The organism is Pseudoflavitalea sp. G-6-1-2, from assembly GCF_012927185.1.
In the GTDB taxonomy this organism is placed as follows: domain Bacteria; phylum Bacteroidota; class Bacteroidia; order Chitinophagales; family Chitinophagaceae; genus Pseudobacter.
Map to the genome: position 1 here is coordinate 865,069 of NZ_JABBGB010000001.1, position 57,671 is coordinate 922,739.

54 protein-coding genes (2 of these 54 only partly in view) are annotated in these 57,671 nt (G+C 45.8%); 27 read left to right on the forward strand and 27 right to left on the reverse strand.

Translation table 11 applies throughout. The features are described from left to right. Positions 1 to 1,393: the 3' portion of a M3 family oligoendopeptidase gene (locus tag HHL16_RS03640; protein WP_169423779.1), read on the forward strand. The gene continues 329 nt to the left of window position 1, outside the view; the window shows 1,393 of its 1,722 coding nt (coding positions 330–1,722); the start codon falls outside the window, past its left edge; it ends in the stop codon at positions 1,391 to 1,393. Positions 1,394 to 1,640: 247 nt separating this feature from the next. On the opposite strand, the gene HHL16_RS03645 is transcribed toward HHL16_RS03640, so the two are convergent. Both HHL16_RS03645 and HHL16_RS03650 read right to left on the reverse strand, forming a co-directional pair. Then, complete coding sequence (locus tag HHL16_RS03645) at positions 1,641 to 2,075, reverse strand: transcriptional repressor (RefSeq protein ID WP_169423780.1); 435 nt, start codon at positions 2,073 to 2,075, stop codon at positions 1,641 to 1,643. A 20-nt stretch (positions 2,076 to 2,095) separates the two neighbouring features. Further along, positions 2,096 to 2,749, reverse strand: a complete 654-nt coding sequence (locus HHL16_RS03650) for an SCO family protein (RefSeq protein ID WP_169423781.1) — start codon at positions 2,747 to 2,749, stop codon at positions 2,096 to 2,098. Between the two features lie 134 nt (positions 2,750 to 2,883). Here HHL16_RS03650 and HHL16_RS03655 point away from each other — a divergent pair, with 134 nt between their 5' ends. From HHL16_RS03655 to HHL16_RS03665, 3 genes are all read left to right on the forward strand, one after another. After that, a complete protein-coding gene (locus tag HHL16_RS03655; protein WP_206022243.1) occupies positions 2,884 to 3,285 on the forward strand; it encodes a MerC domain-containing protein in 402 nt (133 codons plus the stop codon). 176 nt (positions 3,286 to 3,461) lie between these two features. Beyond that, positions 3,462 to 4,058 carry a NifU family protein gene (locus HHL16_RS03660; RefSeq protein WP_169423782.1) on the forward strand — a complete coding sequence of 199 codons (597 nt, stop codon included), beginning with the start codon at positions 3,462 to 3,464 and terminating at the stop codon, positions 4,056 to 4,058. Between the two features lie 124 nt (positions 4,059 to 4,182). Beyond that, positions 4,183 to 4,722, forward strand: a complete 540-nt coding sequence (locus HHL16_RS03665; protein ID WP_169423783.1) for an SRPBCC family protein — start codon at positions 4,183 to 4,185, stop codon at positions 4,720 to 4,722. A 40-nt stretch (positions 4,723 to 4,762) separates the two neighbouring features. Here HHL16_RS03665 and HHL16_RS03670 read toward each other — a convergent pair whose 3' ends face one another. Continuing rightward, positions 4,763 to 5,566, reverse strand: coding sequence for an SDR family oxidoreductase (locus HHL16_RS03670; RefSeq protein WP_169424970.1), 804 nt, complete (start codon positions 5,564 to 5,566; stop codon positions 4,763 to 4,765). A gap of 90 nt (positions 5,567 to 5,656) precedes the next feature. Between HHL16_RS03670 and pnuC the strand changes: the two genes are divergently transcribed. From pnuC to HHL16_RS03685, 3 genes are all read left to right on the forward strand, one after another. Then, entirely contained in the window at positions 5,657 to 6,277 is a 621-nt protein-coding gene (gene pnuC / locus HHL16_RS03675) for a nicotinamide riboside transporter PnuC (protein WP_169423784.1), read from the forward strand. Then, positions 6,274 to 6,816 (forward strand): AAA family ATPase, encoded by a 543-nt coding sequence (locus tag HHL16_RS03680; protein WP_169423785.1) that lies wholly within the window; start codon positions 6,274 to 6,276, stop codon positions 6,814 to 6,816. Before pnuC ends, HHL16_RS03680 begins: the two co-directional genes overlap by 4 nt. Before the next feature lie 194 nt (positions 6,817 to 7,010). Continuing rightward, complete coding sequence (locus HHL16_RS03685; protein ID WP_169423786.1) at positions 7,011 to 8,531, forward strand: glycosyltransferase family 39 protein; 1,521 nt, start codon at positions 7,011 to 7,013, stop codon at positions 8,529 to 8,531. A gap of 8 nt (positions 8,532 to 8,539) precedes the next feature. Here HHL16_RS03685 and mtgA read toward each other — a convergent pair whose 3' ends face one another. From mtgA to HHL16_RS03710, 5 genes are all read right to left on the reverse strand, one after another. Continuing rightward, positions 8,540 to 9,244 carry a monofunctional biosynthetic peptidoglycan transglycosylase gene (gene mtgA / locus HHL16_RS03690; protein WP_169423787.1) on the reverse strand — a complete coding sequence of 235 codons (705 nt, stop codon included), beginning with the start codon at positions 9,242 to 9,244 and terminating at the stop codon, positions 8,540 to 8,542. Positions 9,245 to 9,321: 77 nt separating this feature from the next. Beyond that, complete coding sequence (locus HHL16_RS03695) at positions 9,322 to 9,942, reverse strand: hypothetical protein (protein WP_169423788.1); 621 nt, start codon at positions 9,940 to 9,942, stop codon at positions 9,322 to 9,324. 37 nt (positions 9,943 to 9,979) lie between these two features. Continuing rightward, positions 9,980 to 10,630: a LysE family translocator gene (locus HHL16_RS03700; RefSeq protein ID WP_169423789.1), complete on the reverse strand. Its 651-nt coding sequence runs from the start codon at positions 10,628 to 10,630 to the stop codon at positions 9,980 to 9,982. An 89-nt stretch (positions 10,631 to 10,719) separates the two neighbouring features. After that, positions 10,720 to 12,234: a GH3 auxin-responsive promoter family protein gene (locus tag HHL16_RS03705; RefSeq protein WP_169423790.1), complete on the reverse strand. Its 1,515-nt coding sequence runs from the start codon at positions 12,232 to 12,234 to the stop codon at positions 10,720 to 10,722. Between the two features lie 34 nt (positions 12,235 to 12,268). Next, positions 12,269 to 13,432, reverse strand: coding sequence for a glycosyltransferase family 2 protein (locus HHL16_RS03710; RefSeq protein WP_169423791.1), 1,164 nt, complete (start codon positions 13,430 to 13,432; stop codon positions 12,269 to 12,271). Positions 13,433 to 13,481: 49 nt separating this feature from the next. On the opposite strand from HHL16_RS03710, the gene HHL16_RS03715 reads away from it, so the two are divergent. Genes HHL16_RS03715 through HHL16_RS03725 form a run of 3 tightly spaced genes read left to right on the forward strand, consistent with a single transcriptional unit; the run spans position 13,482 to position 16,885 of the window. Next, positions 13,482 to 14,258: an inositol monophosphatase family protein gene (locus tag HHL16_RS03715; protein WP_169423792.1), complete on the forward strand. Its 777-nt coding sequence runs from the start codon at positions 13,482 to 13,484 to the stop codon at positions 14,256 to 14,258. Positions 14,259 to 14,269: 11 nt separating this feature from the next. Next, a complete protein-coding gene (gene thiL, locus HHL16_RS03720) occupies positions 14,270 to 15,307 on the forward strand; it encodes a thiamine-phosphate kinase (RefSeq protein ID WP_169423793.1) in 1,038 nt (345 codons plus the stop codon). Positions 15,308 to 15,322: 15 nt separating this feature from the next. Further along, complete coding sequence (locus tag HHL16_RS03725; RefSeq protein ID WP_169423794.1) at positions 15,323 to 16,885, forward strand: S41 family peptidase; 1,563 nt, start codon at positions 15,323 to 15,325, stop codon at positions 16,883 to 16,885. On the opposite strand, the gene HHL16_RS03730 is transcribed toward HHL16_RS03725, so the two are convergent. Further along, positions 16,882 to 17,679 carry a nitrilase family protein gene (locus tag HHL16_RS03730; protein WP_169423795.1) on the reverse strand — a complete coding sequence of 266 codons (798 nt, stop codon included), beginning with the start codon at positions 17,677 to 17,679 and terminating at the stop codon, positions 16,882 to 16,884. The genes HHL16_RS03725 and HHL16_RS03730 overlap by 4 nt on opposite strands. 26 nt (positions 17,680 to 17,705) lie before the next feature. Continuing rightward, positions 17,706 to 20,321: a glucosidase gene (locus HHL16_RS03735; protein WP_169423796.1), complete on the reverse strand. Its 2,616-nt coding sequence runs from the start codon at positions 20,319 to 20,321 to the stop codon at positions 17,706 to 17,708. Positions 20,322 to 20,986: 665 nt separating this feature from the next. Here HHL16_RS03735 and HHL16_RS03740 point away from each other — a divergent pair. Both HHL16_RS03740 and HHL16_RS03745 read left to right on the forward strand, forming a co-directional pair. Next, complete coding sequence (locus HHL16_RS03740) at positions 20,987 to 23,962, forward strand: sensor histidine kinase (RefSeq protein ID WP_169423797.1); 2,976 nt, start codon at positions 20,987 to 20,989, stop codon at positions 23,960 to 23,962. A gap of 197 nt (positions 23,963 to 24,159) precedes the next feature. Next, a complete protein-coding gene (locus tag HHL16_RS03745; protein WP_169423798.1) occupies positions 24,160 to 24,792 on the forward strand; it encodes a response regulator transcription factor in 633 nt (210 codons plus the stop codon). 63 nt (positions 24,793 to 24,855) lie between these two features. Here the strand turns inward: HHL16_RS03745 and HHL16_RS03750 are convergent, their stop codons facing one another. The 3 genes from HHL16_RS03750 to HHL16_RS03760 form a co-directional block, all read right to left on the reverse strand. Further along, positions 24,856 to 26,121, reverse strand: a complete 1,266-nt coding sequence (locus HHL16_RS03750; RefSeq protein ID WP_169423799.1) for a chromate transporter — start codon at positions 26,119 to 26,121, stop codon at positions 24,856 to 24,858. Between the two features lie 146 nt (positions 26,122 to 26,267). Then, positions 26,268 to 26,843: a nicotinate (nicotinamide) nucleotide adenylyltransferase gene (gene nadD / locus HHL16_RS03755; RefSeq protein WP_169423800.1), complete on the reverse strand. Its 576-nt coding sequence runs from the start codon at positions 26,841 to 26,843 to the stop codon at positions 26,268 to 26,270. An 18-nt stretch (positions 26,844 to 26,861) separates the two neighbouring features. After that, the gene (locus HHL16_RS03760) at positions 26,862 to 27,089 is read right to left on the reverse strand and encodes a FeoA family protein (protein ID WP_127132643.1); all 228 of its coding nucleotides are present in this window, start codon (positions 27,087 to 27,089) and stop codon (positions 26,862 to 26,864) included. Positions 27,090 to 27,316: 227 nt separating this feature from the next. Here HHL16_RS03760 and ybeY point away from each other — a divergent pair, with 227 nt between their 5' ends. Then, entirely contained in the window at positions 27,317 to 27,685 is a 369-nt protein-coding gene (ybeY, locus tag HHL16_RS03765) for an rRNA maturation RNase YbeY (protein WP_240965766.1), read from the forward strand. A gap of 58 nt (positions 27,686 to 27,743) precedes the next feature. On the opposite strand, the gene HHL16_RS03770 is transcribed toward ybeY, so the two are convergent. Next, a complete protein-coding gene (locus HHL16_RS03770) occupies positions 27,744 to 28,478 on the reverse strand; it encodes a hypothetical protein (RefSeq protein ID WP_169423802.1) in 735 nt (244 codons plus the stop codon). Between the two features lie 899 nt (positions 28,479 to 29,377). On the opposite strand from HHL16_RS03770, the gene mnmG reads away from it, so the two are divergent. After that, entirely contained in the window at positions 29,378 to 31,240 is a 1,863-nt protein-coding gene (gene mnmG / locus HHL16_RS03775) for a tRNA uridine-5-carboxymethylaminomethyl(34) synthesis enzyme MnmG (protein WP_206022245.1), read from the forward strand. 60 nt (positions 31,241 to 31,300) lie between these two features. Here mnmG and HHL16_RS03780 read toward each other — a convergent pair whose 3' ends face one another. Together HHL16_RS03780 and nadA are read right to left on the reverse strand one after the other, a co-directional pair. Then, complete coding sequence (locus HHL16_RS03780) at positions 31,301 to 31,777, reverse strand: GAF domain-containing protein (RefSeq protein WP_169423803.1); 477 nt, start codon at positions 31,775 to 31,777, stop codon at positions 31,301 to 31,303. A 266-nt stretch (positions 31,778 to 32,043) separates the two neighbouring features. Next, positions 32,044 to 33,054 carry a quinolinate synthase NadA gene (gene nadA / locus HHL16_RS03785; protein ID WP_169423804.1) on the reverse strand — a complete coding sequence of 337 codons (1,011 nt, stop codon included), beginning with the start codon at positions 33,052 to 33,054 and terminating at the stop codon, positions 32,044 to 32,046. Between the two features lie 578 nt (positions 33,055 to 33,632). On the opposite strand from nadA, the gene HHL16_RS03790 reads away from it, so the two are divergent. The 5 genes from HHL16_RS03790 to HHL16_RS03810 all read left to right on the forward strand — a co-directional run bounded on the left by HHL16_RS03790 (position 33,633) and on the right by HHL16_RS03810 (position 40,253). After that, entirely contained in the window at positions 33,633 to 35,774 is a 2,142-nt protein-coding gene (locus tag HHL16_RS03790) for a peptidylprolyl isomerase (protein WP_169423805.1), read from the forward strand. Between the two features lie 443 nt (positions 35,775 to 36,217). After that, positions 36,218 to 36,724 (forward strand): DUF2480 family protein, encoded by a 507-nt coding sequence (locus tag HHL16_RS03795; RefSeq protein WP_169423806.1) that lies wholly within the window; start codon positions 36,218 to 36,220, stop codon positions 36,722 to 36,724. 107 nt (positions 36,725 to 36,831) lie between these two features. After that, entirely contained in the window at positions 36,832 to 38,217 is a 1,386-nt protein-coding gene (locus HHL16_RS03800) for a cytochrome ubiquinol oxidase subunit I (protein ID WP_169423807.1), read from the forward strand. A 17-nt stretch (positions 38,218 to 38,234) separates the two neighbouring features. Beyond that, positions 38,235 to 39,269: a cytochrome d ubiquinol oxidase subunit II gene (gene cydB, locus HHL16_RS03805; protein WP_169423808.1), complete on the forward strand. Its 1,035-nt coding sequence runs from the start codon at positions 38,235 to 38,237 to the stop codon at positions 39,267 to 39,269. Positions 39,270 to 39,620: 351 nt separating this feature from the next. Further along, positions 39,621 to 40,253: a hypothetical protein gene (locus HHL16_RS03810; protein WP_169423809.1), complete on the forward strand. Its 633-nt coding sequence runs from the start codon at positions 39,621 to 39,623 to the stop codon at positions 40,251 to 40,253. On the opposite strand, the gene corA is transcribed toward HHL16_RS03810, so the two are convergent. The 3 genes from corA to HHL16_RS03825 all read right to left on the reverse strand — a co-directional run bounded on the left by corA (position 40,221) and on the right by HHL16_RS03825 (position 44,017). Next, complete coding sequence (gene corA, locus HHL16_RS03815; RefSeq protein ID WP_169423810.1) at positions 40,221 to 41,324, reverse strand: magnesium/cobalt transporter CorA; 1,104 nt, start codon at positions 41,322 to 41,324, stop codon at positions 40,221 to 40,223. The genes HHL16_RS03810 and corA overlap by 33 nt on opposite strands. A 3-nt stretch (positions 41,325 to 41,327) precedes the next feature. After that, positions 41,328 to 42,422 (reverse strand): iron-containing alcohol dehydrogenase family protein, encoded by a 1,095-nt coding sequence (locus tag HHL16_RS03820; protein ID WP_169423811.1) that lies wholly within the window; start codon positions 42,420 to 42,422, stop codon positions 41,328 to 41,330. A gap of 674 nt (positions 42,423 to 43,096) precedes the next feature. Continuing rightward, positions 43,097 to 44,017 (reverse strand): ROK family protein, encoded by a 921-nt coding sequence (locus tag HHL16_RS03825; RefSeq protein ID WP_169423812.1) that lies wholly within the window; start codon positions 44,015 to 44,017, stop codon positions 43,097 to 43,099. A gap of 164 nt (positions 44,018 to 44,181) precedes the next feature. Between HHL16_RS03825 and HHL16_RS03830 the strand changes: the two genes are divergently transcribed. Further along, a complete protein-coding gene (locus HHL16_RS03830; protein ID WP_169423813.1) occupies positions 44,182 to 44,934 on the forward strand; it encodes a rhomboid family intramembrane serine protease in 753 nt (250 codons plus the stop codon). A 120-nt stretch (positions 44,935 to 45,054) separates the two neighbouring features. Here the strand turns inward: HHL16_RS03830 and kdsB are convergent, their stop codons facing one another. From kdsB to dnaN, 3 genes are all read right to left on the reverse strand, one after another. After that, a complete protein-coding gene (gene kdsB, locus HHL16_RS03835; protein WP_240965774.1) occupies positions 45,055 to 45,774 on the reverse strand; it encodes a 3-deoxy-manno-octulosonate cytidylyltransferase in 720 nt (239 codons plus the stop codon). 51 nt (positions 45,775 to 45,825) lie between these two features. Continuing rightward, entirely contained in the window at positions 45,826 to 46,644 is an 819-nt protein-coding gene (locus tag HHL16_RS03840) for a sterol desaturase family protein (RefSeq protein ID WP_169423814.1), read from the reverse strand. 90 nt (positions 46,645 to 46,734) lie between these two features. Continuing rightward, positions 46,735 to 47,850 (reverse strand): DNA polymerase III subunit beta, encoded by a 1,116-nt coding sequence (dnaN, locus tag HHL16_RS03845; protein ID WP_169423815.1) that lies wholly within the window; start codon positions 47,848 to 47,850, stop codon positions 46,735 to 46,737. A gap of 235 nt (positions 47,851 to 48,085) precedes the next feature. Here dnaN and HHL16_RS03850 point away from each other — a divergent pair, with 235 nt between their 5' ends. From HHL16_RS03850 to HHL16_RS03860, 3 genes are read left to right on the forward strand one after another with little or no spacing between them, the layout of a single operon-like run. Next, positions 48,086 to 49,399: a hypothetical protein gene (locus HHL16_RS03850; RefSeq protein ID WP_169423816.1), complete on the forward strand. Its 1,314-nt coding sequence runs from the start codon at positions 48,086 to 48,088 to the stop codon at positions 49,397 to 49,399. Between the two features lie 20 nt (positions 49,400 to 49,419). After that, positions 49,420 to 50,523 (forward strand): trypsin-like peptidase domain-containing protein, encoded by a 1,104-nt coding sequence (locus HHL16_RS03855; protein WP_169423817.1) that lies wholly within the window; start codon positions 49,420 to 49,422, stop codon positions 50,521 to 50,523. Between the two features lie 3 nt (positions 50,524 to 50,526). Further along, positions 50,527 to 51,018: a regulatory protein RecX gene (locus HHL16_RS03860; RefSeq protein WP_169423818.1), complete on the forward strand. Its 492-nt coding sequence runs from the start codon at positions 50,527 to 50,529 to the stop codon at positions 51,016 to 51,018. Positions 51,019 to 51,432: 414 nt separating this feature from the next. Here HHL16_RS03860 and HHL16_RS03865 read toward each other — a convergent pair whose 3' ends face one another. Continuing rightward, positions 51,433 to 53,091: a M28 family metallopeptidase gene (locus HHL16_RS03865; RefSeq protein ID WP_206022247.1), complete on the reverse strand. Its 1,659-nt coding sequence runs from the start codon at positions 53,089 to 53,091 to the stop codon at positions 51,433 to 51,435. Between the two features lie 122 nt (positions 53,092 to 53,213). Here HHL16_RS03865 and HHL16_RS03870 point away from each other — a divergent pair, with 122 nt between their 5' ends. From HHL16_RS03870 to HHL16_RS03880, 3 genes are all read left to right on the forward strand, one after another. Further along, positions 53,214 to 53,744 carry a GNAT family N-acetyltransferase gene (locus HHL16_RS03870; RefSeq protein WP_169423820.1) on the forward strand — a complete coding sequence of 177 codons (531 nt, stop codon included), beginning with the start codon at positions 53,214 to 53,216 and terminating at the stop codon, positions 53,742 to 53,744. A 237-nt stretch (positions 53,745 to 53,981) separates the two neighbouring features. Continuing rightward, positions 53,982 to 54,251 (forward strand): hypothetical protein, encoded by a 270-nt coding sequence (locus tag HHL16_RS03875; RefSeq protein ID WP_169423821.1) that lies wholly within the window; start codon positions 53,982 to 53,984, stop codon positions 54,249 to 54,251. 113 nt (positions 54,252 to 54,364) lie between these two features. After that, complete coding sequence (locus HHL16_RS03880) at positions 54,365 to 54,901, forward strand: NUDIX hydrolase (RefSeq protein ID WP_169423822.1); 537 nt, start codon at positions 54,365 to 54,367, stop codon at positions 54,899 to 54,901. Here the strand turns inward: HHL16_RS03880 and HHL16_RS03885 are convergent. Genes HHL16_RS03885 through HHL16_RS03895 form a run of 3 tightly spaced genes read right to left on the reverse strand, consistent with a single transcriptional unit; the run spans position 54,894 to position 56,495 of the window. Then, positions 54,894 to 55,790 carry a toprim domain-containing protein gene (locus HHL16_RS03885; protein ID WP_169423823.1) on the reverse strand — a complete coding sequence of 299 codons (897 nt, stop codon included), beginning with the start codon at positions 55,788 to 55,790 and terminating at the stop codon, positions 54,894 to 54,896. The two genes, HHL16_RS03880 and HHL16_RS03885, sit on opposite strands and share 8 nt — an antisense overlap. Positions 55,791 to 55,834: 44 nt before the next feature. Then, positions 55,835 to 55,984, reverse strand: a complete 150-nt coding sequence (locus HHL16_RS03890) for a hypothetical protein (RefSeq protein WP_169423824.1) — start codon at positions 55,982 to 55,984, stop codon at positions 55,835 to 55,837. 7 nt (positions 55,985 to 55,991) lie between these two features. Further along, positions 55,992 to 56,495, reverse strand: a complete 504-nt coding sequence (locus HHL16_RS03895) for a GNAT family N-acetyltransferase (protein ID WP_169423825.1) — start codon at positions 56,493 to 56,495, stop codon at positions 55,992 to 55,994. A gap of 166 nt (positions 56,496 to 56,661) precedes the next feature. Between HHL16_RS03895 and HHL16_RS03900 the strand changes: the two genes are divergently transcribed. Beyond that, the gene (locus HHL16_RS03900; protein ID WP_169423826.1) at positions 56,662 to 57,174 is read left to right on the forward strand and encodes a PEGA domain-containing protein; all 513 of its coding nucleotides are present in this window, start codon (positions 56,662 to 56,664) and stop codon (positions 57,172 to 57,174) included. Between the two features lie 89 nt (positions 57,175 to 57,263). On the opposite strand, the gene HHL16_RS03905 is transcribed toward HHL16_RS03900, so the two are convergent. Next, on the reverse strand, positions 57,264 to 57,671 hold the 3' portion of the coding sequence (locus tag HHL16_RS03905) for a T9SS type A sorting domain-containing protein (protein ID WP_169423827.1). The gene runs 2,886 nt beyond the window's last position; only the last 408 of its 3,294 coding nucleotides appear in the window; its start codon lies beyond the right edge, outside the window; the stop codon is at positions 57,264 to 57,266.

Below are 57,671 nucleotides of genomic sequence, written 5' to 3' on the forward strand. Positions count from 1 at the left end.
TACACAGGAACTCGATCAGAAAGAATATTTCACCTACCTCCGTGGTGTGAAAAAAAGCATCGATCTGTTCCGCGAAGAAAATATTCCCATTCAATCGGAACTCGGTGTGCTGCAACAGCAGTTCGGGGTGATCTCCGGAAAAATGACCGTTCAGGTGAATGGCCAGGAATATACACTTCAACAGGCATCGAAATTTCTGGAGAATCCAGACAGAAGCCTTCGCGAATCGGTATATCATGCCATCCAGAAAAGAAGACTGGAAGACAAAGATGCACTGAACACCCTCTTTTCAACTTTGATCGAAAAACGCGATAAATTGGCCAAAAATGCCGGTTTTTCGAACTATCGTGACTATAAATTCAAAGAATTAGGCCGTTTTGACTATACCAAAGAAGATTGCTATCAGTTCCACGAAGCCGTGAAACTGCATGTGATTCCATTGGTAGATGCCATCTATCGCAAGAAGAAAGAGAAGCTCGGACTGGATACCCTCCGTCCCTGGGATATCGAGGCAGAACCGGCAGGCATCACGCCGCTGAGTCCGTTCAAAACCGGACCAGAATTGCTGGAGAAGAGCATCAAAGTTTTTGAACAATTGCGCCCGTTTTTTGCCGATTGTCTGCGAAAAATGGACGAATTGAAGCATTTTGACCTCGAAAGTCGCAAAGGAAAGGCACCAGGAGGTTATAATTGTCCACTTGCAGAAAGTGGCGCTCCGTTCATTTTTATGAATGCCGCCGGACAAATGGGCGATGTAACTACCATGGTTCACGAAGGTGGGCACGCCATCCATTCATTCCTCGCACATCCGCTGAAGCTGAGTTCATTCAAAGATTATCCAATGGAGATCGCAGAAGTGGCCAGCATGAGCATGGAATTATTGACAATGGACAGCTGGGATGTCTTTTTCGATCAGGAATCTGACCTGATTCGGGCAAAAGAGCACCAGCTGGAGCGAGTGATCACCATATTCCCATGGATTGCAACCATCGATAAGTTTCAGCATTGGGTATATGAAAACCCCAATCATACATTGGAAGAAAGAGCCGAAAAGTGGTATGAAATTCTGAATGAGTTTTCTTCAAAAGAGATCGATTTCTCAGGATTGGAAAGTTATCGTTATTCAGGATGGCAGCGCCAATTGCATCTTTTTGAAGTGCCTTTATACTATATCGAATACGGCATAGCGCAGCTTGGAGCGATTGGACTGTGGATGCAATACCGTGAAAACAAAGAAGCTGCTTTAGACAACTATATGAAAGCATTGAGTTTAGGTGGAACCAGAACCTTGCCTGAGCTGTATGAGGCTGCTGGCCTGGTGTTCAACTTTTCTCCTGAACATATTCAAACACTGATGAACTTTGTTAAGAAAGAACTCGAATCAAAACGTTAATCTACAGCCGGAAAAAAAATACCCAGTTAGTGGTATACGATTTATTCGCTCTAACATTTATCTTTGTTATTCAATATATGCAATTGATAGGATGAAGAAATTCATCTGACATCATAAACTAGCTACTAATCAGAGCCTTAACCAAAAGTCCCGTTGTTTCCACATCGGGGCTTTATTTTTTTAGTTAACCACTCAGCGGTTAAAGCAGCTATTGATTTTCAATGTATACGAGCACGTTAGTATCCAATCAGTGGCACTCTTTGCAGATTCCTGAAACAATCATTTGAACTTCTGTGGGCTGAAATCCTTTAGGCAGCTTTACTTCAGGTACATGCACTTCTTCGAGACAGATAGTATTTCCACAGGCATTGCACACGAAATGAACATGGTTATCGTGATGATGCCCTTCGGTACATTCATCTTTGCAAAGCGCATAGCGAACAGCATTGTCGGCAGTGGGGATGGTGTGAATAATTCCTTTTTCCATGAACACCTGCAGAGTACGGTAAACCGTAACCCGATCGAATTTCTCGCCGGTCTTCTTTTCAATATCGCCATGCGCCAGCGCTCCGTTCGATTGCAGAAAAAGTTCGAGGATCTTCTTTCTGCTATCGGTTACGCTTAGCTGATTATGCTTTAGAATATGGTCGATCTGAATATCGGTTTGCTTTGTACTGTGCATGTTCATTCTCCTTTTTGTTCTTAACTTCCAAACATATTATTGCTGAAACGCTCCTGTGATACGGGTTCCGCAAGCAAATCGCGGATATCGCGCTTCAGTTCTTCCAGTTCGTCTTTCTTCAGTCCGTCGTAGATTTTACGAACTTTTCCGGATTTATCTACCAGCGCCATGAACTGCGTATGCAGAAACTGCTGGTCGATAGAGGTAAGATTATTTTTCGGATCATCGAGCAGATAGCTGTTGCGGGCTGAATTGTACAGGCTGTCTTTTCTGCCGGTTACAAACATCCATCGCTTGTTATCTACTTTCATGGAGTCGGAATAATGTTTCAGTTGAGCAGCGCTGTCCGTTTCCGGATCGCAGGTATGGCTCAGGATCATAAAGCCCTCTTCGTTTTTGAATTCTTCATACACAGCTACCAGGTTCTTATTCATGATAGGGCAGATGCTCTGGCAGGTGGTGAAGAAATATTCTGCTACATATACTTTTCCCTGTACCGCACGCTCATCGATCTGTTTGCCATCCTGATTCACAAAATGAAAAGGCTGAACATTGCTCAGTATCGGAAGCTTTACTTTTCCAAATCCGGGTATCGCTTTGGTAAGACCAAAATAAAATACCACAGTCAGCAGCGCAAAAAATCCAACGTAGTAAAACACTTTCTTCTTGTTCATTGCTTCTATATAATTACGGTGAGGGTAATGGCAAAGTTAAGCCCGCCTGAGGCGATAATCATCAAATTTTCGGTTTTGACAAATTATTTGCAACAAAGTTGCAGAATATTGATTCCTCCCTTTATCTTTGCATTATGAGCAGGATAAATTGGGATGCATGGGGTGTGGCCACCTCGCTGGCTTGCGCAATACATTGCGCCATTTTACCATTGGTACTAACTAGCCTGCCCGTTTTTGGTATCAATATCATTGAAAATGAGCCTTTTGAATATTTCATGATCTTCCTCGCCTTTGCTATCGGATCTTATTCGCTCTGGCATGGCTATAAGAAACATCATCATAGTTTTGTTCCCTGGGCTTTGTTTTCTGCCGGCATTATCTTATTGATTGCCAAGCAGGTATGGCATCATTTACAGTTCTGGATCCTTCCTTTCGCTGTTATTGCCATCATCGCTGCCCATTTGCTCAACTATCGTCTTTGCCGGGTTCACAATCATGCCCATGCAGATGATTGCGATCATTCTTCTCCCGTATAAACAATTCAGCAGGCATTTCGTTTGTAAAGAAGAAAATTTAATCGGCAATGGCTCACTGCATAATCCGGAGCCGCATTCCTGAACGGCAGATTTTCGTTTGTCGCAGGTGCTTTTCCCGAATTAAAAAACAATTGCTGGCCGGTCTTTGTTATTTTTGCAAGTAAACAACGTGTACTATGATCAAAACAGGAAATCCTGTCATTAGCATTTATACCGAAATGACTCCTAACCCGGAAACGATGAAATTCGTGGCCAATAAGCTGTTGTACCCCGGTAAAAGCATCGATTTTCCTGATGTGGAAAGCGCAAAACCTTCTCCGCTCGCTATTGAACTGTTCGGCTTTCCTTTTATCAGAGCCGTATTCATCGCCAGCAACTTCGTTACGCTCACTAAAACTCAAGATACAGAGTGGACAGATGTGATTCCTACCATTCGCCAGTTCCTGAAAGAATATCTCGAAGAGAACAAAGCGGTAGTGAATGAAGATGAAGTGGCCGCTATCAAACCGGAAAGCAGCAACCTCGTTGCCGCCGATGATGATGATGTGGTAAAACGTATCAAAGAACTGCTCGAAAACTATGTGAAACCAGCCGTGGAAATGGATGGTGGTGCCATTCAGTTCAAGAGCTACGAAGAAGGTGTGGTAAACCTGATGTTACAGGGAAGCTGCAGCGGATGCCCATCTTCCATGATCACCCTCAAAGCGGGTATCGAAGGAATGATGAAACGCATGATCCCCGAAGTAAAAGAAGTAGTTGCCGAAGCCGAGTAATGCTTCTTTCAAATATTATTGAAAGCCGTTTCCTATGGGAGCGGCTTTTTTTGTGTTGTCGAAACAGTAAGGCGTGGCTTGACTTTTGCCGTTGATTAACGTAAATTAGGTAAACCGCTTGCTTATGGTTGTTGTGTATGCAATATTGCTGATACTGGGTCTGCTGATTGTGGCAGCACTGCTGATAGCTGTTCTGTTGCCAAACAGTTATCTCGTCGAAAAAAGCATCATCATAGCAAAACCTGTTGCCGATGTAATGGGTAAGGTTGCAGACCTGAACTTCTATGCCAAATGGAACCCCTGGCAGAAGACCGAACCAGACAGTCTGCAGGAAATTACCGGCACTCCCAAATCAGCCGGCCACCGATATCACTGGAAAGGAAAAAAGATCGGGGAAGGAAGTTTAACCCTTCGTGATATCGACGCTAAACACGTTCACTTCGATCTCGAATTTCTCAAACCATGGCGCGCCAGCGCAAGCGACAACTGGGTCTTCGAAGAATGGGGAAACGGCGAAACAAAAATCACCTGGCAGAACAATGGCGATCTCCCTTACCCCATCGGCAGATTGATGGGGCTGATGATCAATAAAACCCTCCAGAAACAATTTGAACAGGGTTTGCTGAATCTGAAATCTCTCTGCGAAAAACAACATTTCGCCTAGTCGCTAAAACCCTTGCCCATCGTAGCTTTCAGCCCACTCTTTATTCCGGAACCGCCTTCTTGAATATATTGATGGCAACCGTTGGAAAGAAACGCATCAGCCAGATTGCCATTCTTTCTTTTGAAACCGGCTTCCCTACATACTTCTCATACTTCCCTTTTTCAACTGCCCGCAAAATCTGCTTCGCAGTTTTATCAGGAGCATATCCACTGCCGATATTCTTTCCTTCTTCATTGAGTGCAGCCCCGGTAGCAGTCATGGCATTTCTGCTCACATTGGTTCGGATATATCCCGGCGTTATGATGGTTACTTTTGCATTGAATGGCCAGATCTCCGCACGAAGACAATCGAAAAATCCATGCAGCGCATGTTTGGCGGCGGCATAGGCAGAACGCATAGGCGTTCCGATCTTTCCCATCACAGAGCTGATCACTACAAAATGTCCGGTTTGCCTTTGCTGAAAATGCGGCAGCAGTAATCTGGTGAGTTCGATATAACTGAAGTAATCCACTTCCATCACTTTCCGCTGCACTGCAGGTAATGTATCGATCACTTTGGAACGCTGACTGATCCCTCCATTGTGGATCATTATATCCACTTGCCCGAATGAAGCAATAGCATTGTTCACGGCCATTTCAAAGCTTTCCGGTTTTTCGAGATCGAGTACCAGCGTGCGCACTTTGGCAACATCGCCCGTTTGCTGCGCCACTCTTTTGAGCTCTTCCTCTCTCCGGGAACTCACAATAATCTTTGCTCCCTGCCTAACCAGTTCTATGGCCAGCGCCTCCCCGATTCCGGACGATGCACCGGTGATCCAAACCACTTTGTTTTGGTAAAATGACATCATTGTGATTTTTATAGATTCAAATATCTGAAATGATTCACTCTAAAACCAGTGTTGCTTTCTGCTGTATCTTGCATTCCATATTCATTTATGAGCCTGGCCGACATTATCCAACAATTCCTCGATGGCATGCAGCGCACAACCCTGCTGGAGTATGTGGCTGTAATCGCCGGCATTGCCAGCGTGTGGTTTTCGAGAGTGGAGAATATCTGGGTTTACCCTACCGGTATCGTAAATACCATCATCTACATTTATCTCAGCCTGCAATATCACCTCATCGGCGAAGCCAGTGTGAATCTGTATTACACCGTAATGAGCATTTATGGCTGGATACTCTGGACCAGAAAAGATGAGCAAAAACAACTGGTAGTAAACATCCGGTTTTCTACCCGGAGAGAATGGATGCAGCAACTCGCCTTCTTCACAGCATTTTATATCGTAATTTTTGCGGCACTGCGCTGGCTGAAACGCGATTTTGCTCCCGAAGCCATCCCCTGGGCCGATGCACTCGCCTCCGCATCTGCATACACAGGCATGTGGCTGATGGCTAAGAAAAAAGTGGAAAGCTGGTACTGGTGGATCATTACCAATATCGCTTCTATCCCACTTTACTTTGTAAAACATCTTGTATTCACCAGCGTTTATTATCTGGTACTGCTGGTACTGGCAATAGCAGGATTGATTGAATGGAAAAAAAGAGCGAGTCGATGAAAAAGATCGTGATCATAGGCCCCGAATCTACAGGCAAAAGCACACTCTGCGAACAGCTGAGCGATCACTTCGGTACTCCCTGGGTGCCTGAGTACGCACGTGAATACCTGTTGAAAAACGGAACTGATTATACCTACGATAATCTGCTCACCATTGCTCAGGGTCAGCGCGATCTTGAAGACGAATACGCAGCTGCATTGAGTAAAAGTTCCTCACCTGCTGGTCCGCTGATCATAGACACAGACCAGTATGTAATGAAGGTCTGGTGCGAATTTGTTTTTCAGCGCTGCCATCAATGGATACTCGATCAGATAGTAGAACACCAATACGATCTCTATCTTCTTTGCAATATCGATCTCCCCTGGGTGCGCGACGAACTCCGCGAATACCCCGATCTCGAATCACGCAAACAACTCTATCATATCCACAAAGACATCATGATCAACCAATCTGTTCCATGGATTGACATCTCCGGAAACTATGAGCGCAGACGCAGTACAGCCGTGGATGCCGTAGAAAAATTGATGCGCCAATCCTGAACTTTGCTGGCATTTGAATTGTTCCTGATACTTGTATGTTAGCCACCATCCGGAAACATCATCTAGCATTTTTTTATGGCGCATGGATTATCCTCAATTTCATTCAGGCTGGTTTTACTGAACTGATTGATGATGAAGCATACTATTGGGTATACGCCCGGTTTCCGGCATGGGGTTATTTTGACCACCCCCCAATGATTGCCCTTCTCATAAAAGCAGGTTATGCAATTTTTCCACATGAGTTTGGCGTAAGGTTCTTTACGGTTATCCTCAATACCGCTACGATTTTCCTCACCAGAAAATTGATTCCGCAAAAGAACGATTACCTCTTTTATGGCATTGCTTTCACTATGGTGGCAGCACAGATCGGAGGCATCATTGCCGTGCCCGATGCTCCGCTCATTTTCAGTGTGGCGCTTTTCTTCTGGCTGTATAAAAGATTCAGCGCCGATGCCTCCCTGAAGAACGCGCTGCTGCTGGGTTTCGGCATGGCGTTGATGTTGTACAGCAAGTATCATGGCGTGCTGATCATCTTCTTCACGCTGCTTTCCGATTTCTCTCTTTTCAAAAAATACCAGACATGGATAGCGGGTTTATTCACAGCAGTGCTGTTTGCTCCGCATTTGTACTGGCAGTATCAGCACGGTTTTCCTTCTGTACAGTTTCATCTTTTTGAACGCAGCGCAGATGTATACAAACCCAGTTACACTATCGAATACCTGTTAGGGCAGATTGCACTGACGGGTCCGTTGATGGGATGGCTGTTGCTCTGGGCAGCTTTTCAGTTCAAACCCAAAGCGCCGTTGGAGCGGGCTTTGAAATTTTCGCTGATCGGCATCTACGCGTTCTTTCTACTGATGACTTTCAAAGGACGTGTGGAAGCCAACTGGACTTTACCCGCTTTCATACCGCTGATGATACTGAGTTATCAGGTATTGATCAATGATGCAGGAAGACAGCAATGGCTGATGAAAAGCGTACCCATCACATTGGTGCTGGTTTTGCTTACGAGGATATACCTTTCATCTTTCTTTCCATCAACCGGGCTCGGTATCAAGTCCGATGAAGTTCATGGAAACAAAACCTGGGTGAATGCAGTGCATCGGCATGCAGCAGGGTTGCCGGTGGTATTCACAGATTCGTATCAGCGGGCATCGAAATACTGGTTCTATTCGGGGCAACCCACCATGTCGCTGAACAGCATTTACTATCGCAGAAATAATTACAATTTCTGGCCTGTGGAAGATTCGATGATCGGTAAAAAAGTGATGGTGATTACAAAAGCGCACGGCGGAAAAAATGGGCTCTACTCGGATGCGCTGCCTCAAACCGATTCGTTGACCACCTATACAGCCGATCGATATTATGCTTTCAGCAAAGTGATGGTGAAAACCAATCATTCGGCCACCATAAACAAAGGGGTGTTTTCAGCCGATTGCAATATTGTATCGCCACGCAATTATCTTCGATTCTATCAGCAACCTGATTTAGGAGATGCGTTTCTCGCAGTGAGTTTCTATTCTTCCAAACAAGATGCTGTTCATGTTCCCTTGCATTGTACCCTGAAAGAAATCAGGGATACATCATTTAATTATCAGGTAAAGATACCTGTTAGCTTGCCGCCGGGTGATTACACGGCGAAGTTTGGGATCAGCACCTGCATCCCCGGTTTCTACACGCTGAACTCTACCAGTTTCGATATTGAAGTGAAATAAGGATTTGCCTATTGCAGCAAAGTCTGAATATCCGGATCATTCTGCAGATTGTTCATCTGGCGCATCACCCACGGATATTTTCCGGCCACAAATGCGGACATTGGTTTCACCGTAAATTTCTTTGGATTGGGAAGGCAGGCTGCAATCATAGCTGCTTCCTGACGCGAGAGTTGTTTGGCGGGTTTCTTGAAATATTCCTGTGAGGCGGCTTCGATACCGAAAATGCCGGGACCCATTTCTGAAATGTTCAGGTACATTTCGAGTATTCTTTTCTTGCCCCAGATCTTTTCGATCATGAAAGTGAAATACACTTCAAGTCCTTTACGGATCCAGCTTCTGCCCTGCCAGAGGAAAACGTTCTTGGCAACCTGCTGACTGATGGTGCTGGCTCCACGAACACGGCCGGGTTTGCGCTTGTTGTATTCCATCGCTTTTTCGATATGCTTCCAGTCGAATCCGCTGTGATCGGGATAGAGCTGGTCTTCGGAGGAGATCACCGCGAGTTTTGCATACGGACTCATTTCGTCCATATCAACATAATCTCTTTTCAATCCATTCCCTGTAATCCAGCTTCCCAGTTGCGTGAGCGTAATGGGAGGATCAACCCATTTGCACAGGAAGATGTAGAATAATTGAAAAAAGAAAAGGAAGATAAACAACCGTTTGAGAAACCGTAAGACTTTAAGACCTAAACCGCGGGTTTTTATTGCCATCCTTTTTGCAGCTTTGGCTGCAAGATACTAATTCAGTCTGAGTGGCAAAGTGCAGACAGGCATTAACCTGAACAGAGCTATTCGGGTTCGTTCCATTTTTCTACAGCAGGATTGAATTTGATGGAGCCTGCTTTTACATACACCACTTTCATTTTGCCGTTGCTGTTTTCTTTCCTGGTTTTCTGCAACATCCAAAAATAGCCGGCGGCTGCAACGCCTGCGGCGATGCCTAATGAAACAAGTTTATTATTGTCGCTGAAAGAATCTCCTCTGATAAGGGTGTTGATAGATTCCAATGCAATGAAACCTACACCTCCAACCATCATAAGGCCGGGTGCACTAATCACAGAAAATCCACTGGCCCTGCCAAAGCGATCGGTGCCTTTTTCGTAATTGAATCTTTTTATCTGACGATAGTCGAATGCCAGGCGGTAAAAAACAGTATCGAGGGTGGAGCCGAATTCGGTGCCGAACATTCTTATTTCCTGCTGCATCACATAGATGGAATCGTTGCTGATTTTGCTGATGAAGCCATGCAATTCAAACCCATTGTGCATTTTGCAACTGAGAAAACTGCCTGCAGTATATGTTGCAACAGTGCGGTTATTCTTTTTCTTCAGAATAATGAAATCTGATTCCTGCGAAAAGGAGAGAATGGTGAAGGATAAAAATAATAAGGTGAGTATAGATGATTTCATTCGCCAACAAGTTAGTACAGCCGAAACTGTAATTCATCTAATGATTTGTTAAGACTGCATCCTTCAGAAATATCGCGCCATACAGCAGCGCAACACCGAATGCCACGAGAATAACACCTGTAACCTTGTTGATTATCGAGATATTGTTGATGGTTAATTTGTTGCCGAGTCGTCCTGCGAGCAGAACCTTGGCAACATCCGCAACAATATTAAGGGCTATGCAAACTGTAAAGATCAGCACCCGCTCATTGAAAGTATATTTCGCAGCAAAGGCCGATGCGGTTCCTACCCAGAAAAGTAAAACACTTGGATTGAGCGTATTGATCAGAAATCCGCTGGAAAATATTTTGAACATTTCGCGCTTCCGGAATTTCATCATTTGTCCGTCTGCATCTGTTCGCAGCGACACCTTCTTATAAAACAGGTAATAGATGCCCATCAGCAGCAGAAAGGCAGAACCGAAGTAGGCAATTACAGTGGTATATTCCGAAATTTCCGCCACCAATGCAGAGAAGGCATTGGCTACAACTACCATTACGATATCGCTGACCCATACACCGGCAACAAAAGAGAATCCACCGGTATGACCATTCACCAGACTTTGCTTAATAATGGTAAAGATCACAGGCCCCACCGATAAGGCAAGAATACAACCAAGCGTTAATCCACTGACAATGGCCTGCCACATGCGTAATTATAAAAGGAAATAAGTTTTAAAGTGACAATTTACACAATTAGACGTTACGACCGTGAACAAATTACCGGTGTGCCCGGTAATTACTGAACAAAGGTCTTCCAGTCTTCGAGCATCTTCCCTTTCATTACACGCGGGAATTTATGCTGCCCTCCTACTTTTCCTTTCATGGTCATAAATTCCATGAACTTGCTTTCGGGGAGAATGGTGAGAAACACATCTTTCAATGCGCTTCCTCTTTCAACTGCGTAATCGTCGTTGAGCTCTTTCAGTTTGCAATCGATTTTTGTACGAAGCAGTTCCGGATCTACTTTATCGTCACAGGCAACATACCAGTGATGGGCAAAGAACAATCCGTGCGGAACGCCGGCTACTGTGTATTCAGGAATGTACACATTCAGTTCGTCGCTCACGAGCTGAACGGCTTTGTTCATATTGTCTACACTCAGGTGCTCGCCTACGAGACTGAGGAAGTGTTTGGTCCGGCCGGTGATGATGATCTCCATTCTTTCCGTATCCACAAAACGAACGGTGTCGCCGATAAGGTAACGCCATGCGCCGGCAGATGTGCTGAGCAGAATGGCGTAATCCTTTCCTTCTTCTACTTCGTGGATCATCAGTGTTTCCGGGTTTTCCACCACATTCCCTTCGGCATCGAAATTCTCGTCGTTGAACGGAATGAATTCGAAGAAGATATGATCGTTCAGCGCGAGGCGCATGCCTTTGGCATACTGCCTGTCCTGATAAGCAATAAAACCTTCGGAAGCGAGATAGGTCTCGATATAAGTAAGTGGTTTGGCCACTAATTTCTCAAATCCTTTTTTGTAGGGTTCGAAGCTCACGCCGCCATGCACAAAGAAGGCCAGGTTAGGCCATATGTCGTGAATGGTTTTGAGGTTGTAGCGTTCGATGATCTTTTCCATGCACATCTGAATCCATGCAGGTACACCTACTACAAAGCCGATATCCCAGTTGGGGGCCTGTTCTACGATGGCTTCGAGTTTCTCATCCCAGTCTTTGGTGCGGGCAATCTTTTTGCCGGGCTTATAGAATGGAGAGAACCAGAAAGGCACTTTCTTGGCGGTGATGCCGCTAAGATCACCTGCATAATAGGTAGGACCTTTCTGCAGATCGGTGCTTCCGCCGAGCATAAGCCATCCCTTGCCGATGCTTCTTACAGAAATATCGTGATAGGTTCTGAGCGACAGCAGCTGTTTGATCATTACGATCTTGTTGCCGCGCATGAGATCATTGGTGATAGGAATATACTTGCTCGCTGCTTCGGAGGTGCCGGAGCTGAGTGCAAAGAATTTTATTTTGGAAGGCCAGCACACATCGGGTTTTCCTTCGAGTGCTTTATGCCACCACTCTGCATAGATCTTAGAGTAATCGTATACGGGAACATGCTGCTGAAATTTCTTTCCTGCATGTTTGCTAAGCAACAACTCGTCAAACCGGTATTCCTGCCCGAACTCAGTGAATCGGGCTTTCTTCAGTAGTTTCTTTAATACCCTGATCTGCTGTCGCTTGGGCGACCTTTCAGGCAATCGTAGTGCTCTGGCAATAGATCTGGGTAATGAAATATCAATTAACGCCATTCGGTTATTCCTGTTTGATCAGGCAAATTCAAAATTAAGGGTTTAAATGCATTTCGGACAGTAATTTGAAGAGAATCACCTCTCCCTGCCTTTCTTTGGAAGCGCTGCCCACCGCGCATTCTGTGCCGCTTCCATGCACAAAAGCACGTTTGCCGGAACCTGTTTTGCCGATGCTGCCGATCAGTTCGGTGAACGGATAGCCAGGCCCTTCGCAATAGATCAACACGGCTGCCTGATTGGGATCGTTGGTAATTTTGTCTTCTCCCAACCCTCTCATGATGGCCTTTACTGCCTGTTCGTCTCCAGTAACCGCTATAGTTTCTTTTGTGCTCAAAGCAGGTACCGGTGCAGGTTTCAGCTGTATCAGGCTGCGGATGGCTATCATCCCTTTCAGCAACATCACATAGAACCAGGCTCCCACTCCTTTATAGTGCTTGCGCACGTACAGGATCATCGCTTCATAGAACCTGCGCACATAGCGTATATCTTTTAACGTACTTTCTCCCTTAAAATGTATGATGCTGGTGTCTGCACAATAAAAATTTTCGTACCCAGCCTGTTTGATTCGGTAACTCAGGTCGATATCCTCGGCATACATAAAGAATCTTTCGTCGAAACCACCGGTTTTATCGAGCACAACCTTCCTTGTGAGCATAAAAGCGCCTGCCAGTACATCCACAACATTATTCCGGTTTTCGGGCAAATGGCCCATGTAATAACGGGCAAATACCCGCGAAGCCGGAAACAATCTGATCAATCCCCCCAGTTTACAGAAAGACACCCACGGTGTAGGAAACCCCCTCTTCGACTCTGGTAAATATTTTCCTCCACCGTCGATCATGCGAACTCCCAGCGCGCCGATCTGCTGCTGCCGCTGCATCTGGCCGATGCAGACAGTGAAACAATCCTCTCCAACAATAGTATCGGGATTCAGGAAAAGTATAAACTCCCCTTTGCACAATGGCAATGCCTGATTATTCGCACGGCCAAAGCCCGCATTTTCGGGATTCTGTATAAATATTACCGAAGGAAATTTCGGAGCAAGCGCTTCGATGCTTCCGTCTGTACTCAGATTATCTACCACTATCACTTCACACTGGCCCTTTGGCAGCCTGCCGGCAGCCTTCATCACCGAACAGAGGCACTGTTCGAGAAAGTGTTTTACGTTGTAGTTTACAATAATTACAGACAGCAACATGATATTACGAAAATAACCAGTTTCTTCAACAACAACCTATCTTTGCTCCATGTTAAAGGAAACCCTTTTGAATGCCACCGAAGCGGGGGCAGCAGTGCTGCAACACTACTTCAACAGCAAAAACCTGCAGATAAGCCACAAAGAAGGTATCAACAATCTCGTAACCGAAGCGGATCATGCATCGGAGAAAGCGATACTGGAAAGTATCCGTGCCTCTTTCCCCGATCATTATATCCTCAGCGAAGAAACGGGTGAGATAATAATGGACAGTGAGTACAAGTGGATCATCGACCCTATCGATGGTACCATCAACTTCGCTCATGGCATTCCCATCTGCTGCGTTTCAATAGGCCTCGAAAAAAATGGCGAAATGATTCTTGGAGCGGTTTACAATCCCTTCCTCAAAGAATTCTATGTTGCCGAAAAAGGAAAAGGCGCCACACTCAACAGCGATCAGATCCACGTAAGCACGGAGTCTGAAGTACTGAAAAGCTGTTTGGTAACCGGTTTCCCTTACACGTATCTGAATCAGCCCAATGGCCCGCTCGAAGCGTTCGGCCGTTTCATCCGCGCAGGAATTCCTGTTCGCCGTCTCGGTTCAGCCGCCATGGATCTGTGCTGGGTTGCCGCCGGAAGATTCGATGGTTTCTATGAGCACAAACTCCAGGCATGGGACAGCGCCGCCGGTTTCCTCATCGTAGAAGAAGCGGGTGGTAAAGTAACCGACTTCAAAGGCAATTACTACAGCCCGCATCAGCCGCAGATTGTAGCAACCAATGGAAAGATCCACAACGAATTGCTCAAATGGATCAATGATCAGCAATAAAATTTTTTGCAATGAGTGAAGAACGTACAGAAATATCCACGTTAGGTGAGTTCGGTTTGATCGATCACCTCACTAAAAACATAGAGATCCACAATGCCTCCACCGTTCTGGGTGTAGGTGACGATGCAGCCGTGATCGATCATTTCGGTAAACAAACCGTGGTCACCACAGATATGTTGATCGAAGGCGTTCACTTCGACCTGATGTATACCCCGCTGAAACACCTGGGATACAAAAGCGTGATTGTGAACCTCAGCGATATCTACGCTATGAATGCTACTCCCACGCAAATCACCATAGCGCTGGGTTTCAGCAGCCGCTTCAGTCTCGAAGCACTCGACGAATTCTACGAAGGCGTATATGCCGCCTGCGATAAATATGGTGTTGACCTCATCGGAGGAGATACCTGCACTTCACAGAAAGGATTGATAATTTCGGTTACTGCTATCGGTGAAGTAAGTCCGGGTAATTTCGTAAAACGCAGCACTGCACAAAAAGGCGACCTGCTTTGCTGCAGCGGCGATCTCGGCGCTGCCTATGTAGGACTGCTCTTTCTCGAAAGGGAAAAGAAGATCTATCTGGAACATCCGCAGCTGCAGCCCGATCTGGAAAATGAATCATACGTAATCGGTCGCCTGCTGAAACCCGAAGCACGGAAAGATATTATCGAGTTCCTCGAACAGAACAATATCAAACCCACTTCCATGATCGACATCAGCGATGGTCTCAGCTCGGAGATCCTGCATCTCTGCAAGCAGAGCCAGCTGGGTGTAGTATTGTATGAAGATAAAATTCCTTTTTCGGAAGATATGAAGCGTGCCGCCTTCAAATTCGAGATCGACCCCACCGCCTGTGCACTCAGCGGCGGAGAAGATTATGAATTACTCTTCACGCTCCCACAATCTGAATACGATAAACTCGTTTTGAATGAACAGATCAGCGTTATCGGTTACATGACGGAACCGGAACAAGGCGCTAAGATCATCACCAAAGGAGGTCATACGCACCCCATCACCGCACAGGGATGGAATGCTTTCAAAGGCCGCTGATAAACGGATTTTTTCATGTGCAACCGGATTGCAGCATTGTTTTTAGCTCTGATCGGATTGGCGGTTACCAGCTGCTCGTCCAGACATGCTTTTGATCCCAACAGAAAGTTTGCACCCGAAAAGCTCCGGCAGGATTACACGCTCTTCAGAAACATTCTCGAAGAGAGCCATCCCAGCTTATATTGGTTTACGCCGAAAGACAGTATGGACCTGTATTTCAGCAATGGCTTCAATCAGCTTACAGATAGCATGACCGAACCACAGTTCCGCAATGTGATCAGCACCGTGATCTCGAAAGTGAAATGTGGCCATACCTCGGTCCGCTATTCAAAAAAATACTCGGCTTATATCGATACTGCCCGCCAGCGGATGTTCCCTTTTACCGTAAAAGTATTTGGGCCCGATTCGATGGCGGTAGTGTCGAACCTCAATCGCCGCGATTCCATACTCAAACGCGGAACAGTGGTTACAGCCATCGATGGACGAAGCACCACCAGCCTGATCGATACATTTTCGAATTATCTACAAAGCGACGGCAATATCGAAACCGGCAAATGGCAGATGATCAGCAACCGCAATTCATTCGGCAATCTCTATCGCGCGGTATACGGATTGAACGATACTTTCAAAGTTGACTATATCGACAGCAACGGATTTGCTCAAAGCACCGTCGTAGCTGCATTTGATCCACCAAAAAAAGTGGCAGAGAAAAAACCGGAGGGGGGCAAACCTGCGAAACCAGCTACACCCGCTCCCAAAACTCCGAAAGAAAAACCGGAACCAAAGTCTGTTACGCTCAATGCCACCCGCAATGTGCAGATCGATACCACACTCCGGTCTGCTTACATGACGGTGAATACTTTTGCCAGAGGATATCGCCTGAGATCTTTCTTCCGCAGAACATTCCGTGAGCTGAAACGCAGAGACATCAAATACCTCGCCATCGACGTCCGCAATAATGGCGGAGGTGATGCAGGCATGTCTACCCTGCTCACCAAATACCTGGTGAACAAAAAATTCAAGCTGGCCGATTCGCTGTACACCACAAAAAGAAGCAGCAAGTACAGCAAGCATATCGAACTGCAGAAACTGTATTGGTTGTGGACGCAGCTGGTAACACATAAAGCCGCTGACGGAAAATATCATTTCGGCTTTTTCGAGCGGCATTACTTCAAACCGAAGAAGCGTAGCCATTTCGATGGACAGGTATACATTCTCACCGGCGGGAATTCCTTTTCTGCTACAACACTTTTTGCAAAAGCCATTCAGGGGCAACCGAACGTAAAAGTTGTTGGCGAAGAAACAGGGGGTGGAGCCTATGGCAATACTGCCTGGATGATACCAGATGTAACATTGCCGAATACGCATGTACGATTCAGACTGCCAAGATTCAAACTTATCATGGATACTTCGCTGGTGAAAGCCGGAAGAGGCATTATGCCGGATATCGAAGTGGGAATTTCCAGCTCGATGATAAAACGTGGTGTTGATCCGAAACTCGCCGTGGTGGCGCGCATCATCAGAGACAGCGCGAGAGCGGATGCAAGCAAAATGTCTTCAAAGTCTTCAGCAAATTAAGTCAGCAGATTAAACTCGTCGCCATCCTGCAAAAACGGGAGTTTTGTTCTCACTTCATTCAACTGATCGCGTTTAAGCGTCACCGTTATGATGCCTTCGTCATGCACTAAAGTTTGCATCACAGTTCCCATAGGATCCACTACCATACTGTCTCCGCTGTGATAGATCTGATTTCCGTCGTTACCGATTCTGTTCACTCCCGCAACAAAACATTGGTTTTCTATCGCGCGGGCCTGCAGTAAAGTTTTCCATGCATGATTGCGGCGTTCGGGCCAGTTGGCCACATACACCAGCAGATCATATTCAGGTGATCCGTCTTCCGTATCGGGGCTTTGCCTTGCCCACACAGGGAAACGAAGATCATAGCAAACCATCAGATTTACTTTCCATCCGTTCACTGCAGCGATCAGGCGGCGGCCGCCCGGAGCATAATGTTCATGTTCGTTGGCAAAAGCGAAGAGATGTCGTTTATCATAAAAACCCGATTGTCCGTTTGGCAACATCCATACCAGACGATTATGATAATTTCCTTCTTCTTCAATCATCAGGCTACCGGCGAGTATCACTTTGCGTTCTGCGGAAATACGTTTCATCCACTCTACCGTTGGGCCATGCATGGTTTCGGCGAGAGATTCAGGTTTCATGCTGAACCCCGTGCTGAACATTTCGGGCAGCAGAATAATATGTGTTTTTTCTTTTATGCTATTGATCTTCTGCCCGAACATTTCGAGATTGGCCTCTTTGTTCTCCCAATGAAGATCAGACTGGATAAGGGATATGATGAGATCAGACATAACTTTTCAATTTCTTCGATCTAAAGTTACTGCTTATTCAGCTCTTTGATGAGGGATGCTACGAGGGCCGTCCAGCCTGTCTGATGCGAAGCACCCAGTCCACTTCCGTTATCGCCGTGGAAATATTCGTAGAACAGCACCAGTTCTTCATTGCCCGGTTGTTTGTAGAACCAATTGTAATTGCCGTAGATGGCACGATTGCCTTCGCCGCTATTTTCAAAAAGTTGTACCAGACGGGCAGTGAGTGCATCGGCCACCTGATTGAGATTCAGCTGAACGCCGCTTCCGGTGGGATATTCAACCATCAGCTCATTTCCGTAAAAATCGCCGAAACGGCGGATACTCGAAATAATGATGTAGTTGATCGGCATCCACACCGGCCCGCGCCAATTGGAGTTTCCTCCGTAGAAATCTGAAGTGGAGTCGCCGGGATCGTATTGAATATGGTAGTTGGTTCCATCGATCTGAATGCTGAACGGATGGTTCTCGTGATACTTGCTCAATGCACGGATACCACCATCAGAAAGGAACTGCGCTTCGTCGAGCAATCTTTGCAGCAGCTGCACCAGCTTATCGCGCGGAACCAGCGACAGCAATATCTGATCTCCTTCTTTCTTTTCTTCGTTCGGCCAGAAGCGGCCGTTCTTCAGTCGGTAATTTTCAAACCAGCTGATGCGTTTTTTGAAATCGCTCAGTTTATCGAGTGTTTTCTTTTCGATGATGGATACTGCAAAAAGCGAGGTCAGTCCAACAATGGAGTATACGCGCAAATGCAGTGGTGTAGCGCCTGAGAGCGAAAGTGTATCGTAAAAGAATTTGTCTTCGGCATTCCACATTCCCTGTTCATTGAGCGCTTCGGCGATGAGTACGAAGTGTTCGAAGAAGCGAGTGGCGGCGTCTTCAAAGGAATCGTCTTTCATGGCAATCTCCAAAGCGATCTCCATCATGTTGAGTGCATACATGCCCATCCAGCTGGTGCCGTCTGCCTGTTCGAGCTGCATGGCGCCGGGTATTACACTGCTTCGGTTGAACACGCCGATATTGTCGAGGCCAAGGAATCCGCCTTCAAACATATTATTGCCGTTGGGATCTTTCCGGTTGATCCACCAGGTGAAATTCACGATCAGCTTTTGGAAAACCCGTTTCAGAAATGCAATATCGCCTTTGCCTGTATTGCTCTTTTCAATGCGATACACCTGCAATGCAGCCCAGGCTTGCACGGGAGGGTTCACATCACTGAAGTTCCATTCGTAAGCGGGAATTTGTCCATCGGGTTTCATATACCATTCGCGCATGATCAGCGTGAGCTGATGTTTGGCGAATGTAGGATCTACCATTGCCATGGGGATGCACTGAAAAGCCAGGTCCCATGCGGCATACCAGGGGTACTCCCATTTATCGGGCATGGAAATGATATCCTGATTTTTGAGATGCTTCCAATCGTGATTGCGTCCGGTGAGTTTGCCGGGATTAACCGGACTGATACCGTCGCTCGATGTAAGCCATTTTTCCACATCGAAATGATAGAACTGTTTATTCCACAGCAATCCGGCCAATGCCTGCCGTTGTATGTTTCTGGTAACCGGGTTCGGATTATTGCCGAGCAGTACATTGTAATAATCGTCTGCTTCTTGTTTCCTTTTGGTGAACTTATCGGTGAAACCAACGCCAAACGGACTTTCCAGCGATTTATTACTCAGTCTGCAATAGATGGTTCGTTTACCGCCGCCTTCGATATGATAATTGTATACAGGTGCAAAGCGGGTTCCGGATTTCTTCTGCTGCAGCGCTTCGATATGTTCTTTTCTGATCACTGCATTGTGGAATGCATCTTTGGTGAAGATGCTGTGATTGGGTCTGCCGGCTACAATCTCGAAGTTGGTTTCGTTGTCCGTCATCCAACCATCGGTGGGTGGCTCATAATAAAAGTAGTATCCGCCGAGTCTTGGATGACTGGCTTTTACCGAATGAGCGTCCCTTCGGGTGATCACCGGTTTCTTTTCGGAATCATCTGCCTGCCAGCGATTGTAAAACCAAAGCATGGGAAGCACGGTAATATCGGCCCCTTCGTGATAGCGGTTGGTGATGTCTATTTTGATGCAGATATCTTTCGCGCTTTCTTTTGCATAGGTAACCAGCACATCGAAATACTGATTGTTGTTGAACACACCGGTATCGAGTATCTCGAACTCCGGTTCCAGCCTGCTTCTGCGGCGATTCTCTTCAATCAGTTGATCATATGGAAATGCCTGTTGCGGATATTTGTACAGGTACTCCATATAATAATGTGTAGGCAGATTATCGAGATAGTAGTAAAGTTCTTTCACATCTTCTCCGTGGTTACCCTGATAATTGCCGAGGCCGAATAGCCGCTCTTTCAGAATGCGGTCTTTGCCATTCCAGAGAGCTACGGCGAAACAAAGGTTTTGGAAGAAGTCCGAAATTCCAGCCAGTCCATCTTCGCCCCAGAGGTAGGCGCGGCAATGGGCGTGATCGAAGGGAAAGTATCCCCAGGCATCACTGTGCTGACTGTAATCTTCACGAACGGTTCCCCATTGTCTTTCGCTCAGATAGGGGCCCCATTGTTCGAGGGGAATCTTTTTGGAAGCGTTTACGGTTAATCGCTGATGTTCGGCACTCATAACTGAAAATAGTTAATATGAAAACCAGGCGGGCAATCGTGGCCAATATATCGGCAAGTGTACCATGAAATTAAGGGATTGCGTCTATTACCCGAAACAAAAAAGCCTCCCCGAAGGAAGGCTTGCCTAAACTATTCCGTAACTACTACTATGATTAGAGAACCCCGCTGACTAAGTTGAAAAATAAGGAGTGCCGGACACCCTCACCGGCACCCCTCAACGCACAATTCATTCTTACACAAAACCTCGCTTGCCTGTTATAGCTTCTTTTGATTTCTGATTAGCGAACCGACCGTCAATCATTAATCCATTGCAAAAATGCAAACTCCTGCAAAATCCTGCAATAGCATAATGATGTGAGAAATCGGTTCTGCACACTGCTGCGATTTGATTTTTGATAATAGCGGTATGATTCCGTCAGAATATTCTTCCACTCATCCCCCAAATCTGCAATGCTTACTACTAAGTGGTATCACATATCTGTGTGGTTTTTCAGGTTCAAAACCCCGAAAAAATGTGGAGTTGGTTATTTTTGATCACACCCGACGGGTGTATCACTTCAACAGTATCGATTGGTTCGTGTAATCACTTATACATGCGTGTTTTTGCTGCTTTGTTTGTCTGTAACCGGACAGCAGCCATCGCATCCTTTCAATCGGCTGAGCATGAAGGATGGATTAGCCTCCAATCATGTATATTCCATATTGCAGGACCGGAAAGGATTCATGTGGTTCGGAACTGCGCATGGTCTTCAACGTTACGACGGACGGAAAACCGTGATGTACCGATCTCCTGCCGGCAATGCCAGATACGTGCCCGGCAGCAATATCAATCAGCTGCTCGAAGATACCAGCGGCCTCTTCTGGATAAGACCCGATGGCGAAGTTGGTTTATTCAATCCGGAAACATTCCGTTATCAGAAAGTAGCGATCCATACTTTGCGCGAAGTGCCGCCCCGCGCAGATTACAGGCTGTTTCAAACATCCACTGGCGCTGTTTTTCTGTTGATCACCAGATACGGCATATTGTATTTCGATCCCAAAAGCAATGCATTTGTAGAAGACAATTCGCGCATACAACTTCCTCCGGACTGGAAGCCCATCAACATGACGGAAGATCCACAGAACGGAGATTACTGGATCGGATGCGAACCCGGCCTCGCCATTTTCAGGCCATCCACCAGAGAAGTATTTTATAAAGATCACAACCCCCATCATCATCCGCTGCTTTCGGATAAGCAATTTCACCAGCCCTTTACTGCCTTGTTCATCGACAAGCAGCAACGATGCTGGTTTACCACCTGGCCATCCATCAACGAAGCATTCTATTGTTTCGACATTCGCTCCAATAAATTGCTGCCGTTCACCGCCGGCCTTGAAGACAGAGACAATGTCTACGGCGAACTTCACCGCTACTTTCAACACAGCAAAGGTGGCATCTGGGCTTCGGGCCTGATGGTACTGCACGAGTTCGACAGCACACAGCATAGATTTCAACGTATCCGCGATGAACATATCGATGATTTCGGTATCCGTTTCGAGAAGGTCTGGCAAATGATTGAAGACCGGGAGCAAAACATCTGGATTGCCACCGACGAAGGCATTTTTATTTTCAATCCGGAACGACAGTTTTTTCACACTACCAGTTATTCGTGGTTCAAAGGAGCCGTTACTTCAAAAAGGCTGGCACTGAAATGCATTGTCGAGGCAAGCAATGGGAATATTTACGGTGGCAGCTGGGGTTGGGGCAGTTTCAGTTGGGATGCCGATCTGAATGCGATTCCCAATAATATCATGAACAGCAGCATTGCTGATAAAGACAGAGGGTATTACTTACAGTGGAGCATGTACGAAGACTCCGTAAATCACAAACTCTGGATCGGTTGCCAAAGCGGGCGACTGATTATTTATGATCTTAAAACCAGGCAATCCTCCTTCTATATAGTGCCGTCCATCGATGAGAAAACCATTCGTCAGATAACCCGTGATGAAAACGGCAATATCTGGCTGGGTACGCAATATGGTCATCTTCTGAAATGGAGTGCTGATGCGGGTTACGGCGGAGGCTTCATCAAAGGTTTTCATCTTGCTGCAAACTTCGGAACCATCATAATAAAATTGCTTCCGGTTAATAATCATCTGTGGATCGGTACACATAACAGAGGTTTGCACAAATTTGATATGTCTTCAGAAAAAGTGATCAGAACCTACCATTCGAAACTCAGTGAAGGACAATCATTGCAATCGGATATTGTAAACGAGCTGATGCAGTACAACGACAGCATTTTGTTTGTTTCCACGGGGCAGCTCAACAAACTCAACACCCGCAACGATAGTATCCAGATCATCGGTGCAGAGCAGGGACTTCCTTCTTCGAGCATCGGAACGCTGGTGAAAGACCATGATGGCAATCTCTGGATCGGACTGATGAACGGCATTGCGCGTTATCATCCGATACGAAAAAGCTTCACGCTCTTTACACAGAAAGATGGAGTAATCAATGGAAACTTCGAATGCGATCTGCTCAAACGTAATGGGGATGTGGTTTTCGGCAATCCTCATGAAATTGTCGTATTCAATCCGCAGAACCTATACATAAAAGCTCCCCCGCTGGAAGTGCAGATAACCGATTTCAAATTATTCAACAGTTATCTTCCGGCCGATTCTATTCTTAAACTGAAAGAAGTAAAACTGGAGCATACGCAAAACAGCATCACCATCGAGTTTGCCACGCTCAGTTATCTGCAGCGCGACAAAACCACTTATTTCTACATGCTCGATGGGCTGGAAAAAAACTGGATCAGGGCCGATCTCGGATTGTATGCAAACTATTCCATGCTTCCGCCGGGCAACTATGTTTTTAAAGTGATGTGCCGTAATGCCGATGGCATCGATTCTCCCAATATCACTACATTAAAGATTGTAGTGCAGCCGCCTTTCTGGCAAAGCTGGTGGTTCATCACATTGCTTGCCATGCTGGTGGCGGCGCTCGTGTATATGATTCACCGGTTCAGGCTCAACCGGGTATTGGAAATGGAAAAAGTACGCACCCGTATTGCGCGCGATTTGCACGATGATATGGGCTCTACACTCAGCACCATCAACATACTCAGTGAAATGGCCAAGATGAAAGTGAACAACGATGCGGCAAAAACAGGCGAGTATCTCAACAAGATCAGCGATAACAGCAGCCGTATGATGGAGGCAATGGACGATATAGTCTGGAGCATCAATCCCAGCAACGACAGTATGCAAAGGATCACGGCACGCATGCGCGAGTTCGCAACAGGCGTACTCGAAGCACGCAATATAGAATTCAGCTTTCGGGTAGACGATCAGGTGCAGGATCTGAAACTGAATATGGAAGCCCGCCGGGATCTTTTCCTCGTTTTCAAAGAAGCCGTGAATAACCTGGCGAAATACTCATATTGCAAAAATGCTGATATAAGTCTGCGCGTGATAGATCATACACTTCTGCTTCGCATTGAGGATGATGGCATCGGCTTCGATCCCAATAATGCTGACAGTGGAAACGGACTGAACAATATGCAGAAGCGGGCACAGTCGCTCAAAGGAACCCTGCAGATTCTGTCCAAACCCGGAAAAGGAACAACGGTTTTGCTGGAAGTGCCGGCTACCTGAATATCCATTCAGTAAAATTGTTCGCGCCCAACTATCATTAAATGATCAGTTCAATCAGCTAAATCCCGCACTGGTATTGATTTTCTGTGCATTCAGCGAGGAAATCAGCGTTTCCCCCCTTTCAATCTTTTTTACATGATCATGTGATTGTCTTAGGTAAACGCATTTATTAATTTTGCTTTATTAAACTACCGAACATGATCAAAGTGGTGCTGTATGAAGATAATCCCCAGCTTCGCGAAGGACTGACCATGCTGCTGAATGGATCGGAAGGTTTTGAAGTTACCGGTGCTTTCAGGAACTGCAATGATGTGGTGAAAGAAGTGGCTGCCCTGGCGCCCGATGTGATTTTGATGGATATCGATATGCCAGGCATTAATGGAATCGAGGGTCTCAGGCTGATCAGGCAATCGAATATGAATGTGAAGATTCTGATGCTGACAGTTTTCGACGATAACAAAAATGTGTTCGAAGCTGTGAAGAACGGAGCCAATGGATATCTTCTGAAAAAAACACCTCCCGCCAAACTGCTCGAATACATTCAGGAAGCGCATACCGGTGGGGCTCCCATGAGTTCGTCGATAGCAACGCAGGTGTTGAAAATGTTTTCGCAACTGCACAGCGATCCCCGCAGCGATTATAGTTTATCGGAAAGGGAGAAGCAGGTGCTGCAATTGCTGGTAAACGGATACAGCTACAAGATGATCGCAGCGGAGATCTACATTTCTATCGATACGGTTCGCAGTCATATCAAAAAGATCTATGAGAAGCTGCATGTGAATTCAAAGAGTGAGGCTGTAGCGAAGGCGTTTAAGCACAAGATAGTATGAGCAGGCTGAAACCCGCTGCTGTACTGCATTTCAGAATTATCGTTTATACATAGTTGTTAGTATCTACATCTCCGAGATCCAGCCGAGGAGAAAACAGATCAGTACAATTACAGGGGAAGGAAGTTTAGTAAATGAGAGTACGGCCCAGGTGCCGAGTATCACGCCGATATTGATAAGACTGACGGTTTTGAATTCGGTGATGGAAATATCTTTCATCATATAGGCGGTAGACGCCACCATTATTCCCACTACAACGGCATTGATCCCTTCAATGGCCCGGAAAACAACGGCATATCGTTGCAGGTTATGCCATATAGGAAAAAAGAATAATACCAATAATGCGCTGGGCAGAAATATGGCGATGGATCCGATCACGCAGCCGAGGATCTGCCAGCCGGTGCCGCGGTCGTTCATGGCCATTCCTCCCATAAAAGAAGAGATGGAAAATACTGGTCCGGGCATAGCACGCACAATACCTGCGCCGGTATAGAAATCATCGCGATCGATGCTGACCACAGCGCCTTTTTTCTCCTGATTTTTTCGGATCACACGTTCAGACTTCGGCCTTTCCACAAACTGTTCGTACATCATGGGGATAAGCACTTGTCCACCTCCGAAAACCAAACTTCCGAAACGATAGGTATTCTCGAAAAGGTTGAGTGGGCGGCGATTTGGCCAGTCGTTCTTCCGCGCGGCTTCCGACAGGATACCAGCAGAAAGAAACAGAAAAGCGAAGAGCCAGATATTTCCCCATTTGATCTGTTTGGGTGGCTCTCCTTTTTGCGGAATCCGTTTATCGCTGAGATTGGTAACTACGCCACCGGCAACGATCAGCAGTGGAAATACCCAGGGAGTTTTGAAAAGGAAGAATGTGATCACCGTACTAACGGGAAGGATCACACGAGTAATAGTATTGTTGATGGCCAGCCTGAAACTCTTTGTGGCAGCGAATGCCAGAAAACCTACGGCCATGGGTTGAATGAAATGGAAGATGGCGACGCTTTGCGATTTCTTATCGAAATATTCGAGCAGAAAAGAGAATGCGCCCATGAGAAAACAGGCGGGGAATATCCAGATCAGAAGGGTAAGGATGGCCAGCGGAATGCCGCCACGCTTGTATCCTATGAGTGTGAGCACTTGTGTACTCGATGCACCGGGAAGCAGCTGACAGAAAGAATTGTAATCGAGTACTTCTTTTTCCGTTACATCGTGCCGTTGGTGCACAAAGGTTTTCATCACCATTCCAAAATGGCCCTGTGGTCCGCCGAAGGCGGAAATACTATGCAGAAATACAGCCCTCAGAAAAGGAATATGTCTTAGCATTATCATGCAGACAGGTTCGGTTTTACTGTTCAATACGGAAGATCACTTGCTCACAAAACTTTGACGACGGAATTCCCGGGGAATTGTACAGAATATAAGTTAGTTCAAAATTTCTGAATATGACGTTGAAGCCGGAAAGGTAAAAAAATGCTTTAGTTCCGGTAATAATTATTCTGCTCAATTTCTTCCATTACCTGATCGGGAACGAGAAAGCGGATAGATTTTCCTTCTCTGATATTCTTACGTATATGGGTAGCCGAAATTTCGAGCAGCGGCGCATGCATTACAGTGATGTTGGCCATTTCGAAGTTATGATTCACTTCGTGGCCGGGGCGTTTGTAAATATAGATGGGGTAATGTTTGAGTATATGCTCATAGTTTTTCCAGCGTTCGATATTCTGGAAACTATCGCTGCCCATTATCACGGAGAATTCGTGTGTTGGGTATTTTTCAGCCAGATAGGCCAGGGTAGTTACGGTGTAAGATGGTTTGGGGAGGCGGAATTCTATATCGATGGCTTTGAGCTGAGGTTCAGCTTTGATAGCGGTTTGTACAAGATAGAGCCTGTGATATTCATTCAATAATCCGTTGGATGGTTTCAATGGATTCTGTGGTGAAACAACAAACCATACCTGATCGAGATCGGTTTCCTGAACCATGTAACTGGCGATGATCAGATGACCGTGATGTATAGGATTGAATGAACCGAAGTATAACCCGATTTTCATGCAACAGTGTTAAGCAGATTAAGAGAGTTCTTCTACAAAGATATTTTCTGCTTCGTTCAAACGTAAACTCAGGCTGTATCCTGCTACACTGATCGAGATCGGATCACCGAGAGGTGCAATCTGATCTATCCTCACCAATTCTCCGGGAACACATCCCATTTCCATGAGCTTCAAAAAAAGATCATTGTTTTCAAATGAGAGTATTCTTGCTTTACGCCCTGAGTCCAATTCTGAAAGTCGTTTCATCTCTTAATATTTATCACATTGATAACCAAAAGGAGGCGTATTCTGTTCGCAGCTTGCTGCAGTTTTTGCCCCGTTTTGAACCTAAACATTCTACATTCAGATTCAACAGCAAATGTAGCTTTGTATTCCTGAATAAATTATACGAATTTCGAAAAATGATGATAAAACATACGGCCAGCGTGACTTTCCATTTTGCAGAGCAGACTAGCCTGACCAACCGGACTGCCTTGAAATCATTCATAATCGACCTGTTTAAGAAAGAAAAGAAGAAAGCGGGAGAACTGAGTTTTGTGTTCTGCTCAGATGCCTATCTGCTGGAGATCAATAAACAATACCTCAAGCACAACTACTACACGGATATCATCACTTTCGATCTGTCGCAGACGCCTGGGGTTATTTCCGGGGAGCTTTACATCAGTGTAGACCGGGTGAAGGATAATGCCCAGAACTTCAATGTTTCATTTAAGGAAGAATTGCACAGGGTGATTTTCCATGGAGCCCTTCATCTTTGTGGATACAAGGATAAGACGGAGAAGGAAGAAGCTCTGATGAGGAAGATGGAAGACAAATACCTGAGACTATATTTTGCTAAATGATCCCTGCAGTGCAGGGATTTTTTTTGATAGGAACAGATCCTACTGGCCCGGTTCTTACTTACTGCCCTTGCTCATCCCCTGCTTTTTTCTTCAATTGTCTCTTAGCGATTGCCGGAAGTACAGCTTCAACGGAGAGTTTTACACTATTGAGAAGTAGGCATTTCAGCGGGTACTTTTCATTGCATGCGAACATATCTCCCTTGTTGAGCGCATCAGATTCCCGGTCTTCCTGAAGAATGAGTCCCTTTTCTGAGACTGAATAGAGGTTGCTGGTCATGAACATAGCGGGCACACCCTCCTTGTAATAAGTGCGGATATTGGAAAAGTAAAGAACATAGTTGGCCTTTTCCTTTGTTGCCAACTGCATAATGCTGGCCTTATCAATCGTAAATGGAGGAATTATCTGGAAGGTTGAATAAGGTTCTTCTTCATTGAACTGGAAGCTATAGACTCCTTCGGAGTATTCAGCGATGAGATTGGCAACTCTCCAGGCGGCCAGTCCACCCTTTTTCGACTTTGCGAGTTCGGTAAGAATGATTGCTTTAAGGTCTCTTTCATCAGCATTGGTTGAATCCTTCAGGGTAAGTAAAGTAGCTTCCATCTCTCTGATACTTGCCTGATAAGTACGGATATACTCTGCCCGGATACTATCAATATCCTTCGCCAGGGTTGGGTGTACCAGCATGGTATCAGGCTGAACGATAAGGAGTTTAAAGGGTTTTATCTGATTCTGCGCCTGAACAAGTCCACAGACCAGGAAATTCAGCACAATAAGAAACAGGAACTTCTTCATTTGAAATATCATTTAAGTGCCAAAGGCAGGTAAATTATCAGGGATAAAAGGGTTTTCCCTTTGCTAAATTAGGTCTCTGAAATGATTTCCAACCACTGGATCTCCCTTTCCCCGAACTCTTAACACCGCCCTATATGGTCAACTCACTAAACACCTTAAGGATGGAGGTACAAATACATACCTGAAACCTCAGTTCTTCCAAACGGATATCATACATTTTCCCTCCTTCCTCCCCGGGACCAAGAGGATAATCCCAGAGAATCAATCCCCAATCATTCACCTAAACCACCTGAACTAAACTATAGTGAGTTAAAGTGCCAGACCATTCTACCATCCAATAATCCATCTCCCTATCTAGTTCCACGTGGAACATTCCACAGAAGTTTCCACGGGATTAATACCTCAAGCATAAATAAATAAGGGTAATACAAAGAGTCCGCTTTACACCACAAGAACAACATCCTCATCATAAGAGAGAACCCAGAGTAAATAAACACCCTTATCAAACCGGTCTCATACACTCCTCAATCTGGGATTCCGCAAGAGTTAGGTTTCAAGGAACAAAGCTAAGAGTCAGAATTAAAAAGTCTTCCTTAGAAAGAACCTGGGCTTCCTAAGGAAAGTGAGGTTAAATACCCAACCATATAATCCCATTATCTACTTCCAGGAATGGAAACAAAGGGTTTCAAACCTCCATCCTCAGAAGAAGAAAGCCATCTTTCACTCAAAACAGGAGGATACGAAACGAAAGACATTAAGGGTATCAGGTAATTTTACAGAATCCGACCACTCTCCTCTTTCCTATAAATCCATCCTCGTCTTCGATATTCCACACCTTAGTTTCAAGTTCCACGTGGAACATTTCACGCTCTTCCATTTCATTCATTTAATTTTGCACCATGATATTCCCAACATATGATGTTATAGTGGTTGGTGCAGGACATGCAGGATGTGAAGCCGCAGCCTCTGCCGCCAACCTTGGCTCTAAGGTTTTGCTCATCACCATGAACATGCAGACCATTGCCCAGATGAGTTGCAACCCTGCCATGGGAGGTATTGCAAAAGGACAAATCGTGCGTGAGATCGATGCCCTCGGTGGTTACTCTGGTATAGTTACCGACCTTAGCATGATCCAGTTCAGGATGCTCAACAGGTCTAAAGGTCCTGCCATGTGGAGCCCCCGTACTCAAAACGACCGCATGCTTTTCGCTGCTACCTGGAGAGAAAAGCTCGAACAAACTAAGAATGTAGATTTCTATCAGGATATGGTTCGCTCCATCATCATCAAGGATGGCAGAGCTGCTGGTGTAGTTACCGGCCTTGGCCACTCCATTAACTCAAAAGCGGTGGTAGTTACCAGCGGAACCTTCCTTAACGGAATCATCCATATCGGTGAGAAACAGTTTGGAGGTGGACGTGTTGCTGAGAAAGCAGCCACCGGTATCACCGAACAATTGGTTGAACTCGGATTTGAAGCAGATCGCCTCAAGACCGGAACCCCTCCCCGTGTTGATGGAAGATCCCTCGATTACTCCAGGATGGAGGAGCAAAAAGGTGATGATGAAATCACCGGATTCTCTTACACCAATACTCCGAAACCAACCAGACAGATCAGCTGCTGGATCACCTATACCAATCAGAAAGTACACGACCTGCTGAAAACAGGTTTCGACAGAAGTCCTATGTACTCCGGAAGAATTGAAGGAACCGGTCCGAGATATTGCCCAAGCATCGAAGACAAGATCAGCCGCTTTGCTGAAAGGGAACGTCACCAACTCTTTGTGGAACCCGAAGGATGGAATACCTGCGAGATCTATGTAAACGGATTCTCTACTTCCCTCCCCGAAGAAGTACAGTACGAAGCTTTGAAACAGGTTCCCGGTTTTGAGAACGTGAGAATATTCCGTCCGGGTTATGCCATTGAGTATGATTATTTTCCACCTACTCAGCTTACGCATTCCCTCGAAACAAAACTGATCAGCAATCTTTTCTTTGCCGGACAGATCAACGGAACTACCGGATATGAAGAAGCTGCCTGCCAGGGATTGATGGCTGGTATCAATGCACACCAGAAAGTAAGAGAACTGGAACCGGTTATTCTGAAACGCAGTGATGCTTATATCGGTGTACTCATCGATGATCTTATCAGCAAGGGAACCGAAGAACCATATCGCATGTTCACCTCACGCGCCGAGTACAGAACTTTGCTGAGACAGGATAATGCAGATCTCCGATTAACAGAACTGAGTTATCGTCTTGGACTTGCTTCCCAGGAAAGAATGGACGCCGTTATCACCAAGAGGAACGGAACAGAAAAGATCAGGCAGCTGATGAAAGAAATTTCAGTAGATCCGCTGGAAGCAGATCCTTTTCTGATCGCAAACAATTCTGCCCCAATGCCGCATAAGCAGAAATCGATTCAGTTGCTGCTTCGTCCGAATATAACATTGTCAGCAATGATCGAAGCAATGCCTTCGCTCGCTCCTCTGAAAGAATTTGCTCCGGAGATTATCGAGCAGGCAGAGATCCAGATAAAATACGATACCTACATCGAGAAAGAAAAAGAGATCGTGAAAAAAATGAGTCAGCTCGAAGATCTGATGATCCCCGAGAATTTCGATTACGACAGAGTTTCTGCTTTGTCGAATGAAGCGCTTCAAAAATTCAAAAAGATTAAACCCAGAACATTGGGTCAGGCAAGTCGCATCAGCGGAGTTAATCCGAGCGATGTGCAGATTCTGATGGTGTATATGGGAAGATAGATTTCTCTCTGCAAAATATAGCGCCGGTCGATTCATTTCGGCCGGCGCATTTTTTTAGAATCAGTTCCACTCGATGAGTGAAATAATTTCTTCGAGATATTGCTGATCTGTTGTGTCGAATTCTTCGAGCGAAGTACTGTCAACATCGAGTAGCGCTTTTACAATGTTCCCACGGATCACCGGCACAACTATTTCCGATTTCGATAAACTGCTGCAGGCGATATGTCCGGGGAATTGTTCAACATCCGGCACTATCAATGTTGTTGCCTCTTTCCATGCTGCGCCGCATACTCCTTTACCATAACGGATACGCGTACACGCAACTGGTCCCTGAAATGGTCCGAGCACCAGCTCTTCGTTTTTCACGATGTAAAACCCCACCCACAACCATCCGAACTGTTCTTTCAGAGCGCCTGAAATATTTGCAAGGTTTGCAATGAGATCCGGTTCTCCTTCGAGCAATGCTTTGATCTGTGGAACAAGCGCTTTGTACTGCTCTTCTTTTGTTCCGGAAATGATATGAAGATCTTCAGCCATAATTCCTGATTTACTGTTTCTGAAAAAATATCAGTCTACAAATTTAATAGACTTATCCACATTATTCACCATTCGATTTCGAAAACATCTTCAGACAGCTCAAATTTCTCTCCTTTCACTATTTCACACCGAGATACCCACAACTTATATTCAAAGGTCTAAAAACAGCTTTAGAATAATCGGAGAAGGCATCCGGATGTTCTGCGTTGATGCAGAAAAAACAAAATCGAAATGCTGCTTTTCCACATTTTCTGTGGATAATTCTTCTACAATCCGTATCTGGCGCTGATTTCAAGCATTCTGTCGATCGGTTTACGCGCTGCCTGGCGCAAAGTTTCGTCCATGTGGATCTCAGGCAGCTCATATTTCATACACAGATATAATTTTTCTAATGTATTCAGCTTCATGTGTGGACAATCATTGCAGGCACAGCTGTTGTCTGGTGGTGCGGGAATGAAAGTTTTTTCGGGAGAGGCTTTCTGCATCTGATGCAGTATGCCGGTTTCTGTTGCCACGATGTATTCTGTGCCGCTGTCTTCCTGAGTGAATTTCAGCAGGCCTGTTGTTGAACCGATGTAGTCTGCATGACGAAGCAGTGCTTCTTCACACTCAGGGTGTGCGATCAGCTTTGCATTCGGATGACGCACTTTCAGTTTCAGGATCTTTTCGAGACTGAAGATCTCGTGCACCATGCATGCGCCATTCCACAGCACCATATCCCTACCCGTTTTTTTCACCAGATAAGCCCCAAGGTTCTTGTCGGGTGCAAAGATGATCTTCTGATCGGCGGGAATGCTTTCAACGATTTTTTGGGCATTGCTCGAAGTGCAGATGATATCGCTGAGCGCCTTGATGTCGGCAGTGCAGTTGATGTAGGAAATCACCAGGTGATCGGGATGCTGCTCTTTGAACTTCCTGAATGCAGCCGCCGGGGCACTGTCGGCCAGTGAACAACCCGCTTTCAGATCGGGCAGCAATACTTTTTTGTTTGGATTGAGGATCTTGGCAGTTTCAGCCATGAAATGCACACCCGCAAAAACGATGATGTCCGCATTGGTTTTGGCTGCTTCCTGCGCAAGGCCGAGACTGTCCCCGATATAATCCGCCACATCCTGGATATCGGGCTCCTGGTAGTAGTGCGCGAGCACGATGGCGTTCTTTTCTTTTTTCAATTTTTCGATCTCCGAAAAAAGATCGATCTGCGGATCTACATCGATGTCGAGAAAACCTGCCTGCTCCACATTTTCTTTTGCAAAACCTATGTTGATATCTCCCATAGTATTCTATATTAATTAATTATTTTTATAAAAACCCTATTACTATTACGGCTGTGGATTAGTGGATAATTCCTCCACGTTAAATTTTGGTAAAGTTACAACAACGTGTTTATCCACAGTTATCCACAATTCCTTCACATTCAATAATCTCCGTCTGTGCTACATTTCCGGCTCTTTTCCACTTTGGTGGATTAAAAATGCACCCGGATAAAAACATACCTCTCAACAACAAATTTTTCTGTTAGTTGGTGTGGAATAACCTGGGGTTTATGTACACAGTCCGGAAGGCCGGACGACTCTTCGAAACTTACAACCCAACAATCCACGGTTGGCGATGTGCAAAAACCGGGGTTATCCACACAAAAACATGGTTATTAACGACCCTGCGGGGAAACTGTTTTCACGGCACAGTTTCACGGTTTTCCTAACCGCCTGCAAATTGGTGTGGAAAGCCGAAATTTCAAAATCGACAAACCCTTTGGTGATGCTGCTTTTACGGTTTTTTCCACAGTTTGTTCATAAATGTATTTCCCTTATTTTTGCCATCCGTTTCAAAAACCGTACGGACTTATATCACTATGTCAGTTATTCAAACTATCCGCGACAAAGCCGCGTGGATCATTATCGCTGCGATTGCGCTAGCCCTTATCGCCTTTATTGTTCAGGATGCTTTCCAGGGCCGCGGTGGCGGACTCTTTGGAAGTTCAAGCGACGTTATTGGAAAAGTGGACGGAAAGAAAATTGATGCGTACGAGTTTGATAAAAGGTATAGAGCTGCAGAAGCAAACTACCAGGCACAAAACTATCCTGTTGATGAGCGTCTCCGCCAGCAGATCCGCGATGGTCTCTGGAATGAGTATGTAGAAGATGCTATCCTCAGCAAAGAATTCGACAAACTGGGTTTTGCTCAGCTTGGCAAAGATGAGCGTGGTGATATTCTTTATGGTGTAAATCCTCCGCAGGTTCTCCGCCAGCAGTTCACCAATCCTCAGACCGGCCAGTATGATGCAACAGCTGCTCATCAGGCGATCTCCCAACTTAAAAAGAACAGTGCTCAATATAACAGCTTCTGGGGTGAGTTTGTTCCGGCTCTGGAAAAATCGAGGATGAAAGAAAAATTCGTTTCTCTCATCGCTTCCAGCGCTTACACTCCAAAATGGCTGGCAGAAAAGATCAATGCCGAAAACAGCCAGGTTTCTTCTATCTCTTATGTAAATGTTCCTTATGCTTCTGTTGGAGACTCTTCAATTAAAGTTTCTGATGAAGATGTTCGTGATTATGTGAATAAACATAAAGAAATTTATCAGCAGGAAGAAGCAAGAGGTATTGAATATGTATTGTTCGATGCTGCTCCTACAAAGGCCGACAGCGCTATCTCTTATGATGCAGTTGCCAATGTGAGAAACGAATTCGGAACCACTGCAGAAAAAGATATCGATCAGTTCCTCTCCCGCAACAACAGCGAAACGCCTTTCTTCAACGGATACATCCTTGGCTCGAACATCAAAGTTGCTCAGGCCGATACTATCAAGAGACTGGCAGACGGAACAGTGTATGGTCCTTACCTCGATGGTGGAAACTATACCCTCGCAAAAATGATCAGCCGCAGATCAATTCCTGATTCTGTAAAAACAAGACATATCCTCATCAAAATTTCCGATCCTCAGGCCGGACCACTCAGAACCGACAGCGCTGCAAAAGCACTGATCGACAGCATCACTGCTGCTATCCGCGGCGGAGCAAGCTTCGACAGCATGGTGGTTAAGTACAGCGACGATCCGGGCAGCAAAGACAAACATGGTGAGTACGAATTCTCTTCTCTCCAGTTTGGAAACCTGAGCAAAGAATTCGCTGAAACAGTTTTCTACGGAGCTACCGGCGACAAGAAAACTGTGAAAGTCGAAAACCAGGCTTACAGCGGATACCATTATATAGAAGTACTCAGTCAGAAAGGAATCGGAACCGGATATAAAGTTGCGTACCTCAGCAGACCAATCATCGCAAGCCCCGAAACGGTGAACGGTGCTTCACTTGCTGCCGCTACTTTCGCTCAGGAGAGCCGCGACAAAAAATCTTTCGACGACAACGTGAAGAAGAAGAACCTGAACAAATATCCTGCAATGGATATCAAGCCGCTGGAATCCGGAATTCCTGGTCTCGGTGAAAACCGCGAGCTGGTGACCTGGATGTTCAGAACTGCAAAAGTTGGTCAGGTTGCAGAGCACCCTTATCAGATCGGCGACAAATTTGTAGTACCTATTCTCGCAGCTGCTTATGAAAAAGGAAATATGTCGGTAGACCGTGCAAGACCACAGGTTGAATACAAAATCCGCAATCTTAAAAAAGCAGACGAGATCATTAAGAAAGTAGGAAGCGCCAATACACTCGATGCCATCAGCAAAGCTGCCAACCAACCTGTACTGAGAGCAGACAGCATTCAGTTCAGCAATCCGTTTGTAGCCAATGTTGGTAACGAACCTAAACTGATCGGTGCATCTTTCAACAAAGCGAACCAAACAGCAGTGTCTTCACCGGTTGTAGGTGAGCTGGGTGTGTTCTATGTGAAGATCGACAACCTCGGTGCACAGCCAAACCCCAACTTCGATGTTAAGCAGGTTCAGCAAATGATGAATCAGCAACAGAGAATGGCAGGAATGCGTGTACTCGATGCACTGAAAAAATCAGCAGACATTAAAGATTACCGTATCAAGTTCTTCTAAGAAGTCCAAAACGGTTTTACAATATGAGCGGCTCCGGAAGGGGCCGCTTTTTTTTGCGTTCGACTCATAGAAACTAAAAACCGGCAGCCCTACCCTTTACCTTAATCAGAATACTGCAATCAAAAAACTTCCGGCTGTTGATTGTAACGGCAATAGCGGAAGAAGAGTACAATACTGCAGCTTCGCATACATAATATATAATAAGGAGCGTCCAGTAGTTGAGCCATTTACCTGCGGAATCGTTTTTTGAGGCAAAAGGCCCATTTTTCGAAAATTTTTTCGCCTTCGGCGAATTTTAGGCTCCTGCCAGACAAAACGCACCCCGCGAAATTTTCTAAGTGACTGTGGATAAACGTGAACAACCACTGAAAACCCGAGAAAGATCGCCGGATTTAGCAACCATTTGAACCTTACCTTTGTTATTACAAGTGAAATAATACGGCATGAGCGAAGAGATTATCAATAAAGTTGCGCAGAGCGGCCTCATCACACTGGATCTGGAAGAATACTTTCCGAAAGAACCGATTGTAGTTTTTGATCTGAAAGACCATCTTTTCATGGGAATGATCCTTAAAGAGAAAGACTTCAGAGCTGCTTTGCAAGCCACAGACTGGAGCGCATACCAGGGCAAACTGGTTGCAGTGACCTGCTCGGCCGATGCCATCATTCCCATGTGGGCATACATGCTCATTGCGTCTTACCTCGGTCCGGTTGCAACCGGCATCGTTTATGGAGACGCCAATTCAGCCACTCAGCAATTTCTGGTTCAAAAGATAGCAGCAATACCTGCAGCAGAATTCACCGATAAACGAATTGTAGTGAAAGGATGCGGAGACAAAACGATCGGAGAAGCCGCCTATCTCACCATCGCCGCCCTGCTTCGGCCAGTGGCCAAAAGCGTGATGTATGGGGAACCCTGCAGTACTGTTCCTATCTTCAAAAATAAATAGTTGTAATAGCCGGTGCCAATGCATCGGCTTTTTTTTGCAACCGCCTTATCCTGCACTTCCGGTAGTGCGGCACCGGAACATCGTACACGGATTAAACCGCTTTCAATATGGACGTTGAAATCTTAGCACGCGTACAGTTTGCCTTCACCATTGCATTTCACTACATCTATCCGCCGATGAGCATCGGCCTTGGATTGCTGCTGGTGATCTATGAAGGACTCTATCTCAAAACCGGCGATAAGAAATATGAAAAGATCGCCCGGTTCTGGATAAAGATCTTCGCACTCATCTTCGGTATCGGAGTAGCCACGGGCATCATCATGGAATTTGAATTCGGCACTAACTGGGCCACCTACTCGAAATATGTGGGTGACATTTTCGGAAGCGCCCTCGCTGCTGAAGGCATCTTTGCTTTTGCACTGGAATCGGGCTTTCTCGGCATCCTCATCTTCGGTTGGAACCGTGTTGGACCCAAAGTGCATTTCTTCTCTGCCCTCATGGTTTTTCTGGGATCGATGTTCTCTGCAGTTTGGATTGTTGTTGCCAACTCATGGCAGCAGACACCGGCCGGATACCATATCGTAGGAGAAGGAATGAACGCCCGCGCCGAAATCACCGATTTCTGGGCGATGGTTTTCAATCCATCCAGTGTTGAAAGACTCACTCACGTATGGATCGGCGCCTTCCTCGCCGGCGCATTTCTGGTATTGAGCGTGAATGCCTGGTATATTCTGAAAAAGAAACACCTCGATATAGCCATCAAATCGTTCAAAATTGCATTGGTGGTAGCCACCCTGTCTTCTCTTGCGCAGCTGGTGGCGGGCCATGCAAGTGCAGATGGCGTAGCAAAAAATCAACCCGCAAAACTCGCAGCCCTCGAAGGGCATTACGATACTTCGGCCAAAGCCGACCTCTACCTGATAGGGCATGTAAACAATAAAACGCAGAAAGTAACAGGCATCGGCATTCCGGGCGGACTGAGCTTTCTGGTGTACGGAAATTTCACCGAGCCGATCAAAGGACTGAATGCATTTCCTGAAGCCGACCGACCCAAACAAGTGAATGCTATTTTTCAGTTCTATCATATTATGGTGGCCTGCGGCATGAGCATGATTTTACTGACACTTCTCGGTTGCTGGTTCTGGTACCGGAAAAAATTATTCGATAAACGATGGCTGCTCTGGATTTTCGTATGGGCAGTACTGTTGCCTCAGATAGCCAATCAGGCAGGATGGTTCGCCGCCGAAATGGGCCGCCAGCCCTGGGTTGTATACGGATTGCTCCGCACATCCGATGCACTCAGCAAATCGGTGACCGCCAATCAGGTAATGTTTTCACTGATTCTTTTTCTGGCTGTGTACATGATATTGTTCCTGCTCTTCCTGTATCTGCTGAACAAAAAAATTCAGCATGGTCCTGTCGACTACGGAACCAAAGAATCCATCGACGAAGGATCTAAACGCGACAACCCCATTCTCGATCACCAATCATAACCACATAACTCATTTTTATGCACACATTTCTTGGACTTGACCTCAACATCTGGTGGTTCCTGATTTTCGGAGGCGTGATCAGTGGTTATGCGATTCTCGACGGATTCGATCTCGGCGCAGGAGCCCTGCATTTATTTCTGAAAAAAGAACAGAGCCGGCGGATCGCACTCAATGCCATCGGTCCGGTTTGGGACGGAAACGAAGTATGGCTGGTAATCGGCGGAGGTGCGCTCTTCGCGGGATTTCCGGTGGCATATGCCGCTATTTTCTCCGCATTCTATGTGCCCTTCATGATATTTCTGGTGGGCATCATCTGGAGAGCGGTAGCCATCGAGTTCCGAAGTAAAGAACCGATGGGCTGGTGGAGAAAAACATGGGACATAGTGTATTCTTTTGCCAGCATCACTATTGCGCTTTCGCTCGGGCTCATGCTCGGCAATGTTGCCTATGGCATTCCACTTAATAACGGCAAGGAATTCTCCGGCGACTGGCTTTCGTTCTTCAATCCGTTTTCGATACTGGTAGCCATCACTACCCTCGCGCTTTTTATGATGCATGGCGCCATTTATCTTACCATGAAAACTGAGAACAGGTTGTTTGCCAAACTGCATATACTTGCGAATAACTTCATCATATTCTTTGTGCTCAGTTTTGTGGTGACTACGTTGTATACGCTTTTGTACATTCCGCATCTGAGCGATTTCTTCAAAGAGAATCCGGTTGGGTTTATCATTCCGATACTGATGGTGCTGGCGATTGCTAATATTCCGCGACAGATCAAGAAAGGAAAATACAGGTATGCATTCATCAGTTCTTCGGTTACCATTGCGTTGCTGCTGATAATGGTGGCGCTGGAAGTTTTTCCTTATTTGCTTTACTCCAATTCAGATCCGGCGAACAGCATTACAATTGATAACGCCGCTTCTTCACCGAAAACTATGCGGATATTGTTGATCATGGCATTGGTAGGAACGCCGCTGGTGGGGATTTACACCAGTTTTGTTTTCTATACATTCAAAGGAAAAGTGAAGTTGGATGAGATGAGTTATTAGCAGAATCAATCTGTATTTTTGCGGATCAATTTCTTAAACCCCGATATAAAAAAAATTCTGACAGGCATTTGCTTCCTGATGATCACCTTATCAACTACAGCCCAGTCAATAAGCACCATCAATCCATATCTCACATTTGACTCAGATACTGAGCAAAAATTTTTCGAACAGATTAATACAGGTGAGCAACCTGATTATTTTGCATTGCTATTGATGATCGGAACAAAAAATCCTCCCACAAAGGCAAGATGCTTTTCTTTGATCAATAATTTCTTTGAGGAGTATCCAATGAAGGAATTCAATTCGGCAAACAAACTCAAAAGACTGCTGACCGAATCCGAATCATTTTTTTTGAGAGAACCCGGAAACAACAATACCACCTTTCAGGATTTGTTCGATAAGTTTGAGTTCAATGGAGCAACTGTTGCAGCGTTTTATGCCATGCTGCTGGATAACTTAAAGATCGATTATAAAATATACCTTGGCTCCATTCCATATGTAAAAGCATTTTATGGGGGTAAAGCGGTTGATTTTTATCCAAAATCTTATCCGGAATCAGATTATGCGTACATATATTCCAGCAAGGGCAGCTTCTACAATTACCTGAAAATCAGCAAAACCCATATTACGGAACAGGGGAAGAAAGATAATGTGGAAGAGCTTTTCAAACGTTATTTCTACGATACAGCAGCAATAAATCTGAAACAACTGGCGGCACTATTCTATATGAACAGGGGGATGGAATTTTTTTGGAAGAAGAACTATACAGAAGCTTACAGGCAGATGGAGAAGGCTTATTTTTTATACCCCTGTCATAGAGTAAGATGGTTTACCGGAATTTCACTCGGCGCAATTGTTACAAAAGGGAAATTATCGGAGGAAGAAAAAATACCTTATCTCGAACGTGGAGTGGAGCTCGGAGCTGTTTACAATCCGGATGAATTTCCAGAGCTAAAACCAGCCGCGTCTTCTAAACACCCATAACATCCAGATTGGAATAAACAACATAGCGCCTACTGCAAAGTAGAATCCCCACTTGTGGTGGATATACGGAATCACTTCGAAGTTCATTCCGAAAATTCCACCGATCACCGTGGCGGGAGCCAGCAGACAGGTAACGATGGCCATTACCTTCATCACCTCATTGAGTTTGAGGTTTACATTGTTGATATAGAGATCCTGCATACCCATTACGATATCGCGGTAGTTCTCACCGAGATCGTAGGCCTGCACAATATGATCATAAACATCTTTGAAGTACTTGGTGGTGCGATCGTCGAGCAGATCGCTTTCGCTGCGGATGATGCCGCCGACGAGATCCCGCACCGGTGCGAGGTTTCGCTTGAGAACAATCAGCTCTTTGCGGAGTTGATTGATGCGTGCGAGTGAACGGGTATTGCTTCTGCGGATCACTTCTTCTTCGATCATTTCAATCTGATCGCCCAGCTGTTCCATTACCAGAAAGTAGTTGTCTACAATCAGATCGAGCATGGAATAGAGCAGGTAATCGGCAGTGCGCTGGCGGGTTTTGCTGTTGGCCATATTGAGCCGCGAGCGAAGCGGATCGAATACATCCCTGTGTGCATCTTCCTGAAAAGAGATCACGAAATCTTTTCCAAGTACAATGCTGATCTGTTCTGTTTCTACCGTTTTTTTCTCCTGATTGTAGAAGAGCATGTTCAGCAGGCAGAAGAGTACGCCTTCCACTTCATCCATTTTCGGACGCTGATTGATGCTGAGAATATCTTCGATGAGGAGCGGATGGACGTTGTAGGTAGTGCAGATGGATTCAACGTCGGACTTTCGGAGGCCTTCGATATTGATCCAGGCGATGCGGCCGTCGTTCTTGAATTTTTTGCAGGGGCCAACTGCTTTGTAATGATGCACCTGAATGCTGGTAGCATCATAATCATACACGGTAACTTCTACATCTGTGGCTTCTTCGCGTTGAGGAAGCACGGTTGGGTTCACAGAAAGTATCTCCTTGGTTCGTTGTGTACCGAACAGGCTGTTCAGGTTCAGACCGAAATAACGGAGATACTTCTGCGGACTCATTGGTTATAATTTTTCGTAGAGTGCTCTCAGTTTTTCGCGGGTCATGATGGTTTCCCAATCTTTGCCGAGTGCGTTTTCCCAGAGAGGTTTCATGCCGAGAGATATATTGATCATGGTATCGAACTGTTCGTCGGAAAGTCCTTTGCAGATACCAACGGGAATATCGATTTTGTTTTTGTCTACCATGTGCTTGAATTCAACCACAGCTTCGGGATAGTAATCTTCGAGGTGGTTCATTACAATGCAGTTGCCGATACCGTGTTTGGTACCGAGGAGGTAGCTGAGGCCATAACTAACGGCGTGGGCTACACCTACCTGTGAGTAGGCAATGCTCATGCCACCGGCGTAGGAAGCCATCATCAGTTTATCGTCGCAGTCTGCATCCCAGGTGTTCTTCTTTACAAATACGTCGCGGCAAAGTTCGAGTGCTTTTTCGCCGTAAGATTTGCTGAATTCGTTGAGGAATGTTCCCTGCAGGCTTTCGATGCAGTGAATATAACAATCCATGCCGGTGTAGAAGCGCTGATTGGCCGGAGCGTTTGAAGTGAGTTCCGGATCGAGCACAATCTGATCGAATGGAGTGAAGTCTGAGTTCATGCCCAGTTTGCGGGTAGGTCCGGTAAGAACGGTGGTTCTCGAAACTTCGGCGCCTGTTCCGCTGAGAGTAGGGATACCGGCTTTGTACACGCCGGCAACTTTCACCAGGTCCCATCCCTGATAGTCGGCAGAAGAGCCGGGGTTGTTCATCATCAGGGCAACCGCTTTGGCGAGGTCCATTACAGATCCGCCGCCGATGCCGATTACACCGCTGATGGTTCCGAATTCTTCTTTCAGTTGCTGGGCGAGTTTATCTACCTGAGTGGTTTTTGGTTCGTAGGTAACATCTGCAAAAATCACTTTGTCTTTTCCACGGAGTGGGATACGGTTGATCAAAGGTTTGCCATTGCCGGTGTCTGCACCGTTCTCGAAATAATGATCGAGAAGGAAGATCATGGGAGCATCGCCTTTTCTCTGTGGAGCTAAGATTTCATCGAGCTGGTCGAAGCTTCCACGGCCATAAACCACATAGCTCACCATTTTGAAATTTCTGAACTTCATATCTATTAATCAGTAGGTTAAAAATAGGTTTGAAAGTAGTGCGAAGGTAGGAGAATACGGCAACAAAAAAACGCAGCATGGAGCTGCGTTTTGTTATAAGAACCCTAACCAATCGCTGTATGTGGTGTACCAGCTATATTAACCTGTTCTGCGGTTATGGAAGCCACATAAATTCCATACCACGTAAGCGGATAAGATCCTCTTGCAGACAGGGTAAAATGTTTACGGAATGATCAACGAATAAGGATAGTGGAAGGCAGGCCTGATAAAACGATTTAGCACATCAACATACAATACACGGTCATGCTCAGGCGCGTTGATTTTTCATGGATAAAATATTTTATATATCAAAAAACTTGTAAAGATTGGAGATTTCCGACCGAAGTATGGGTAAAGGTAATTTTTAAATGTATACAGTGTAAACTGTAATTGAAAAAAATTTGCATAAATCGACAGATACTCGCAGTTTTTTGCGATACCTGAGGGAATGAAGTGTATCATTTCCGGACAATCCTGCAAAAAGCCGGAAATCTGCGGTAATCTTTCACATAAACTTTAAAAATAATTTATAGTAGCGGGTACTGCAAATACCTCGCTTTTCAAAGAGCGAACTGTAAACTCCTGAGGTAAGCAATTTAGTATGTGAGTGTGAATAACTCCTTTCAAAGGATAGGTTATGAAGGGCGATTTGCAACCAATGCTGCTGCTCCGAAAACACCGGCACTATCGCCAAGAGAAGGTTTGTACACAGGAACATCGAGCCGGTTATTGAAGATATGCTCACGCAGCGATTCGATGCCTGCCGAGTATAAAACATCAATATTGCCAACACCCCCACCCACTACAACAATATCCGGGTCTAAAAGATTAATGATAACCGAAATTGCTTTTCCAAAAAACCAGGTTAACCTTTTGATGGTTTGTTTTGCGGCGGAATCCTCACCGTTGAGGTAAAGTTGTGTGATCTCTTTCAGGCTGGCCTTGCGGCCAGTAAGGGTATGGTAGAATTTTTCGAGGGCCGGACCGGAGAGGATGGTTTCCACACATCCTGATTTTCCGCAGTAACATGGGCCGCCGCTGGGGTCGAGGAAATTATGTCCCCACTCACCCGCGATTCCGTGACGCCCATTCCACACCTCACCATTGATTACGATGCCACCCCCTACTCCTGTTCCCATGATGATGCCAAACACAATTTCTGCGCCAGGCATTTTTTCTTTCACCACTCCCCAATGCGTTTCTGCGAGTGCAAAACAATTGGCATCATTGGCGAGGGTAACGGGGATGTTCAGCATCGATTCAAGATCGCGTTTCAGGGGCTGACCATTCAGTGCGGTGCTATTGCAGTTTTTCATGGTCTGTAAAACGGGATCGAGTACGCCGGGTGTTCCAAAGCCGATAGAGGAAGGCTGTAATCCGCTCTGCTGCTGCATTTGATCGACCAGTTGTTTGATCTTGCCAAGAATATGGTCGTATCCTTTATGGCTTTCGGTATCAACACGCAAGCGCAGCAAAGGAGTAGCTTCCGACAGAGAAGGCAGAATCACACCTTCAATTTTGGTTCCTCCGAGATCGATGCCCCATAGTGGCTCCATGAAAAAAATGTATCATTAAATGTAAAGAAAATAGCAACTGAAATTGCTAACTCCGGGAAAATGCAACAATTTTGGTTTACCCGATAACAATTTTTAATATGTGTTTTGTTTGGGGAAGTAAGAATTCACTTACTTAAACAACCAGCCGAATTCAAAGAGAAGATATGAACAGAACTGAAGAGCAATCTGGCATTGATCCCATTCAACAAAATGAAAAAAAGCCCGCAGGAGGCTTTACTATTCCCAAAGGATTTGTGATCACCCCGATCTTGATCGGCATCAATGTGCTGGTGTTTGCACTGATGGTGGTGTCTGGAGTTGACGTTTTCAAGCCTACTATTGAGTCATTGATTCAATGGGGCGGTAATGCCTACACACTGTCTGTGGGTACCGGAGAATGGTGGCGTGTTATCACCAATAACTATGTTCATGTAGGTGTTATGCACCTGCTGGTAAATATGGTGAGTCTTTATATCATAGGAATACAGCTGGAGCCCATGATCGGCAAGAGCAGGTTTCTTGCAGCCTACATTACCACCGGCATCGCGGGAAGCGTGGTAAGTATGCTCTGGAAGACCAATGCTTTATCGGCGGGCGCCTCCGGCGCCATCTTTGGTATGTTTGGAGTATTCCTTGCGTTGATCACTACGCCGTTGATTGAAAAATCTGTGAGGAAAACCATCTTGTCCAATATCGTGAGCTTCCTTGTGATCAATCTGGTGATTGGCATGATGCCAGGCATAGACTTCGCGGCGCACCTAGGCGGACTTATCTGCGGAATGATTATCGGATACCTGTATTACGCAGTAATAAAAATGAACGTGAAACGGAAGATTGCCATGTCGGTTGCACTTGCAGCCCTGATTGCATTGGCCATAATAGTTATAGGATTCGGCATGGCAAAACCTATATTGTGAGCCATTGAAATACTAAATGATTATTTGCTGAAACATACTGCTGTGCTGTGTTACAGCCAGATAAACAAAAAAAAGGATTGCTTTACAGGCAATCCTTTTTAATTGATATTGATAATTTCTTTAGAACAATTTTGCCGCACGCTCCAGATCGGCAGGCGTATCGATTTCGATGCCCATATAATCTACCACAATCATACGTAACGGTATGCCATATTCGAGATAACGGAGGCATTCCACTTTCTCTGCTGCTTCGAGTGGCGTCATGGGCCAGTTGGTGAAATCGATCAGGGCCTGCTTGCGGAATGCGTACACGCCAATATGCTCGTAGTAAGTAACAGGAGCTTCCGTATCGCGTGGATAAGGGATTACGCTGCGGCTGAACATCAGCGAATTCATATTGCGATCCACTGCCACTTTCACGAAGTTGGGGTCTTCAATTTCTTCTTTTTTGCTAAGCACCTGCATCATCGATGCCACCTGAACGGTAGGGTCATTGAAACATTTCAGCAGCGCTTCGAGTGGTTTCTTCTGAACAAAAGGCGTATCGCCCTGAACATTCAATACAATATCCACATCCATATCAGCAACAGCTTCCGCGATGCGGTCGCTTCCGCTCTGGTGCTCGTTGATGCTCATTTTGGCTTTGCCTCCATGAGATACAATTTCGTTGTAGATAACATCGCTGTCGGTAACCACCACCACTTCGTCGAAGAGGCCTGTAGCTACAGTATTGTCGTAAGTATGACGGATCACGGTTTTCTCACCGAGAGGTTGCATCAGTTTTGCGGGAAATCGGGTAGCGGCGTATCGGGCCGGTATCATTGCGATCATTCGTGCCATAAGATATCTTCTTTAAAAGAGAAGGCTACAAAGGTAATACGCTGCTGAATATCAGTAGTCGGTTTTCACGCTTTTATCGAAAGGGAGTTTCATTTGATACCCGATGCTTTCGTCGTTGGTGTTTTCGAGTACGTCCAGTCCGTATTGGAGCTTGCTGGGATCTGTGTAGGCAAATGTGCCGAAGAGGCGGTCCCAGAGCGAGAAAATATTGGAGTAATTGGTGTCTGTGTAAGGTCTTTTGTAGTGGTGATGCACTTTGTGCATGTTGGGTGAAACAAATATCCAGCTGATGGGCCTGTCGAGCCATTCGGGAACACGGATATTGGCATGATTGAAATGTGTGAAAATGGCGGCAGTGCTGCGATACAGAAAATACATCCAGATGGGAAGGCCAATGAGAAATGCACCGAGTATGGTGGTGGCTTCGCGGAACACCCATTCGCCGGGATGATGGCGGGTACCGGTGGTTACATCAACCTTGGTATCGCTGTGATGGATCATATGGAACTTCCACATCCATTTCACTTTGTGCATAGCGAAATGCGGCAGGTACTGAGAGAAAAAATCCATGAAGAAAAGCGATAAGAGAATGGTTGCCCAAAGCGGCCAGTTCAGCCAGTTGAGCAATCCGAAATTATGCGTGGACGTCCAGTGACAAACGCCAATGGTAATGGTTCCCAGCAATAAGTTCAGCACAACCGTTGTGAGCAGAAACACCAGGTTCACGCCGGCATGTTTGTATCTTTTGAACGAAAAAGTAAAGAGCGGGTAAGCGCCTTCGATGAGCCAGAAGATCACCATGCCGCCCAGCAGTATCGCCATTCTCTGCCAGCTTTCGATGTTTTGCCAGAAATGAACAAAGGTTTCCATTCGGTTTGAGCTTATAAACCAATTTACGAATTTTCGGGCACAAAAAAGGGCGCACCAAGTGCGCCCTGTATCTAAAAATGAGATTGATTCTTAACTGTTCAGCATCAGTGGCATAACCAGCATCAGCATCTCTTCGTTCTCTTCCTGCTCGGTTGGTTTAATGATACCGGCCTTAGTGGGGGTGCTCAGTTCGATCACCACATCATCACTTTCGGCGGCATTCAGCATTTCGATGAGGAACTTACCGTTGAAGGCAATCTGCAGGTCTTCGCCATTGTACTGGCACTTCATGCGCTCGGTTCCTTCAAAAGAGAAGTCTACGTCCTGTGCAGCCAGTTGCAGTTCGCTTCCGCTGATATTGAGCACAACCTGGTTGGTGCTTTTGTTACTGAAGATGCTCACGCGGCGGAGTGCGCCCTGGAAGTCACCTTTATTGATAGTGAGTTTGTACGGATTGTCTGCAGGGATTACCACGCGGTAATCAGGGAAACGTGCATCGATCAGGCGACAGCTCATCTGAGTAGTGCCATGTTTAACGAAGAGGTGATTGCTGTTGTAGTTGATCACCAGTTCGTCGTCGTTATCGGGCATGGCTGATTTCAGCAGGTTGAGCGGTTTCTTGGGAACGATCAGTGAATCTGTTTTAGGGCAGCTCACATCAATTCTTTTATAGCGAACGAGGCGGTGAGCATCGGTTGCTACAAACTGCAATCCTTTCTTGTCCATTTCAAAGTACACACCTGTCATGGCCGGACGCAGATCGTCACTGCTCACAGCAAACAGGGTTTTATTGATGGCAGTAACCAGTGCAGAAGAGGTCATGGTGAAAGAAGTGGTATCATCAGCTACCGGTTCTTTCGGGAAATTGTCCGGGTTCTCTCCCATCACTTTATACTTACCGTTATCACTGGTAAGCTCTACACCGAAGTTCTTATCGATATTGAAAGTAAGTGGCTGGTCCGGAATGTTTTTCAGAGAGTCCATCAGGATTTTGGCAGGGATACACACACGGCCGGCATCTTTCGCTTCTACGTCCATCTGGATCTTCATCACAGTTTCGAGGTCAGTAGCTACTACGGTCAGTTTGTTTTTATCCACCTCAAACAGAAAATCTTCAAGGATTGGCAAAACTGTATTGGCGTTGATCACACCGCTGATCTGTTGCAACTGTTTCAACAAAGCCGAGGAAGAAACTATAAACTTCATATAATAGTTTAAGATTTGAGCAAATATAGAATTATGAATGATACCTTTCACCTGTTTTTTTGAACAGGCAGGCCCCCCTGTTGTTAGCAACCAATGTATGCGGGTTGGCCTGCCGGTGGCCAGTTTCCGGCAACCTTGCAAGGTTGGTTGCAAAAGCCGTTAAATTGAATAACTTCATGCCCTCATTCGGGTTCCCGGTATCGGGCATTTTAATAAAAGATATATATTATTGAATATGGTATTTGATAAACTATTTGGATGGGGTAAAAAGAAGAAAGAAGACCCGGCAATTACATTCGGCCGCTATTCGGACAATAACAAGTCGGTAGCCAAGGTAAATCGCTGGACAGACGCCGATAACCTGTTTAAGAACAAAGAATATCATCAGTGTATCGAGGCTTTTTTCGATTATCTGCGAGACGAACAGGAGCAGAACGTTGTACTGGAGCGCAATGGTCAGGAAGGACGGTTCCAGGTATTTCAGGGTTCCAAAGTGGTAAGAGGTGAGTTCAACAACGAACGCCTGGTGGCCGAGATCACACTCGCCAAAATGCCGCAAAGCAGTGTTCCCGTGATGCGCCGCCTGCTCGAAATGAACTTCAATCTTTATTACAGCCGCTATGCCCTCGATGGCGACAGGCTCTGCATGCGCTTCGACAGCGATATTCAGATCGCCAATCCCAATAAACTGTACTATGGACTGAAAGAACTGGCCACTAAAGCCGACAAGCAGGATGATCTGCTGGTGCAGGAGTTCACAGCCCTTCAGACCATGGATACAGACCATGTGCTCGAAATTCCGCAGACCGAGAAAGAAGTGAAATATCAGTGGTTCCAGAACTGGATCCGCGAAACGCTCGACTACATCAAAACGCTCGACGCAGACAAATACTCAGGAGGCATCGCCTACCTGCTGCTCACACTCGCTTTCCGCATCGATTACCTGATTGCTCCTGAAGGACAACTGCAAAACGATCTCGAAAAGCTGGTAGACATCTACTACAGAAAAGACGAAAAGCAAACCATCGAGCGTAATCAGCTTATGCGCGAAGCTTACGAGAAACTGCTGGCGAAACCCAAAGAAGAAGTATTCCCTTACCTCTTCCGCAGCCGTCACACATTTGCTATCGTAAGCCCGCAGAAATACGATGTGGTAGCCGAAGCCATTGCGGCCGCTGCAACCAACATGCCTTTCTATAACGAGAACGGACATCAGTTTGTAGCCAATAAAGTAATGGAGTATCCGCTCGCATTCTGCCAGTATTCTTACAGCCTGCCCAAACCATGGTCGGATCTGTTCCGCCTCTTTATGCAGGTGAACTATTCAGAATACTTTGCAGCGCTCGGATTCAACACGCAGTATTTTAATGCAGCACAGAAAGAATTCAATATCGATGCTGTTCAGGACGCGATCGGCAGAATCATTGCAGACTGGAAACCAAAGTATCCTCATCTGTCTTTCAAACTTCATAACCTGAAGTACGACAACCTGGTTGTATTCAATCAGAGTTTCAGCAATGAGATCGCCACTTTGAATTTTGAAGCTTAGACCCATTAACCAACATCGCTATGCCAACACAACAGGTAATAGAAAAATTTCAGCCATCCATTATACAGATCGCTACACAGAATGGTACCGGAACGGGTTTCTATCTGAAGGAGTACGATCTCATCATCACCAACGATCACGTAGTAGACAATAATCCGGAAGTGACCATCGCCGGAAAAACTTTCGAGAAAGCCATGAGCCGTGTGTGGTATACAGACCGCAAGCACGATCTCGCTTTTTTGCAGGCGCCTCAAAACATAGAGTTGCCTGAGCTTCCGCTCGGCCGCTACGAATCGCTGAAAGACGGAGACAATGTAATTGCCATCGGCCACCCGTTTGGCCTTAACTATACAGCCACGCAAGGTGTGATCTCCAAAGTAGACCGCATCCGCGACGGACTTAAATTTATTCAGATCGATGCAGCCATCAACCCCGGCAACAGCGGCGGGCCGCTGGTGAACGAAGAAGGCGAAGTGATCGGAGTGAATTCATTCATCATCCGTGGCGGAGACAATCTCGGTTTTGCATTGCCGGTAAATTACCTGCGCACTGCCCTGCAACTGTATGCGCCGCATAAAGGCACCCCTTCTACACGCTGCCCTAGTTGCGAGTTTCTGGTCCTTCCCGGAAATATCGAAGCCGCCAAATATTGCCCCAGCTGCGGAACAGAAGTGAAACTGCCCGAACTTCCGGAGAAGGAAGTAGAAGTGGTAGGTGTAGCTAAAACCATCGAAGACATTCTGCGTGAGCTCGGAAAAGACATCAAATTGAGCCGCTCCGGAGTAAACCGCTGGGAAGTAAAAGAAGGAAGTGCCAAAATCAAGATCACATACAATCCTGAAAATTATTTCATCACCGGAGATGCATATCTCTGTCAGCTGCCGCCAGACGCCACGAAGATCAAACCCCTGTATCAGTATCTGCTGCAGGAGAACTACAAAATGAACGGACTGGTGCTTAGCTGCGTGAGCCAGAATATCATCCTGAGCTGCGTGATCTACGACCTTGATATTACAAAGGAAACAGGATCATTAACATTCAATACACTGTTCAAGAACGCCGATCATTACGATGATCTGCTGAAAACAGAGTACGGATGCGTAGACAGGCTGGAAGAAGTCTGATCCATGGCGTATCAAAAACAACAATTCAGCAAAGAACAGGCATTGCAAAAGGCCCGCCACTACTGCGGGTACCAGGAACGCTCTCACACAGAAGTGAAAGAGAAGCTCTATTCCTATGGCCTCCGCAAAACGGATGTCGAAGAGATCCTTAGTTCCCTCATAGAAGACAACTATCTCAACGAAGAAAGATTCGCAGCTCAGTTTGCCGGCGGGAAATTCCGCATGAAGCAATGGGGCCGCGTGAAAATAAAATATGAGCTGAAGCAGAAAAGAGTCAGTGAGTACTGCATCAAAAAAGCGATGAAAGAAATTGATGAGGAAGACTACCAGAAAACACTGGAGAAACTGGCATCAGCCAAATGGGACAGTGTGAAAGGAGAAGGTGTAAATCACTTTGTGAAGATGAGTAAAACCACCGACTATTTATTGCAGAAAGGATATGAATCAGAACTGGTAAGAGCAGTAGTGGCGGCACTTCGCGCGCCTGAAGGATAAATTTTTTTTACCACAAAGTGGTATTGTCAACGGTTGAAAATGGTGCTAACTTACGGTTCCAATTCCCCCCACATAGTAACCGTAGAACAGATTCCGCCCTGTTTGTAGTCCTCATTCCTACCCGAATAAATTGTTACAAAGAGCTTGTGTAGTTGGTCAAACTATACTGGTTTTCTCATAGAGCAACTTTAACCTTCAATCAGCCAACACGGCTGAGCAGGATCATTGGAAGCAATGAGCTGTCGGCTGTAACCAGGTCTCAGCAGTGCCGGTATATCAGGTGGAGAATGCCGGCCTGCAGGAGACTTTTGTCTGATCTGCACAACATTCGATTCGTTAGCAACAGGTATACTAATAAAAAGAGGCTGCCCGCATTTTGCTGTGGCAGCCTCTTGCATTATTTCAACCGATCGGTTATTTCTTCTCTCTGATGGCTTTGAATTCAGAGCCATTCTTCCATCCGGGCATTTTTTCTTCGAATGCCAGTTTCTTACCAACCTGGAACATCAGCTTCAGGTCTTCGATGGCTCCTTCCATTGTCCAGGTAGAGGCATCGAACTCGTCGGCAGGGCGGTGATAACGATTGTCGTTGTACTCTTTGTCGAGCTGCTCACCGTATTCTTTTCCTTTTCCAACTACATCTATGCCACGCTCTGTGTACAATGCGGGGATGCCCACTTTAGCGAAGTTGAAATGGTCCGAACGATAGTAGTATCCGGCTTCGGGATGCGTTTCGAAGGAAATGGTGCGGCCCGCTTTGGTAGCGGCTTCCAGCAGATAATCTTCGAGGTCGCTTTGTCCGCGGCCAACAACGATGATATCGCTTGTTTTACCGAATGGATTCAGCACATCCATATTGATATTGGCTACTGTTTTATCGGCAGGATAGATGGGGTTCTGCGCATAGTACTCGGAGCCGAGCAGTCCTTGTTCTTCTGCAGTTACTGCGAGTAAGATGATGGTACGCTCAGGCGCCTCAGGCAGGCTCTTGAATGCGCGTGCAATTTCGATAAGACCTGCTGTTGCACTGGCATTGTCCATGGCGCCGTTGTAGATGGAGTCGCCTTTCTCATCTGCTTTACCAACACCAAGGTGATCCCAGTGTGCAGTGTAGATGATCACTTCATCCGGACGTTTAGAACCAGTGATCTTTCCGATAACATTATGCGATTTGTTGTATTCTGCTTTAACCTGAATGCCGGTGCTCAGTTGCTCGTTGAGCGGAACAGCTTTGAAACCTTTCTGGTCGGCTTTGGCGAGCAGGGTTGAATCATAGCCGGCGGCAGTGAGCAGCTTATTGGCTGCGGGGCCGGATATCCAACCGATCACATCAGCATGTTTTTCATTTTTTCCGCGGGGATCGAGACGGAGGCGCGAGCCATTCCAGTTATTCTGAACTACTGCGAACGGATAACTTGCTGCTTCTGTGCTGTGGATGATGAGACAGCCGCGTGCACCCTGGCGGGCAGCTTCTTCAAACTTGTAAGTCCAGCGACCGTAGTAGGTCATGGTTTTGCCTTTGAAGAGTGTGGAGTCTCCGCTATTGTAACCGGGATCGTTCACCAGTACGAGCACTACTTTTCCTTTAACGTCGATTCCCGCATAGTCGTTCCAGTTATACTCCGGCGCAACTACTCCATAACCTGCGAAAACAAGATCAGATTTATCGAGCGATACATTCTCTGTTTTGTTGGTCCAGATAACGTAATCTTCCAATCCTTTGAGTTTGAAATTTCCTTTGGGCGTGGTTACGGCCATGTCGGGAGCCGCAACAGTAGTGATGTTCACCATGGGAACATCCTGCAGATAGCTGCTGCCGTTGCCGGGTTCGAGACCAACCGCAGCGAATTTCTTTTGAAGGAAATCGATGGTAAGATCTTCGCCCATGGTAAAGGGCTTGCGGCCAAGAAAACTGTCGGAGGCCAATACCTGAATATTTTTGGCAAGGCTGTCGGCGCGCAGGGCAGTGAGGCCTGCATCGTCTTTCAATGTTGTCTTGTTGTTGTTGTCGCCACAACTGGCAGCCAGAATGGTGGCTGCAGCCAGCGACAGCGGTACAAAGTAGGAACGCATATTCATGTGTTTTTTATTTCGGCACAAAAGGTACTGTAAAAATCGCTTCGCGGAACAGGTGGGGATGATGAAGCGCCGGCAACTGTAAAGGATTCGATATTTTTGCCAGCAAAACGGAGCCTATGGAACTGCTTGCTGTAACCAGTGTAAATGATCCGCATCTTGCGTATATCAAAGCATTGTATGAGTCAACTTTTCCTGTTCAGGAAAGGAGGGATTGGCCGAAGCTGTTGAAATTGCTGCAGGAACCCGCCATGAAACTGAGTACGGTACTCGCAGACAATGAAGCCATCGGTTTTGTGATCGGATGGCAGATCGGCGATTGGTACTATGTAGAACATCTGGCCATCGACCCGGAACAACGCGGAAAGAAATACGGCGAACGCGTGATGGAAACTGTGCTGGAAGCGGGCCGTGGCAAAGTGATACTCGAAGTGGAAAGAGTGCACGATACCAACAGCCAGCGAAGGATCGGTTTCTATGAAAGGCTTGGATACACCGTGGTTAATTACGATTATGTGCAACCACCCTATCGTAAGGGCGAAGATGTACTTCCGCTGTTGCTGATGAGCCGCCCCGCCCTCACTGATGAAAATGAAGCAAGCATCCTAGCCAATCAAATAAAATACATGGTGTACAAGCGATATTATTGAACACTCAGTGCTCATTTTGCAGAAAAATTTGCACAGCTTCGCTGTGAAAGAAATGTGAATGGCTGCCGCAGAAATTCTGCGGCTTTTTAATTCAATTATAATACCCATCGGCTTTTCAGTTTACATGCAATTAAGAGCGCGTTAAAATGGCTGCCTCCTTTTAAAAGCTGGCATATCCCGGCATGATGATTGAAACTCACTCTCCAGTATTCATTGAACTTATAAAAGGAGGTTATTATGAAAAACAGGAAAATCAAATCTATCACAGAAACATTCGACATTGTTTTAGAAGGAAGCCCTGTAACCGTAAAAGCTACTTCGTTTGAAACAGCTACAACAGAGGCTAGATATAGGGTGAGCATCAACGGTAGTCCCATTTATATTTTCGGATGGGACCCGCATAAGAACCGGCTGGCAGCAATTGAAAGAAGCGGAGCCGCAATGGCCATTCCTCCTCAGGTAGAACAAGCCGTGGCTATACAAATTCAAAATAAAATGGCGGCGTAAGATTTTGTGTGGAAAGAATTCCCGTGGGATGCGTGGCAGATGCTGCGCATCCCTTTTTTATGGACGATAATATTTACTTTTGGCAAACTTCTAAATATTCATTTTACCGACCCATGAAGCGCAATCAGATTATTTCTCTCCTTCGCAATTACAATACTACCGATGCTCACGAAAACGGCATGCTTCAGAATATGCTCCGTTTCATTGAAACAAATACAGATTGCTTCGAACGGTCTTTGCTCATTGGTCACGTTACCGGTTCGGCCTGGATACTTAACAAAGAACGCACCCACGCCTTATTGATGCACCACAAAAAACTCAACAAGTGGTTCCAGCCCGGAGGCCATTGCGACGGAGACGCTGATGTAATGCATGTTGCAGCCAAAGAAGCCTTCGAGGAAACCGGATTGGAAGTAAACCCCATCTCAACGGCCATTTTCGATGTAGATCATCACCAGATCCCAGAAAGCAAAGGCATTCCCGAACATACCCATTACGATATAAGGTTTTTGTTTGAAGCAAACCGAACAACAGATGAGCTCGCGTCTAACAGCGAAGCACGCGCAGTTCGATGGATTGCATTGGAAGAAATAGATCGATACAACAACGACGAAAGCATCATGCGCATGGTGAGGAAATCTGTTAGCTGATCAGATGGATCAGCCACTCGTTCACATCTTTGTAAGCCGGGTAAGATTCATTCATCGGAGTATGTTCCAGCGGAGGATTTTCAACGCAGAAATTTTGAATGGATTCTGTAGCTTTCTTCCCGGTATCATCATTATCGAACCAGGTATAGATGTATTTGTATGTTGACTTATCCAAAAGCGGTAAGGCCTGTTTCAGCATCATGGCTGAATTGAGGATGATCACATCGTCATCCAGCTTCATTTTCTCTTCGAGCACCAGCACAGACAAAAAATCCATGAAACCTTCGAAGAGATGTACTCCTTCTGCCGAAGGATTTTTTCCCCGGATGCTAATTACAGCTTTTTTGCCGATGCATCCCTTGAACTGATAAGTTCTGTACTCGTAAGCGCCGAGATTGTTTTTGAATGCAATGGCTGTGAAACTGCGGCCGGTATCATTATCGTATAACCTGATCTCACGCAGGTATGCATGAGCCAGTTCATCAGGAATGCCTCTGTGATCGAGATACTCCAGCAACCCAACGGAACGCAGTTTGAAAACCGATCGGAGCACAATGCGTTTTTCTTCCTCCTCTCCTGTTTCAATGAAAGGCTTTACGGAAGGCGTAATGCCACTCAGGTTGGAGAGCCAGCGCAATGCATCAGATACCGAGCTGCTCTGAGCTTCGCTTTCGAGGTAGCTGCGTACAAATTTGATGATATCGCCACCGGCGGGGATTCCGAAATCGTACCACACATTTCGGGCAAGATTCACTTTGAAGCTGGCAGTTCTTTCTGCACGGAAAGGAGACAGATACCAGACATCCCTCGTGTTCTTCTTTGTGGGATGATGGCCCAGTTTATCCATCACATCGGTGATAGCTATCGTTCTTGCCTGCTCGATATTCATTGTAACTAAGGTAGGTACAATCAGGCGCAGCAGCAAAATGGAATTCAGGAACCAGGCACTGCTATCAAACAAAAAGAGGCGATGCTGGTGAGCTTGCCGGATGTGAGTTTTGCCGCAAGCAGCTCTGCCAGCAAACCCGCGCCACATCCGATTTCAAGGATAGGATCTTTCGGAGCCGGATCGATGATCGACACCGCCCATTCAAACCTGCTTTGATGCGCTATTTGAATTGATTTTCCATATCATGTCGTACCGGTGCATGCCTTTGGCATATCCGTCTTCCGTGAACTGCTGAATGGTAAATCCGAATTTTTCGAAGAAAGGATAAGAATGCTGGGTGGTGTCTAACCAGAGTGTGGCGCCGGGATAAAGAGAGGCAATGCGTTCCAGCCTGAACTCAAGCAGTTTTCTGCCGATGTTCTTCTTGTGATATTCACTGTGAACCAGTCCCCAGGCAAGCACAGCTTTTTTAGTAGCCTCACTGTAACCAAACCCTCCGCAACCGATCACCTCCTGATTGTGAAGTACCACAAAATAAAGGCTTTCAGAATCGGGGTATTCGATAGTGGCACCCTCCATATGATCGAGCCAGGTACCGAATTGAGCGATCTCTTCGGTGGCGAAGAACTTCGGCACGTTCGAAAGGAAGGCTGCCATACATCCTTCACGATAAGCTTTTGAATATGGGACGATTGTAATCTCCATAGCAATAAAGGTCAGTTAAAAACCGTAACAACAAACGGGCGATATTGTGCTCCGCCTGTTAAAAAATTGTTTTAATAGACAAGTGAACGCAATTGCATATTGACATATTCAAACAGATGAGTATTTTAAACGAACAATTATTCTAATAACCCCCATTAGCCCAAAAATGACAAAAAACATTACCTACTCCCTGCTGCTTTTTTTATCTGTGTTCATTCTCAATAGCTGCGCCACCATTATTAGTGGCTCAAAACAAGCTATCGATATTTCGAGCGAACCTACAGGCGCAAAAATTACCATCGACGGAAAGGACTTTGGAAAAACGCCACAGCTGATTGAGTTTCACCGCAAAGGAAAAAACAAAGGCGATAGCGCATCCAAAAAATCCTACGCAGTAAAACTTGAATTGGATGGTTATCAGCCTTATGAAATCAACATCACCAGAAAGGTGAATGGATGGGTGTTCGGCAACATTCTTATCGGTGGCATTATCGGCGTTGTTATCGATGTAGCCACCGGATCGATGTATTCGCTTACACCTAAGCAAATAGCAGCGCAGCCTACCAAAAACCTTACTACTTACAAGGCGGATAATGGAAGTGTGTACATCGCAGTAACCATGCACCCCGATCCCAGCTGGGAGAAGATTGGAACACTTACAAAAACAGCCATCAGGTAAAACGAAAAGTTTGCACTGGAAATACTGAAAACAGAAAAAGGGTGTCTCAAAAATAATTGAGACACCCTTTTTGTTTATGAAAAATTATTTTAACGGAAGAGAGCGAAGCTGCCTAACTGTTTTTGTTTTTTTTCATCTGTTAAATGAAGCCAGTACATACCGGCGGGAAAAAGGGCGCCTTCAATCACAAAACCAGATGCGTTTTTCACACGGCCTTGCCAAACTACCTGCCCAGAAGTGTTTACCAGTTTCAACAGGTAAGTTTTGGAGGTTTGAAGCCCTTTGATATGGATACTGCCTTTAAAAGGATTGGGGCCGATTGATATTTTGCTATTCGGAAATTCAGGATCGATAATACCGGTTGGAGTGCTTTTCACAATCAGTATACTATCAAGCCCATATTGATCAGAATAGCAGGTTGCACTGGTTTTCATCCGAACATAGATCTTGTTATCTCCTGTTGCAAAAACGGATGGCTGCAACGTAATGCTGTTGGT

Excerpts from the sequence above, each read along its gene's own strand:
- HHL16_RS03645 (WP_169423780.1), bottom strand. The coding sequence starts at position 2,075 with ATGCACAGTACAAAGCAAACCGATATTCAGATCGACCATATTCTAAAG.
- HHL16_RS03650 (WP_169423781.1), bottom strand. The coding sequence starts at position 2,749 with ATGAACAAGAAGAAAGTGTTTTACTACGTTGGATTTTTTGCGCTGCTG.
- HHL16_RS03655 (WP_206022243.1), top strand. The coding sequence starts at position 2,884 with ATGAGCAGGATAAATTGGGATGCATGGGGTGTGGCCACCTCGCTGGCT.
- HHL16_RS03660 (WP_169423782.1), top strand. The coding sequence starts at position 3,462 with ATGATCAAAACAGGAAATCCTGTCATTAGCATTTATACCGAAATGACT.
- HHL16_RS03665 (WP_169423783.1), top strand. The coding sequence starts at position 4,183 with ATGGTTGTTGTGTATGCAATATTGCTGATACTGGGTCTGCTGATTGTG.
- HHL16_RS03670 (WP_169424970.1), bottom strand. The coding sequence starts at position 5,566 with ATGTCATTTTACCAAAACAAAGTGGTTTGGATCACCGGTGCATCGTCC.
- pnuC (WP_169423784.1), top strand. The coding sequence starts at position 5,657 with ATGAGCCTGGCCGACATTATCCAACAATTCCTCGATGGCATGCAGCGC.
- HHL16_RS03680 (WP_169423785.1), top strand. The coding sequence starts at position 6,274 with ATGAAAAAGATCGTGATCATAGGCCCCGAATCTACAGGCAAAAGCACA.
- HHL16_RS03685 (WP_169423786.1), top strand. The coding sequence starts at position 7,011 with ATGATTGCCCTTCTCATAAAAGCAGGTTATGCAATTTTTCCACATGAG.
- mtgA (WP_169423787.1), bottom strand. The coding sequence starts at position 9,244 with ATGGCAATAAAAACCCGCGGTTTAGGTCTTAAAGTCTTACGGTTTCTC.
- HHL16_RS03695 (WP_169423788.1), bottom strand. The coding sequence starts at position 9,942 with ATGAAATCATCTATACTCACCTTATTATTTTTATCCTTCACCATTCTC.
- HHL16_RS03700 (WP_169423789.1), bottom strand. The coding sequence starts at position 10,630 with ATGTGGCAGGCCATTGTCAGTGGATTAACGCTTGGTTGTATTCTTGCC.
- HHL16_RS03705 (WP_169423790.1), bottom strand. The coding sequence starts at position 12,234 with ATGGCGTTAATTGATATTTCATTACCCAGATCTATTGCCAGAGCACTA.
- HHL16_RS03710 (WP_169423791.1), bottom strand. The coding sequence starts at position 13,432 with ATGTTGCTGTCTGTAATTATTGTAAACTACAACGTAAAACACTTTCTC.
- HHL16_RS03715 (WP_169423792.1), top strand. The coding sequence starts at position 13,482 with ATGTTAAAGGAAACCCTTTTGAATGCCACCGAAGCGGGGGCAGCAGTG.
- thiL (WP_169423793.1), top strand. The coding sequence starts at position 14,270 with ATGAGTGAAGAACGTACAGAAATATCCACGTTAGGTGAGTTCGGTTTG.
- HHL16_RS03725 (WP_169423794.1), top strand. The coding sequence starts at position 15,323 with ATGTGCAACCGGATTGCAGCATTGTTTTTAGCTCTGATCGGATTGGCG.
- HHL16_RS03730 (WP_169423795.1), bottom strand. The coding sequence starts at position 17,679 with ATGTCTGATCTCATCATATCCCTTATCCAGTCTGATCTTCATTGGGAG.
- HHL16_RS03735 (WP_169423796.1), bottom strand. The coding sequence starts at position 20,321 with ATGAGTGCCGAACATCAGCGATTAACCGTAAACGCTTCCAAAAAGATT.
- HHL16_RS03740 (WP_169423797.1), top strand. The coding sequence starts at position 20,987 with ATGAAGGATGGATTAGCCTCCAATCATGTATATTCCATATTGCAGGAC.
- HHL16_RS03745 (WP_169423798.1), top strand. The coding sequence starts at position 24,160 with ATGATCAAAGTGGTGCTGTATGAAGATAATCCCCAGCTTCGCGAAGGA.
- HHL16_RS03750 (WP_169423799.1), bottom strand. The coding sequence starts at position 26,121 with ATGATAATGCTAAGACATATTCCTTTTCTGAGGGCTGTATTTCTGCAT.
- nadD (WP_169423800.1), bottom strand. The coding sequence starts at position 26,843 with ATGAAAATCGGGTTATACTTCGGTTCATTCAATCCTATACATCACGGT.
- HHL16_RS03760 (WP_127132643.1), bottom strand. The coding sequence starts at position 27,089 with ATGAAACGACTTTCAGAATTGGACTCAGGGCGTAAAGCAAGAATACTC.
- HHL16_RS03770 (WP_169423802.1), bottom strand. The coding sequence starts at position 28,478 with ATGAAGAAGTTCCTGTTTCTTATTGTGCTGAATTTCCTGGTCTGTGGA.
- mnmG (WP_206022245.1), top strand. The coding sequence starts at position 29,378 with ATGATATTCCCAACATATGATGTTATAGTGGTTGGTGCAGGACATGCA.
- HHL16_RS03780 (WP_169423803.1), bottom strand. The coding sequence starts at position 31,777 with ATGGCTGAAGATCTTCATATCATTTCCGGAACAAAAGAAGAGCAGTAC.
- nadA (WP_169423804.1), bottom strand. The coding sequence starts at position 33,054 with ATGGGAGATATCAACATAGGTTTTGCAAAAGAAAATGTGGAGCAGGCA.
- HHL16_RS03790 (WP_169423805.1), top strand. The coding sequence starts at position 33,633 with ATGTCAGTTATTCAAACTATCCGCGACAAAGCCGCGTGGATCATTATC.
- HHL16_RS03795 (WP_169423806.1), top strand. The coding sequence starts at position 36,218 with ATGAGCGAAGAGATTATCAATAAAGTTGCGCAGAGCGGCCTCATCACA.
- HHL16_RS03800 (WP_169423807.1), top strand. The coding sequence starts at position 36,832 with ATGGACGTTGAAATCTTAGCACGCGTACAGTTTGCCTTCACCATTGCA.
- cydB (WP_169423808.1), top strand. The coding sequence starts at position 38,235 with ATGCACACATTTCTTGGACTTGACCTCAACATCTGGTGGTTCCTGATT.
- corA (WP_169423810.1), bottom strand. The coding sequence starts at position 41,324 with ATGAGTCCGCAGAAGTATCTCCGTTATTTCGGTCTGAACCTGAACAGC.
- HHL16_RS03820 (WP_169423811.1), bottom strand. The coding sequence starts at position 42,422 with ATGAAGTTCAGAAATTTCAAAATGGTGAGCTATGTGGTTTATGGCCGT.
- HHL16_RS03825 (WP_169423812.1), bottom strand. The coding sequence starts at position 44,017 with ATGGAGCCACTATGGGGCATCGATCTCGGAGGAACCAAAATTGAAGGT.
- HHL16_RS03830 (WP_169423813.1), top strand. The coding sequence starts at position 44,182 with ATGAACAGAACTGAAGAGCAATCTGGCATTGATCCCATTCAACAAAAT.
- kdsB (WP_240965774.1), bottom strand. The coding sequence starts at position 45,774 with ATGGCACGAATGATCGCAATGATACCGGCCCGATACGCCGCTACCCGA.
- HHL16_RS03840 (WP_169423814.1), bottom strand. The coding sequence starts at position 46,644 with ATGGAAACCTTTGTTCATTTCTGGCAAAACATCGAAAGCTGGCAGAGA.
- dnaN (WP_169423815.1), bottom strand. The coding sequence starts at position 47,850 with ATGAAGTTTATAGTTTCTTCCTCGGCTTTGTTGAAACAGTTGCAACAG.
- HHL16_RS03850 (WP_169423816.1), top strand. The coding sequence starts at position 48,086 with ATGGTATTTGATAAACTATTTGGATGGGGTAAAAAGAAGAAAGAAGAC.
- HHL16_RS03855 (WP_169423817.1), top strand. The coding sequence starts at position 49,420 with ATGCCAACACAACAGGTAATAGAAAAATTTCAGCCATCCATTATACAG.
- HHL16_RS03860 (WP_169423818.1), top strand. The coding sequence starts at position 50,527 with ATGGCGTATCAAAAACAACAATTCAGCAAAGAACAGGCATTGCAAAAG.
- HHL16_RS03865 (WP_206022247.1), bottom strand. The coding sequence starts at position 53,091 with ATGCGTTCCTACTTTGTACCGCTGTCGCTGGCTGCAGCCACCATTCTG.
- HHL16_RS03870 (WP_169423820.1), top strand. The coding sequence starts at position 53,214 with ATGGAACTGCTTGCTGTAACCAGTGTAAATGATCCGCATCTTGCGTAT.
- HHL16_RS03875 (WP_169423821.1), top strand. The coding sequence starts at position 53,982 with ATGAAAAACAGGAAAATCAAATCTATCACAGAAACATTCGACATTGTT.
- HHL16_RS03880 (WP_169423822.1), top strand. The coding sequence starts at position 54,365 with ATGAAGCGCAATCAGATTATTTCTCTCCTTCGCAATTACAATACTACC.
- HHL16_RS03885 (WP_169423823.1), bottom strand. The coding sequence starts at position 55,790 with ATGAATATCGAGCAGGCAAGAACGATAGCTATCACCGATGTGATGGAT.
- HHL16_RS03895 (WP_169423825.1), bottom strand. The coding sequence starts at position 56,495 with ATGGAGATTACAATCGTCCCATATTCAAAAGCTTATCGTGAAGGATGT.
- HHL16_RS03900 (WP_169423826.1), top strand. The coding sequence starts at position 56,662 with ATGACAAAAAACATTACCTACTCCCTGCTGCTTTTTTTATCTGTGTTC.